We start from the raw sequence: 57671 nt of genomic DNA on the forward strand, positions 1-57671 counted from the left end.
AGAAAATCAATTACATTGATTACATTTTCACCTTCAATATTAAGTCTACCTGGTTTCCATGCACCAATCGCAAATAATATATATTTATATCCTTGCTTTTTTAACTCATCTACAGAATTCTGCTCTGAATTCAATTCAATTTTAACTCCCATGCTACAAACAAGTTCAATGTCCTTTTGAATAGATTTTTCTGGCATTCTAAATCCTGGAATAACATGTTTTACTATTCCTCCTAATGAGTTTCTTTTCTCGAAGATTGTTACATTCACTCCTTCTCTTGCAAGGAAATATGCTGCTGCAAGACCTGTAGTTCCTCCGCCAACAATCGCTACCCGTGCATTGCCTTTTTCTGTTATCTTAAGTTCCTTAATTAAACTTTCATATGCTTTTTCTGCTGCTCGTAATTTTATATTTCTTATATTAACAGATTCATCGCAGAAATTTCTGCTGCATTTACTCATGCAAACATGGCTGCATATTGTTCCTGTAATAAATGGAAGCGGATTTTTTAGAACTATTACCTTTAGTGCTTCAAGATGTTTACCTTCAGAAACAAGACGTATATATTCTGGAATATCTTGTGATATAGGACATCCCTTCTCGCATGGTGCAATAAAACAATCAACTAATGGTACTTTTTCATTTATTTTGCGATTAAGAATTGGTTTTATATGCTTTATATGATGAATATCTTTTACTGATTTATCTTTAAGCTCTCTTAATTTTTCATTATCCATAACATACTTATTAGTATATTCTGACTTGTTTAATTTTTCAGCAATTTGAACACATCTTTGATATCCACCAACTTTTAAAAGTGTTGTTGCTATAGTTATAGGCCATATACCCGTTTCAAATATATCATTTATATTGAAAACGTCCGCACCTCCTGAATAAGAGATCTTAAGTTTTCCATCAAATTCTTTTGAAAGCTTATATGCAAGTGCTATTGAAAGAGGATATAGAGATTTTCCTGACATATACATCTCATCGCCTGGTAATTCAGCATTTTTAATCTGAGCTGGAACTGTATTCGTTAATTTAACACCAAATGACAATCCTTTTTTACTTGCCAAATCTTGTAACCCTCTAAACATAGAAGTAGCATCATTAAATTGCAAGTCCTCATTGAAGTGATGTTCATCAAATGAAACATAATCGTATCCCATACTATCTAAAGTTTTACGTACAAATTTATAACCTAATAATGTGGGATTACATTTTACATAGGTATTTAGTCCTTTTTCATTTATTAGGTATGTTGCAATGCGTTCAATTTCATGTGATGGACATCCATGTAATGTTGATAATGTTATCGATGTACATACCTTAGGTGATATATGCTCAACATATTCTTTGTCAATATTTTTAAATTTATCCATATTTCCAAAGACGTATGACCTGCATTCACTCCATATATCACTTTTAGATGCATCTTTAAGACCCATAATAAATTCACCTATTTTAGGTGAATTTATTCCTTCAAAATCATATCCTACGCTCATATTAAAAATAAATCCATCAGGACTTCCTAGTTCAAGCTCCTTTGATAATATTTTTAGTGCAAACCACGCTTTAACATACTCCGCATATGCCTCTGAAACTCTAAGCTCAGTAGACCACTCTACGTTATAGCACTCATCTTCTGCTTTTATGCATGGCTTTGATACAGGTAAATCTTCACCGTCAAGAGTTTGTACTGTTTTTAATTCAAAAAATCTACACCCAGAAACGTATGCTGCAATTATATTTTGTGCTAGCTGTGTATGTGGACCAGCTGCTGGACCAAAAGGAGTTTCAATTTTTTCTCCAAATATTTCAAGAACCTTATTATCCCGCTTTTTGAAAAATTTGTTTACTCCAAATATCTTGACCTGCTTTTTATTTTCGTAAATTATCCACTCCATTAAGTTTTTAAATGGAATAGGCGTCATTCTATCACCCATAGGTAATGCCCCCTTATTTTTATTTGTTTTTTAACTATTGATTTTATTCCATAATTCATTTGATAATTCTCTTGATTTCGCCATGATTTGTTCAGAATCAACACCGATTATTTCACGGTCCTTCATAAGAACCTTACCATTTATCATTGTAGTTGTTACACATCTCCCATTAATTCCAAATAAAATATGAGCGTTTGCATTATTTGCATTAAATGGCGTTAGTGGATCGTATTCTGCTACTATGATGTCAGCATAAGCTCCTTTTTGTATAACTCCAAGAGGTTTTTCAAAAAATCTATTAGCAATCTTTGCATTGTTTTTAAATGTCATTAAAGGAATTTCACCCCAACCAACAGATGAATTACAGTTATTATGCTTATGCAAAATATTTGCAACCTTCATGGATTCAAACATGTCGCTTGTATATCCATCAGTTCCAAGCCCTACAATCAATTCTTTTTTTACAAACTCTAGCACAGGTGTACATCCTACAGCGTTACCCATATTAGATTCTGGGTTATGAACTACCATTGTATCTGTTTCTTTTAATAAATCCATTTCAGCAGGATTTATGTGTATACAGTGAACAGCAATAGTTTTTTCACCCAAAATATCAAGATCAAATAAACGATTTACTATTCTTTTATTATATTTTTTTAAAGAATCATATACATCCTCTATACCTTCTGCTGTGTGCACATGATAACCAGCACCATACGGCGTATTTCGGGCGCAATATTCAAGAGTTTTATTACTTAATGTAAAAGATGCATGAAGTCCCATCATACCCTTTTGCATATCAGAGGAATCCTTTTTAGCTGCATTCATAAATTCAACATTTTCTTTTACAGCTTGTCTCATTTTTCCCTCTCCATCTCTATCAGAAACTTCATAACATAAAGATGTACGAATTCCTAGCTTTTTAGCAACACCCGATATTTGAAATAAACTTCCTTCAATACTACCGTAACTTGCATGATGGTCAAAAACAGTTGTAACCCCATTTCTTATACAATCTAAGTACGTTCCATATGCACTATATTTTGTATCTTCGAGTGTTAATAATCTATCTATTTTCCACCACATTCCAGAAAGAATATCTAAAAAGCTTTTAGGGTTATTCCCTTTAATAGAAAGACCACGGGCAAATGCACTATATATGTGATGATGAGTATTAATCATTCCTGGCATAATTAAACCTTTTTTAGCATCAATAAACTCAGCGCCCTCATACTTTTTCTTCATTTGCTCTGTGGTTCCGATGTTCACTATAATATTAGCATCAATACATACACAACCATCCTCAATAAATGTATTGTCATTATCTCTAGTCAATAACCTACCATTGCCTATTAAAATCATAATATCCCTCCTGTAATATATTTTCAAAATGATATGCAATTAATTGATTGTTCTCATTGTTTTTACTATTCCAAATTTATTCTACCATTTTTTTCCGACTTTAGTCAATTTGTTATTTTAATTTTTTTGTAAACTTAAAAAATTTTTGTAATTTTTGTTGATTTATAAAAAAAATACTGATATACTGAATTTATAAAATATTTGTAAAATTTTAATAATTATGACTTATTATATAACTGATTGAGAGGTTTATTATGGATATTAACAGTAATTTAGATTTTTTAAAAAAATTAGCCAAAGGCATTTCATCCCAATTTGGGAGAAATTGTGAAGTGGTTATACATGACTTATCTTCCGGTAATCCAGATTACCCAATTCTCTTTATTGTGAATGGCGATGTTACAAAGAGAACAACAAGCACCAGTAGTGCTTCTCGCGTTGTATTAAACGCTTTGAAAAATAATTGTGAACAAGTTGAAGATAATTTAAACTATATTACCAAAACTCATGATGGCAGGGTTTTAAAATCAAGTACTATATATATACGAAATGATGAAAACATTCCTGTTGGTATATTTTCTATTAACTATGATATTACTGAACTAACTATGGCTAGTAATTGTATAGAATCCTTGATTAGTCATAAAGAGAATATTTACGACGGGAATAAAATTCCTCAAAATGTAAATCAACTACTAGATGATTTATTAGAGGAATCTGTAAAAAAAATAAATAAACCAGTTGCTTTAATGAGTAAAGACGAAAAGATACAAGCTATTCAATATCTTAATGATGCCGGCGCTTTCCTAATCACTAAAGCAGGCGATAAAATAGCAAGTTTTTTCGGAATTTCAAAGTATTCAATCTACAATTATGTAGATATAAAAAAATAAATTTTCCGGAGGTTTTGTTATGAATAAAATAAAATGGGTACGGAATGATCTCACTAAAAACAGTAATAAAATGTTAAATATAATGTCCCTTGAAAAAATTGATAAGGCATCTTCTTTCCATAAAAGCTTCCCACAGTATAGTCAAACACCCTTAGCTAAACTAGATAATATGGCTAGATTCCTTGGCCTTAAAAATCTGTATGTAAAAGATGAGTCTTATAGATTTGGCTTAAATGCTTTTAAGGTCTTAGGTGGTTCTTTTGCTATAGGTTATTACATTGCAAAAAAATTAGGCAAAGATATATCAACGCTTCATTATAATACTATTACATCAAAAGAACTTCTTAAAGAATTCGGACAAACAACTTTCTTCACAGCAACTGATGGAAATCATGGAAGAGGTCTTGCTTGGTCTGCTAACAAATTAAGCCAAAAATGTGTTGTTTTTATGCCAAAAGGCTCATCAGAAACTAGACTAAGGAACATTCAAAATGAAGGTGCTACAGCTACAATCGAAAATGCAAATTATGACGAGTGCGTCCGCATCGCAATAGCCGAGTCAGCAAAAACTCCTAATTCTGTAGTTGTTCAAGATACTGCATGGGAAGGTTATGAAGAAATACCTTCTTGGATTATGCAAGGTTATGGAACAATGGCAATGGAAGCTAATGAGCAGCTTCATGATGATAACTGTGATGCACCAACTCATATTTTTCTACAAGCTGGTGTGGGTTCTCTCGCTGGTGCAGTTCAAGGCTATTTTGCAAATGCTTATCCTGAAAATCCACCAATAGTTACTATAGTAGAGCCGAATAAAGCAGATTGTATATTCCGCTCAGCATCAGCAAAAGATGGAAATATAAGAATTGTTACTGATGATATGCAAACAATCATGGCAGGCCTTGCATGTGGTGAACCAAACACAATATCATGGGATATTTTAAAAAATAATAGTTCATTCTTTGTATCTTGCCCAGATAATATTTCTGCTAAAGGAATGAGACTACTTGCTGCACCTATTAAGGGAGATCCTACGGTTACTTCTGGTGAATCTGGCGCTGTAACAATGGGTATTCTCTTTAATATAATGAAAAATAATGATTTAAAAGATTTAAAAGAGGCTCTAAAACTTGATGAAAATTCAAAAGTACTCTTATTCTCAACAGAGGGAGATACTGACCCAGATGTTTATCGTAATATTGTATGGGATGGTAATTATTCATCATTATAATGCATATCACTTTAGCTAGAAATTTAATATTTATTCAAATTTAAGGGGGAATAAAAAATGGATTTTAATAGTATTAAGGAAAAAGCAGAGGGCTATAAAGTTCCAATGACAAAGTTCTTACGTGATTTAATAGCTATACCAGGTGAAAGTTCAGGAGAGGGAGGCGTTATACGACGAATCGCCGCGGAAATGGAGTCCCTTGGTTTTGAAAAAGTAGAAATTGATAAGATGGGAAATATTTTAGGTTACATGGGATCCGGTAAAACTCTTATAGCTTATGATGCCCACATTGATACTGTTGGGCTTGGTGAATTAAGTAACTGGACATTTGATCCATACATTGGTTATGAAAATGATGAAGAAATTGGTGGACGTGGTTCCTCAGATCAACTTGGTGGTATAGTTTCTGCTACTTATGGTGCAAAAATCATGAAGGATATGGGACTTTTATCTGACAAATACACTGTTTTAGTTACTGGTACAGTTCAAGAAGAAGACTGTGATGGATTATGTTGGCAATATATTCATAATGAAGATAAGATAAAACCTGAATTCGTTGTTATAACAGAACCTACAAACGGAAATATATATAGAGGTCATCGTGGTCGTATGGAAATACGTGTTGAAGTTAAGGGAGTATCTTGCCATGGTTCAGCTCCAGAGCGTGGTGATAATGCTATATATAAAATGGCTGATATTCTTCAAGAAATTAGAGGTCTTAACGATAATTTGCATTATGATGAGTTCCTCGGTAAAGGAACTGTTACTGTTTCTGAGATATTCTTTAATTCTCCATCGCGTTGTGCTGTTGCTGATATGTGTGCAATTTCACTTGATCGTCGTTTAACAGATGGTGAAACTTTTGAAATAGCTCTTGAACAAGTTCGTACGCTGCCTTTTGCTAAAAAATATAAAGCTGAAGTAACAATGTACAAATATGAAAAACCAAGCTGGACAAGTCTTGTTTATCCAACTGATTGTTATTTCCCTACATGGGTTCTGCCTGTTGATGCCCCCGCTACAAAAGCAATGGTTGAATCATACGAAGGTATGTATGGAACACCGATTGTTGATAAATGGACCTTCTCTACAAATGGAGTTTCTATAATGGGTAGATACAATATTCCTTGTATTGGTTTTGGACCTGGTAAAGAGGAGGAAGCTCATGCTCCAAATGAAAAAACTTGGAAAGCTGACTTGGTTAAATGTGCTGCTGTATATGCTGCTCTCCCAACGATTTATTGTAAAAATAAATAATATTAAATAATATTAAATAAAAAGGAGTTTTTTAAAATGGCTTTAATGGATAAATACATCAGCAAACTTAACTCCCTAGATTTCAATAATATGTATAATAATGATTTTCTTCTCACATGGGAAAAATCAAAAGATGAACTCGAGTCAGTGTTCACAGTTGCAGAAGCTCTTAAAGAATTAAGAACAAATAACATATCATCAAAGATCTTTGATAGTGGCCTTGGAATTTCACTGTTCCGTGACAATTCAACTCGTACAAGATTTAGCTTTGCTTCTGCTTGTAACCTTCTTGGTCTTGAAGTTCAAGATCTTGATGAAGGAAAATCTCAGGTCGCTCATGGTGAAACAGTAAGAGAAACTGCTAACATGATTTCTTTCATGGCAGATGTTATAGGCATCCGTGATGATATGTATATTGGAAAAGGTAATGCTTATATGCGTAAAGTTTCTAAGGCTGTACAAGAAGGTAATGATGAAGGAATTTTAGAACAACGTCCGACACTTGTTAGTTTGCAATGTGATATAGATCACCCTACTCAATGTATGGCTGATGCTCTTCATATTATAAATGAATTTGGTGGCATTGAAAATTTAAAAGGCAAAAAGATCGCTATGTCATGGGCGTATTCTCCATCCTATGGTAAACCACTTTCAGTTCCTCAAGGAGTAATTGGACTTTTAACTCGTTTTGGTATGAACGTTGTTCTTGCACATCCAGAAGGTTACGAAGTTATGAGTGAAGTCGAAGAAATTGCAATAAAAAATGCTGCGAAGTCTGGCGGTTCATTTACAAAAACGAATTCTATGGAAGAAGCATTCAAAGATGCCGACATAGTTTATCCTAAGAGCTGGGCTTCTTTTGTTGCTATGGAAAAACGTACAGATTTATATGCAAAAAATGACCAAGCTGGTATAAATACGCTTGAAAAAGAACTCCTTGCACAAAATGCTGAGCATAAGGATTGGCAGTGTACTGAGGAACTTATGAAAACTACAAAAGATGGGAAAGCACTTTATCTTCACTGTTTGCCCGCTGATATCTCCGGTGTTAACTGCGTAGTTGGAGAAGTTGATGCTTCTGTATTTGATCGTTACCGCATACCACTTTATAAAGAAGCAAGTTATAAACCTTATACAATAGCTGCTATGATCTTCTTAAGTAAAGTTAAAAATCCACAGGAAGTTTTAGCTACGCTTGAAATAAGCGATAAAGAACGCAAAGTAAAATAACCCAAATTAAATCATGGGGGGAAGTTTTTATGAGTTCTAATCAAAAATCCTTACTATTCCAATATGATGGTAAACCTTCATTTAAAGAAATTATACCACTGGGCCTGCAACACGTTGTTGCTATGATTGTTGGTTGTGTTACACCGGCTCTCATTATTGGTGGTGTTGCAAATCTCACCGCTTCTGACAAAATTTTACTTGTACAATCCTCACTGTTTTTTGCCGGCATAGCAACTTTAATTCAAATTTTCCCACTCGGTAAAGTTATTGGTTCACGATTACCTGTAATTATGGGAGTAAGTTTTGCATATGTTCCAACATTAACGGCTATTACTGGTGAATTTAACATTGCTACTGTTTTTGGAGCCCAAATAATAGGTGGTTTAATTGCTATACTTTTCGGAATGTTTGTGAAAAAACTTTTAGTATTCTTTCCACCGCTTGTTACTGGTACGGTTATATTTAGCATAGGATTATCACTCTACTCAGTCGCTATTATGTATATAGCTGGTGGTGCTGGTTCTCCAACTTTCGGCTCTCCTAAAAATTGGGCTGTTGCCCTAACAACACTTGCTGTTGTAATGTTTTTAAATTATTTTACTAAAGGAACTCTCAAACTAGCATCTATTTTAATAGGTATAATTGTGGGATATGTTATTGCTATGTTTCTTGGAATGGGATCCTTTGATGCGGTGGCTTCAGCTGGATTGTTTCAAGCTCCAAAGCTACTACACTTTGGTATAAGCTTTAATATTACAGCTATAATATCTATGGCTATAATGTATATTGTAAATTCTGTTCAAGCTATAGGTGATTTATCTGCTACAACAAGTGGAGGTATGGATAGAACTCCTACTGACAAAGAGCTTTCTGGTGGTATTATTGGAAACGGATTTTCAAGTATAATTGGTGCTTTCTTTGGTTGTATGCCAACTGCAACATATAGCCAAAATGTAGGTATAGTAATTACAAATAAAGTTATCAATAAGTGGGTATTTGCTTTTGCTTCTTTTGTTGTAATTTTAGCAGGTCTTATTCCTAAATTTGCCTCACTGCTTACAACTATCCCTCAATGTGTTCTTGGTGGAGCAACAATCTCTGTTTTTGCCACAATAACAATGACAGGGGTTAAGATGATTGCTTCAAATAATCTTACAATGAGAAACTCAACGGTTGTAGGCATTGCAGTTGCGTTAGGTCTAGGTATAGTTCAAGTACCCAATGCATTTGCTCTATTCCCAGGATGGTTTATATCTATATTCGGAAAATCATCTATTGTTGTTACAACTATAGTTGCAATAGCATTAAACCTTATCTTACCTAAAGATAAACCTGAAAACATTATTATTACTAATAATAAATCTGAATCAAAAAACATGTAAAAAAGAATTAAGCCACTTTAGTGGCTTTTTAATAAGGTGGTATAAAAATGAATAAGTTTATGAAAATCGCTATAGAAGAAGCTTTGGCCGGAATGGAGAACAATGATGGTGGTCCTTTTGGAGCCGTTATTGTAAGAAATGGTGAAATTATAAGTTCCGCTCATAATCAAGTTATTAAGACCAATGACCCTACTGCACATGCTGAGGTTACAGCCATTAGAAAAGCTTCCAGTACACTTGGTAAATTTGATTTATCAGATTGCGTAATATACTCCTCTTGTGAACCTTGTCCTATGTGTTTCGCAGCAATTCATTGGGCAAAAATAAAAACTCTTTATTATGGTTCAACTAGGCAAGATGCTGCAAACATAGATTTTGATGACCAATATATTTATGATGTAATAAACGGAACTGCAAAGATATTGCAAGTCGAAGTGCTACAAATAGATAGAGAAGAGAGCCTTGAAGCTTTTAAAAAATGGAAAATCAAAACAGATAGGGTTCAATATTAGAAATGAAAAACAAAGCACTTTCATCGCATTGATGGAAGTGCTTTGTTTTTCAAAATTTAATGACATTTCAGAAGGAAAGTCTCCCACTTCTTAACTTTCACAGTTTTTGCAGCGATGCTTTTTAACTTTTTCTACAGCATTCAATATATTCTCATAGCCTGTACAACGACAAAGATTACCTGAAAGTTCTTTTTTAATTTCATCTGTTGTATACTCTTTACTGTCTTCAAGAACAGGTATAGATGCCATAACAGCTCCACATGTACAAAAACCGCATTGGACAGCACCTTCATCAATAAACGCTTCTTGAATATCTGTTATATTTCCATCATCATCCATCAAACCCTCAATTGTACGAATTTCTTTACCCTCTGCCCAAATTGCAAGGTAAATACAAGAATCAAAAGCTTCACCATTTTAAGAACAGTACAAGCCCCACATTCTCCAACCTCACAGCCCTTTTTAACGCTTGTAAGATGAAGATGATTTCTGAGAACATCCGTAAGTGATTCTCTATCATCTATCATAAGTTGTTTAGGTTCATCATTTACTGTGAAATTTAAAATTGTATTAGCCATTGATCATACCTCCCGATAGTCTTATTGATTCCTTTAAAGCCCGTTTACATAATTCGTAAACAAGCTGGAGACGAAAATCTTTAGATGCACGCCAGGAAGTACGTGGATTAACTTCTGTCTTTGCTACTTCTCCAAAAATATTGAACATTTCATCAGATATTTTCATTCCCTTTATAGCTTCTTCAGCTTTTGGACATCTCATAGGAATAGGACCTGCAACCCCAAAGGCAAGATGTACATCGTAAACCACATCTTTTTGCACATTAAGTTTGCAAGTTACACTGCATCCAAGGGTTGCAATATCCATTGCATTACGCATAGAATATTTAATATAATTACCTGTAAAATCCTCATAATTTTCTTTTGTAATATATATAGCCGTAAGTATTTCACCATTTTTTAGACTAACTTTTCCTGGGCCTACATAATACTGCAAAATAGGAATAACTCTCTTCCCATTTGGGCCTTCTATTTCAAGAATAGCATTCAGTGCAAATAACGTCGATGCACTGTCGGCACTTGTAACACCATTTGAAATATTTCCTCCAATTGTGCCAATGTTTCTTAATTGTGGGCCTCCTATTTCATCAACCGCTTCTCCTAAAACAGAAATATATTTTTTAATAATACTGTTTTTGGTTATATGTGAAAAACTCGTAAGAGCGCCTATTTTTATACTACCATTTTCCTCCATCGATACTCCTCTTAGCTGATCTAATCCATAAATACTTATAAGAGAACATCCAGCAAGCTTTCCATGGCGAATCTTAATAAGTACATCACTTCCACCTGCAATAATTACAGCATCAGGGTCATCTACAAGGTGCTGTATTGCATCTTGAGTTGAAGTTGCACTGTATATTTTTCCGATATCATACATTGTTATGTCGCCTCCATCTTTATATCAAATTTTGATTCTTAAATTTTTCTACAAGTCTTTGTGGCGTTAACGGAGCAACATTAAACTGAACTCCTGTAGCATTTAGCACAGCATTTCTAATTGCAGGTGCAATGGGTATTGCAGGCGGTTCTCCTAGTGCCTTGTTACCAAAAGGCCCTGACACATCATATGTTTGCGCAAACTGGGCTTCCAAATGTGGTGTATCCATAATAGTTGGAAATTTATAATCAAGTAAATTGTCATTAAGTAATTTACCAGTCTTTTCATTAAACAATAGCTGCTCACTTAAACCATAACCGAGTCCCATGCTCATACCACCATGTACCTGTGCTTTAGCAAGTGCTGGATTAAGAACTTTACCACAGTCATGAACGTTAATAACTTTAATAACTTTAATTTTACCAACGGGAATATCAACTTCAACATCGACAAAACATACTCCAAAAGAAAATGTATTCGATTTACATTGGTTCGTTTCCTCAGCTGTTATATGAACTGATCTTTCTACATTGTAAAGTGCATGCATAGCAACTTCTTTAAGTGAAGCTAAAACTTCACCAGTTTCCTTATTTATAATGTTATTATCTTTAAGATCAATGTTGCCTGATGGAAGTTTTAAAATGAAATTTGCATGTTCGATTATTTTTTCTTTGAGCTTTATAGCTGTTTTTTTAGCGGCCATCCCCGATACATAGGATTGCCTAGATGCATAAGCACCTGTGTCAAAGGGGGTAATATCCGTATCTTGAGTTGATATCATATGGACATTTTCAATTGGAATATCTAGAACTTCTGATACCATTTGACTAAATACCGTATCTGCCCCCTGACCTATCTCTGTCGCACCCATTTGAACTTGAACAGAACCATCTTGATTAAGCACAATCCTGCAAGATGCTGTTTCGAGTGATATTGGATAAACACCTGTTGCATAACTAAATATTGCCATACCAACCCCTTTTCTTATGGGTCCTGTTTGATTTTGGTATTCTTTAAGTTTATTGTCCCACTCAATATATTTTCTACCTTTTTCGATGCATTCATTAAGACCATTACTATTGCATTTAACCTGATTATCAACAAAACCTACTTTCATAGCATTAAGTTTTCTTATTTCAATCCTGTCTAACCCAAATTTTGTTGCAATATCGTCCATATGGGATTCAAGCGCAAAAGTTATTTGTGGTATCCCATAACCACGCATGGCACCAGATGGAGGCATATTCGTAAATACTGAATACATATCACCTTTAGTTGCAACCGCATCTTGATATATCTGTTTAAATGCGTGGCCAGCTTTATTTGTTACACTATGTCCATGTGATGCATAAGCACCTTTATTCCCATATATCTCAACTTTTCTTGCAACAAATCGTCCATTTGGTCTTAGATAACTTTTTATTTTGATTTTCATGGCAGTACGCACGCGGGTATTAGCAAAATCCTCTTCCCGGGTCAGATCAAGTTTGACACATCTACCACCAACAACCTTACATAAATATGCATTAAGTGGTTCATAAAGAACATCTTGTTTATTTCCAAATCCTCCACCTATATATGGCTTAATAACTCTGATTTTACCCCAATCAACACCAAGTGCTTGACCAATTACACGTCTTGCAATATGAGGAATTTGAGATGATGAAACAACAACAATTCTTTTTCCCTCCTCATATGCATAGGAAATTGGATTTTCAATCTGGCAATGTTTGACGGTCGGAGTTTCGTATTCCCCTTCAAAAACAATAAGTCCTTGTTCTTTTATCGCATTATCATAATTACCCATTTCATAATTTGTATGCGAAAGAATATTATCAGGGTAATCTTCATGAATTGCTTTTGCCCCTTCTTTTAAAGCAGCTTCAATGGACATTAATGGTTTATATTCATCATATTCAACTTTTATAAGATTAATTGCTCTTATTGCCGTTACACTATCTTTAGCAACTACAGCTGCTATGTCATCACCATAGTATCTAACTCTTTGATTAAGTAACTTCCTGTCCGCAATATCCGCATGACTAGGGTCAATTGAAAAAGGATGCCCAGCTGTTGGAAATTTAATATTAGGAACATCAAAACAAGTTACAATTTTTACAACTCCTAGGAGCTTAATTGCCTCTGTAATATCAATAGCCTTAACAAATCCATTAGCTATAGTACTATGAAGAACCTTAGCAACTAGAGAATTATTTAATTGAAAATCATCTGTATATTGTGCACGTCCAGTTACTTTATCAAAAGCATCAACCCTTTTAATACTTTTCCCAATACTCATGTTTTACCTCCTTGTATACTAAATGTGTCATTATTATATTCAATAACCTCTTATTTGATTTTTTATTGTGAAATTGTTTTTGAATCTAAGTTTGAATCTAGCTTAGCTGGTAATTCTTCTTTTAATATAAAATTAAGTAATAGAGCTGACACTGTACCCGCACTTATACCTGAAGAAAAGAAACTTTTAACTGCTGACGGCATACTACTTAAAAAATCTGGCCTTACAGTAACCCCTAACCCTATTCCAATTGAAATAGCAAGAATAAGCATATTTCTATTGTTAAGTTCTACAGCTTTAATAGTCTTAATTCCCGCTGATACTATCATTCCAAACATTATAATACCTGCACCACCTAAAACCGGACTTGGCATAATTGCAATCAGGGCACCAATTTTAGGAAATATACCTAATCCCATTAAAATAATTCCAGCAACAGCAACTACAAATCTACTTGCAACTTTAGTAAGTGGTATAAGTCCCACATTTTGTAAAAATATTGTTTTTTTTCCTATTATACCCTTCGTTAAGATTACCATCTTGATAAATAAAAGTCAATGATTTACAAAATTTTTAACCCCTTAGCTATTTCTGCAGCCTTGGCAAATGGACAAGAAATGGAATTGTTGCATTCCAATATAATTAAGGGCTGTGGTGAATGTTTAAAGCTATGTACAAAAAATACTAAAATCTAAAAAAGCACTGTCAATATTATTGAAACTCAATAATATTGACAGTGCTTTTACTATTTTTAATTTAAAATATTAATATGATTTTAGTTATCCTACATAAATTTTACTTTTGAGGTAGCTCATTATTCCCTAACTTGCCCATCTCCATATATAAGATATTTTGTAGTTGTTAACTGCTCAAGCCCCATTGGGCCCCTAGCATGAAGTTTTTGATTGCTTATACCTATTTCTGCACCAAATCCAAATTCTGCGCCATCTGTAAATCTTGTAGAAGCATTTACATATACACAAGAGGCATCTACTTGCATTAAAAATCTCTGCGAATTTCTATAATTATTAGTTATTATAGCTTCTGAATGTTTTGTTCCGTATTTAAAAATATGGTCAATAGCTTCTTCCATTGACTCAACAACTTTAATTGAAAGTATTAAATCCAAATACTCAGTATCCCAATCCGCGTCGATCGCAGCCTTCGCATCTTTAATAATTTGAATTCCTTTTTCACATATTCTAATTTCCACACCTAATCCATAAAGTCTTTGTGCAAGCCTTGGTAAAAACTCACTAGCAATATTTTCATGTACAAGTAGTGTTTCTACTGCATTACATACTCCCGGTCTTTGAGTTTTAGCGTTAACTACTATTTCTTCCGCCATACCTAAATCAGCCTCTGAATCCACATATATATGACAAATACCTAGCCCTGTCTCGATTACTGGTACAGTAGCATTTGCTATAATGGCTTTTTTAAGTCCAGCGCCACCTCTAGGAATAATTACATCTACGTAATCATTAAGCTTTACTAACTTATTTACTAATTCTCTATCCACCATTTCAATAAGCTGAATACACCCTTCTGGTAGTCCTGCGAAAGTAGCAGCTTTTTTAATAACTTTAGCTAAAGCCATATTAGTATTTATAGCCTCTGAACCTCCTCTGAGTATTATTGAATTACCTGCCTTTAAGCATAAAGCTGCTGCATCTACAGTTACATTTGGCCTTGACTCATATATCATACCTATAACGCCCAATGGAACTCTTACCATGGAAATATCTAAATCATTTGGTCTTTTCCATCTTTTTATTCCGTCACCTATAGGATCAGGAAGTGATGCAACATTTTTAAGTCCCTCAGCCATATTTTCAATTCTCTGCTGATTAATCATTAATCTATCCAGCATTGCAACAGACAAATTATTTTTCTTACCTAATTCCATATCCTTAATATTTGCTTCAATTATAGCGTTTTCACTGTTTATTAAAGCTTTTGCCATATGTAAAAGTGCATTATTTTTCGCATTAGTGCTAGCAGTAACCATGATTCTAGACGCATCTTTAGCACGTCTGCCTATATTTATAATATAATCTTCAAAATTCAATTTTTCTCCTCCTTGGCGCTTTATAGCATAGATAACAGCTATGCTATTACAATGTGTATCCTATTCTATCTCCCGCTCATGGTTTTTGTATTTCTTTCGAATAATGTCCCTACTTCACGACCTTCTAAAATATCATTAATAATATTAGGTTCAGAGCCTTCCGCAATAATCATAGAGGCATTTGCAGCTACTACAATTTCTGCTGCCTTAATCTTAGTTGCCATACCCCCAGTTCCAAGATTTGACCCTACACCTTCTGCAGATTCCTTAATTTCATCAGTTATCTCAGATACATTATAAATGATTTTCGCATCAGAATTTGTCCTAGGGTTTGAGTCGTACAATCCATCAATATCAGAAAGTATTATCAATAAATCCGCACCTATTAGACTTGTTACCATTGCAGATAATGTGTCATTGTCTCCAAACATTATTTCATCAACGATTACAGCATCATTTTCATTTACTACAGGTATAACCCCCTGAGATAATAACGTCAAAAACGTATTATGGGCATTTAGATATCTTGTATTATCTACGATATCCTCTTTTGTTAAAAGAATCTGTGCTATAGTCTTTCCATACTCTGAAAAAAACTTTTCATACATGTGAATTAAAATGCCTTGACCTACAGCGGCCGCTGCCTGCTTTTCTGGTATTGTTTCCGGCCTAACCGTAAACCCTAATTTCCCCATGCCTGCTCCTATAGCCCCAGAGGTGACTAGTACAACCTGAATTCCTTGATTATGAATATCTGCCAATTGTCTTATAAGATTTTCAATACGTTTAAAATTTAATAATCCTGTAGAGTGGGTTAATGTTGAAGTTCCTACCTTTACCACAATTTTTGTTACACCTTTTAAATATTCTTTTCTACTGTTCATATAACCACTCCCCATCTCATTCTAATATTTAATTTAATTTTCTGTTTTTATAAATTTACCATACTTTTTAAAATTTTAAAAGATATTTTATACATAATACTAATTTAATTTTACACCATATAAATTACCAGGGTTAATTAATTTATAAAATTTTGATTTTTAGGATGAGGTTATTTAAGTAGAGTTTTGTATCATAGTGAATTTAATGATATAATTAATCTATTGTCATTAGCCATCTAAAAAATAGACTATCATGCTTACTAGTTATTTTTTTAAGATGCCTTAGTTAATGACTAAATAAAAAATGTAAAGTAGGAAGATTAAAATGAGAAATGCAAAATTAGAAAGAGCAATAGTTAGAATAGATAATGAGATTTCCGCTATGAACATAGCTAAGAAATACTTATCAAATTTAGATGAAATTAAAAATGTACAACACACTTTAAATAATAAAAGACAGCTACTCGCGGACGAATTGTATGTTGAAGACAAAAAATGTTATGAAAAGTGTTGTGACGTTATAGACGACATGCTAGATAAAGAGCTAGGAAAAGAAGACCAAATAGAATTACTTGAAATGATTAGGGAAAATTTCGGAAGACAATCCCCGAACGTAAGCAAGAAAAGTAGTGGCCTTAATGCCTGGTTAAAAGAACTTTGCATTGAATACCATTGGATTAAAAATGAAGAAACTGATTGGGATATGGTTGTTATTACCGGATTTGGGTTATATGAATAATTACCAAATTTTAGATTACAACTAAGTCCCTAATTATAATTAACCGCCATGTTGAGTCAACATGGTGGTAATTGATTTATAATAAAAAACTGCTTATAAAATAAGCAGTTTTTTATATTTCCTTTATTTACCTACCACTGGAACCCTTTTAGCATCGTCTTTCTTCATTTTCTTATTATTATCACCTTTAGGCTGAGCTTGCGGTCTACTCATTCCTTTTTTCGCCATAATTTTTCCTCCTTAAATTTATTTTAATATGCCTCATTACCTTTATTATCTTTTACATATTATTTTGTTTAATACTAATACATTTTATTATTTATTCTTTCCTCTAATTTTATCATTAATCTGTATGACTTCCTCTTCATTTAAACTTGTTAAGTTTAAAATTTCAATCATGCCCTTGCCTTCTTCAAGCAAATTTTTTATATTTTCAACTTCCTCTTCATGCTGACCTTTTGGCAATTTTGTTTTTTTCATAAACTTTTATTTACCTCCTCTAAACTTTAATAAAATATTGTAATATCTTATTTTTACCTAGAAGATAACTTTTATTCTAAAACTATTAAATATGAAGATAAAATGTGAATACATTATAATCCATATTTAATAATATGTAGACTATATTCTATATATTTTATAGTATTAATAATCTCATATTTGTAAAATATATTAACATATTATTAAAAAGGGAGGTCTTTTAATATGCGTGAAGGATTAATTCCAACTATGTTAGGTGCAGTTGTTACTACGGCTGGAGCATCATTTTCAAAAAACAGTATGAATAAAAAAAATAAGCTTCCTATGATTGAAGCAGGTGTTATTGGCTTCGGGCTTGCTCACATTGTGTTAGGAGCAATTGATTTGGTTGAGCACAGACGATAACTTACTTTGTTACATTTGTCTAAATATTAAAAAGTCTTTCTAATTTCAAAAAAATAATTTAGAATAAACGAAAAAGCTGATTAGAAATTTTACTTTCTAATCAGCTTTTTTATAGTATCTAATCTCTAAATTCCCCATAAAACCTTTTTACAATATTTACTAATTAATGTTATAATAGTATTAGTATAATAATTTCATTATAGAAATGTTAGTATATCTAATAATTGAGGAGTTGTTTATATGATTTTAATTAAAAATGCCAATATACACAGTATGGCAAATAAGGATTTTGAAAATGGAATGATTTTAATCGATCATGGTAAAATTATTGCTATTGCAAATGACGTAAATCCACCCCGTAACGCAGAAATTATCGATGTTAAAAATAAGTTTGTTATGCCAGGAATGATTGATGCACACTGCCATCTTGGAATGTGGGAAGACGGAATGGGCTTTGAAGGTGCTGATGGTAATGAGGCTGTTGACCCAGTTACCCCTCATTTAAGAGCAATCGACGCTATTAATCCTATGGACATATGTTTCAAAGATGCAATCGACGCTGGAATAACAACCGTTGCAACTGGTCCAGGTAGTGCCAATGTAATTGGTGGACAGTTTACGGTTATTAAAACCTATGGAAATAGAATTGATGATATGATTGTAAATGAGTGTCTTGCTATGAAAGTCGCCTTTGGTGAAAATCCTAAAAGGGTATATCATGCTCAGAAAAAATCCCCCAGCACAAGAATGGGCACTGCTGCTATTTTAAGAGAAAATCTTATTAAGGCAAAGATGTATATAGAAAAACAAAATAAAGCCTTAGAAAATCCTGATAAAATGCCTGAATTTGACATGAAAATGGAAGCTTTAGCAAAGGTCATAAAAAAAGAAATACCTCTAAAAGCTCATGCTCATAGAGCTGATGATATCCTTACTGCTCTTCGAATCGCAAAGGAATTTAATATAGATATAACCCTTGATCATTGCACAGAAGGCCACTTAATTATAGATTATTTAAAAGAAGGCATTCAAAAGGGTGTAATATTAGGTCCTTCGCTTTCTAATAGATCAAAAGTAGAACTTAAAAATTTAACTTTTAAAACGCCTGGAATTTTATCAAAAGCAGGTATAAAAGTAGCCATAATGACAGACCATCCTGTTATCCCACTTCAATATCTCCCAGTATGTGCTGGCATTGCGTCAAGAGAGGGTATGGATGAAGAAGAGGCCCTTAAGGCAATAACTATAAATGCTGCAGAAATACTTGGCATAGATGGCATTGTTGGAAGCTTGGAAATTGGAAAGGATGCCGATATTGTTATATATAGTGGACATCCCTTTGATTTAAGAAGTAAAGTAGCATTGGTAATGGTTAATGGTGAAATTGTAAAAAATGAAATTTCAAAGGAATTTTAAATGAATTTTAAAGGCTGTCAACATAATATTTATGTTAACAGCCTTTATTTTGTAATGAGATTTAAAAGAAATTTTATATATTAACGTTGCTTTTTAATTCTACCTTTTTTGATGCAATCAAGAAAATTACCATTGCTGCAATTGCTCCTATAATCCCGATCGTATATGAAATACTTTGTGAAAGTTTAAACCCCTCTGGGGCAATTAAGATGTAAGAAGTACATACGGCTGTCATAAATGTAGCCGGCACCGTTGCCATCCAGTGTTTTTTACCCATACTAACCATATACATACCTGCTGTCCATAATACTATAGTAGCTAAAGTTTGATTAGACCATCCAAAGTATCTCCATATTATTGCAAAATCCATCTTAGTTAATATGAATCCTACCACAAATAGTGGAATACTAATTACAAATCTATTTTTAATAGGACCTTGACTAAATTTAAATGCATCAGCCAAAGTTAATCTTGCACTTCTAAACGCTGTATCACCAGACGTTATAGGACATGCTACAACCCCAAGTATAGCCAAGATTCCACCAACTTTTCCAAGCAAACTAATTGAAGATTCGTTTACTACCCATGCTGCTGTATGACCACTAATCGCCATAGTAGCATTTAACTGGTCTACTCCTCCAAAGAAACTCATTGCTGCCGCTGCCCAAATTAATGCAACTATACCTTCCACGATCATTGAACCATAAAATATTTTTTTACCTTGTTTTTCACTACTTATACACCTTGCCATCAAAGGCGATTGAGTTGCATGGAACCCCGAAATAGCACCACAAGCAATAGTTATGAATAACATAGGAAATATTGGATTTTTATCTGAATTTGAATGCATATTAACCAAATTTGATAATGTTACTTCTGGAATATGGTACCCACCAAAGATTAAAGCAAAAGCAATACCAACTGCCATAATCAACAAGCAAAATCCAAATATAGGATATATTTTTCCAATAAGCTTATCTATCGGAACCATTGTTGCCAGTAAATAATATGCGAATATTATATAAACTAATAGTTGAAAATTCATACCTGTTAAATCTTTTAATATACCTGCTGGTCCAGTTACGAAAACTACTCCTACTAGTATTAAAACTATTACTGAAAACACTCTCATAAAGTTTTGAAATCCTTTACCAAGATATTTCCCTACAACTTCAGGAATACTTGCACCATCATGTCTTACTGATAGCATACCCGAAAAATAATCATGAACTCCACCTGCAAAGATGCATCCGAAGACAATCCACAAAAATGCAACCGGGCCCCACATTGCACCTGCAATCGCTCCAAATATAGGTCCTAATCCCGCAATGTTAAGAAATTGAATTAAGAAAATCTTCCATCCAGGCATTTCAACAAAATCTACACCATCCGCTAGCCTTACAGCGGGTGTTTTAATTGACTCGTCTGCTCCAAAAGCTTTTTCTACAATTGTACCGTAAATAAAATAACCTGCTATAAGAGCTATAATTGCTAAAATAAATGATACCATTTGAACTCCTCCTAATTATTTATCAACTAAATTATAATGTATTTTTAAGAATTGAATACGCTTTCAAACATGAAACGACAAAAAAAGCACATAAAGTGCTTTTATATACCCATTGTTTTGTAAATATGCAATATATGGTCTATGACTTAAAAGCTCGTTAATATACTATTTTGTAACAACCCTCCTTATTTTCATATGCCTTAAATCATCTCCTGCGGAGCTGCATATTAACGACTTCAGAAGGAGATTTATACTCCCACTGAAGTTTTCTATTTGTTAGGGCAAGTAACTCCTACTTTTAGTAGGTACTCCCGCTTATAGAAGTAGGAGACTTTCCTTCTGAAATGTCGTTAAACTAAGTGTTATATACTAACGTTACTTTTTACTTCTACCTTTTTTGCTGCAATCAAAAAAATTACCATCGCTGCAATTGCTCCTATAATCCCAACTGGGTATGAAATACTTTGAGAAAGCTTAAATCCCTCTGGTGCAATTAAAATATAGGAAGCACATACCGCTGTCCATAAGACTATAGTAGCTAAAGTTTGATTAGACCACCCAAAGTATCTCCATATTATTGCAAAATCCATCTTAGTTAATATGAACCCTATCACAAATAGTGGAATACTAATTAGAAATCTATTTTTAATAGGGCCTTGATTAAATTTAAATGCATCAGCTATAGTTAATCTTGCACTTCTAAATGCTGTATCACCAGAAGTTATAGGACAAGCCACAACTCCAAGTATAGCCAATACTCCACCAACTTTACCAAGTAACCCAATTGAAGATTCATTTACTACCCATGCAGCTGTATGATCTTTTATTGCCATAGTAGCATTTAACTGGTCTACTCCTCCAAAGAAGCTCATTGCTGCAGCTGCCCAAATTAATGCAACTATACCTTCTACTATCATAGCACCATAGAATATTTTCTTACCTTGTTTTTCACTACTTATGCATCTTGCCATTAAAGGTGATTGAGTTGCATGGAAGCCTGAAATAGCTCCACAAGCAATAGTTATAAATAACATAGGAAATGTTGGATTTTCACCTGGGTTTGAATGCATATTCATTAAATTAGCTGGTGTTACTTCTGGAATATGGTATCCTCCAAAAATTAATGCACCAGCAACACCAACTGCCATAAATAACAAACAAAAACCAAAAATAGGATATATTTTCCCTATAAGCTTATCAATTGGAAGCATTGTTGCCAGTACATAATATACAAATATTATATAAATTAATGTTTGAAAGTTCATTCCTGTTAAACCTTTTAAAATACTTGCTGGTCCAGTTACAAAAACCACCCCTACAAGTATTAAAAGTATCACCGAAAACACTCTCATGAATTTTTGAAAGCCTTTACCGAGATATTTCCCTACAACTTCTGGTATACTTGCGCCATCATGTCTTACTGATAGCATACCTGAAAAATAATCATGGACTCCCCCTGCAAATATACATCCAAAGACAATCCACAAAAATGCTGATGGCCCCCACATTGCACCTGCAATTGCCCCAAATATAGGCCCTAACCCCGCTATGTTAAGAAATTGAATCAAGAAAATTTTCCAGGCGGGCATCTGAACAAAATCTACACCATCTTCTAGCCTTATAGCTGGAGTTTGAGTTGTTTCATCTGCCCCAAAGGCCTTTTCTACAATGGTACCATAAATAAAATAACCTACTATAAGGGCGATAATTGCTAAAATAAACGATATCATTTTAACCCCTCCTCAATATTTATAATTATATTTCAATACATTAGCATAATTATATTATATTGACATAATCATAATATATTATTAAGAATTAAATACAGTTTTATACATAAAAAAACAAAAAGCGCATGGAGTACTTTTATATGCCCATTAGTTGTTTAAACTCAATTATATTATTTCTACTTACCGGTATATGTACTTTTTCACCTTGCAATTTTAACATAAAAGTATTGTTAAACCATGGAATTATTTCAGTTATTTTATCAGTATTTATAATATATGATCTATGACCTCTAAAAAAGAATTCTTCTGGAAGCTTTTTATAGAACTCAGAAATGCTACAATTTATATTGTATTGCATTCCTTTAATATAAATTAATGTTTCTCTTTCTCTTGCTTCACAATAAGAAATATCAATCATACTCCTCACCATCATTTTATTATCTTTCCAAAGTGTTATTTTATTATTTATACTTTTTTTATCGAAAAATTTCTCAATATTTTTTAATGTACTAACTATACGCTCTTCTGAATACGGCTTTAAGATATAATCATAAGCCTGAATTTCAAATGCATCTACAGCATAATCTTTATGAGCCGTAATAAAAATGATAAGGTAATTTTTCGGGAAGTGATTAATAATTTTACCTAATGCCATTCCATCTAATTTAGGCATATTGATATCCAAAAAAATAATATCCGGTTTGTTTTTCTCAATAAACTCTAATGCCTTAATAGAATCATCAAATTCATCCATTATTTTTATACTACTGAAATTGTTTATGAAATACTTTAGCTCTTCTCTTGAAGGATATTCATCATCAACAATAATACAATTCATATCATCACTCCCTTATTTCCCTCACATTGAAATTGATTCTAGTACCACTCGTAAGTCTTTCTATCCTTAATCCTTCACCATAAATATACTTTAATCTATTATGAACATTTGACATGCCTATTTTATTTTCTTCCATTCTACCTTCATAGACTTTTTCTATAATCTCTTTTGAAATTCCAACTCCATCATCTTCAATTACTATTGTAATGTCACCAGCCGCAACTTTTTTAATTTCAATTGTCACGCCGCCGTATCCTTTACCCTCTAAAATACCATGTTTAATAGAATTTTCAACTATTGGTTGAATAATCAGATTTGGAATCTTGACATCTAAATCGTCTTCAATATTATAAACTACATGAAGTTTTTCTCCAAACCTTGCTTTTTCTATCTCTATATATGCTTTAACCTGCTCTAGTTCACGGTAAATATCTACGAGATTTTCTCCTGTTTCTAAATTATACCTCAAGTAAGTGGATAAATTTATAATTAACTCTCTTGCACGGTTAGGATCAAGTCTAATAAATGAAATTATAGTATTTAGTGCATTAAATAAAAAATGAGGGTTTATCTGAGCTTGTAACGCCTTTATTTCAGCCTTATTTGCCATATTCTTTAGCTCTCCTAATTTACTAATTTCTAATTGAGTAGAAATTAGTTGGGATAATCCTACGGCTAAGTTTATATTTCTAAAGGAAATTGCATCCTCGCTGCAATAATATATTTTTAATGTTCCTATCATTTCGTCTCCTTCCTTCAACGGAGCAATGATTGCGGATTTCAAATTGCACTTAACATTAGGACAATCTATCTCTTTTGCATTAGTTAAAGAAAGTAAGTTTCCCTCTCTAATAACTTTTTTTGTAGCTCCTGTTACAATCCGTTTTCCTCTTATATGATGATCAGCTCCTACACCTACATGAGCTAATATATACTCCTTATTTGTTATAGATACTGCATCTGAATGAATTGAATCTTTTATTATTCCACATATCTCTTCAAATGAATTTTCTTGCATTTTTCTAAAATATGGCAATGTTTTATTAGCTATTTCCAAAGCTATTTGTGCTTGTTTTGCTGCGATTTCTTCCTTTTCCTTATGTATTTTTTGAATTATTAATATTAAGATTGCGATTCCTATGGCATTTGTAAAGCTCATAGGTAAATATATACTTTCCACAATTGTTAAGGCCCTACTAAAAGGATGTGCCATCACAAGTATTAAAATCATTTCTAACGTTTCAATTAGAATCCCACCAATTAGCCCATACAACCACTTGTTATTTTCATTTGATTTTTTATATATTATACTTACAACTATTCCTGAAATTATAGTTACGATTGTACAAGGTATTGATGTAATCCCTCCTACATCTACTAGTAGCCTGTGGATTCCAGCTATAACCCCTGCAAGTATTCCTACAAAAGGACCACATAATATTCCCCCTGCCATTACTCCAATAATTCTAGTATTAGCAATCGCTCCATTAAACTCTGTTCCCGTGTAGGTCCCTAAAATTCCAAATGTTCCAAAAATTATTGAGAGCATAATTAGATCTTTTTTTTTGAACTCATCTTTTTGAACGATCCTCTTAAAGCTCCCTATCCTAGAAACAAAAAAAGCAATAAGAATCACATACCCTAAATTATTAGTAAGATTTCTTAACAATTCGATCATACATATTAACTCCATTTCACCCAATATATCTAAAAATAACTAGCCTAGTCTATTTTTCACACATGATTAAAGAAGGCTTTATAAATAGTATATACAACATTCTATAATATATAAAGATATATTATCTATGCTATAATTACTATAAGGTTATTTTTAATTAATACGAAATGTTGGAATACTTTAAATAGCCTTTATACATTATTCTATTAATTGTAAATATACACCTAGGTGATAACTACAGGAGGGTCTCTAATGCGAATGATTTTTTTTGATACAGAAACTACTGGCATAAGGCCAGGGAATATATGTCAACTAAGTTATATCCTTGTTGATACTAATTATAAACCAACAAAAACAATAGGTAAAAATATCTTCTTTACAGTAGATTATATAGAGCCATCTGCGCAAGATGTGCATGGTTTCAGTGTAGAAGCTTTATTTAAACTAAGCAATGGCAAAACTTTTGAAGATTCTCACGAAGATTTTATTGATGACTTTTTAACCGCAGACATTCTTATAGGACACAATGTTAATTTTGATATAAAATTTTTAACTCATGAACTTGAAAGTTGTGGGCATAAGCTAAATCTTAGCCATACTTTTTGTACAATGAAATATTATAAAGATATATGCAAACTTCTTACTTCAAGAGGTGGATATAAAAACCCAAAATTATCAGAAACTATTAAATTTCTTAACTTAAATGAGACTCATATAAATTTAAAAAGCAATGAATATTTTGGAGATACTTCAAATTTTCACGATGCTAGATTTGATACCACTGCAACCTATTTGCTAGTTACAGAAGGTATTAAGAAAGGCTTTATCCCTAAACATTATTTTTCAAAGCTTGTTAAATAATTTATAATGAAAAGATAGAATAATCGTACATTATTCTATCTTTTCAAAGAGTTTTTCAAATCCACTCCACATCTCCATATTAACTTTTTTAAGATTTACAACTCTAAATTTTTCATTAACAAAAGCATGAGTTGTACTGCCTTTAGCTAAAATTTTCCCGTCATTTTCTCTAATAACATTATAATTGAATATTACCTTAGCCCCATTTAGCTCTTTCATGAATGTTTGAATTATAATTATATCTTCATATTTTGCACCTTCTATGTACCTACAAGAGCTCTCTACCACTGGTAACATAATATTATTTTCTTCCACCTGTTTATAGGTCATGCCTATTTCTGTTATATACTCCGTTCTACCTACTTCAAACCAAGCGTAATAATTTGAATGATGCACAATCGCCATTTGATCCGTCTCTACATACCTTACTTTTAATTTCGTTTCATTGATATACATTTTCATTTCTCCAGTCTTCATTTGTATTAAACTCTAAACATTATTAGAATTCATATATTATACCATCGCAAAATATCCTTTTAATAACCTTATTATATACATATATTTGAATTGTATCACCCTTTTTCAAGTATAACTCTACAGGCAAATTAAGATCACATACAAAATTTCCTGATTTTATTTTTAGTTTTGTCCTGTGAATATGGTTTCTTCCCGCCAAATCTGCAATGTCTGCCCCTAATAGCCACCCCTGTCCTGAGGTCATGCTATCAATTTGTATTCTTGGATAATCAATAATCTTTGCAACCATAGGAATATCATTTCCTATTTTTTCATTACTAACATATACTGTATCCTCATTCATAATTATTGAATCATTTTCAATTATAACATTATTAATATCCACCAAGAAATATGCATTGATCTCTTCATTTGGGATGCTTTTATAATGAAATTTTTCTTCACAACGTAATATTCTAAGATATACCAATTTCAACAATTCTTCATAAGTATTATCTTTAAATTTTCCAAATTCTTTTCTCATTACATTATCTATGCTTTTGCTTAATCTTAGTTCATTAATTTTCCCTAAAATGTTTTTACAGCCCAAAAAGCTAGCTAACTCCAATTTTATTTTGCTTTTATTAAAATCCTTCTCTTCCAACTTAATATCTGTGTTAGCAACCATAAATACACTTGTATATTGTGGATATGCAGATTGAATAAATCCTAAATATTTCCTATTTCTATCGTATACATTAAAAGGCATATTACGTCACTTCCTCCTAAATTATTTTTAAATCATATAAAAAATATTCCATCCTCTATTTAAAATTGTTAAATACAAATTTCACAAAATATTATTTTACTTAATTACTTAAAAAGGTAAAAATATCTCTACTATTTATAGTAACTTCCTCATGCAAATATTTTTATGATTATTAGGTTATATTATTATATAACCCTAATATAAAAGGAGGTAATACTTATGGACAATAATAAAAGTCACATGAAAACTGATAAAAAAACTAACGCCGAACTGAGAAAAATGTTCCCCCAAAGCGGTGGTGATATAGGAATTGAAAATGGCGTGAAAATTGATGCAAATAATGACAAATTGACTAAACGCTCTAAATTATCTCATAATAAATAATATTTTTATCGTTAGAAAAACTCCAGAATGTTTCTGGAGTTTTTTAGTTTGTAGTTTCCACTTCACTAGTTCCTTCTACATAAGGGTTATTCCTAGGTAAATTTAACTGTGACCTGCTCCAATAACAGATAACTTTGTGATAAGCATCTTAGTATTATGTTAGATTATACGAAAAAATAATATTACTTATTAATTTCACTACCTTATGCACTTTTACAATTCCCTAGAAAATAAGTGCAAAGCCCTATAAAACCAAAGTTTTATAGGGCTTTGCACTTATTTATACTATCTTCTAAAAGATGAATTATCATTTTGTTGTTTTCTTGCTCTTCTGCAATCAACACATCTTTGTGGTTCATTTTCAAATCCTTTTTCTTTGTAGAAAGCTTGTTCGCCCTCAGTGAATACGAATTCTTTCCCACAGTCTTTACAAATTAAGTTTTTGTCTTCCATTTTAAATATTCCTCCTTTTATTTGGAAATTAAAATCTAAATTTGATTAACAATAATTTCCTTAAAAGAGGATATGCTGTTTATCATATTAGATTCTCTAGATAGCAATTATTAATTACTATTATATACTTATATTAACATATTATGAATGCATGTACAATATTTTTTTACTTTTTTATACAATCATTTTTTTATATCATTATAAAATCATACCATAGTGAAATAATATTTATCTCTATCCTTTAAATCATCTCCTGGGTAGCTGCACAGCTTTGAAGAACTCCAGAAGGATATTTATAATCCCACTGAAGTTTTATTTTTGCTAGGGTAGTTACCTCCCGCTTATAGAAGTAGTAGACTTTCCTTCTGAAATGTGGTTAAAATGCAAAATTACCACTCTTAAATATAGGTATTTCTTTTCCATCTGCTGTAATACCTATTATTTGCAAATCTCCTGTGCCAACCATAAAATCTTCATGCACAAAGGAATCATTGACCCCTAGTTTTGCAAGTTCCTCACTACTTAAATTTTCACCATTTTTTATGCATACTGGATATGCTTTCCCAATAGCCAAATGGCAAGATGCATTTTCGTCAAAAAGCGTATTGTAAAATAGTATATTTGAATTTGATATTGGAGAATCATATGGTACTAAAGCCACTTCACCAAGATAATAAGATCCTTCATCGGTTTCAATAATGCTCTTTAAAATATCATAACCATTTTTTGCTTTAAAATCTACAATTCTTCCCTGCTTAAAAGTAAGTGAAAATTCTTCAATTAGATTTCCATTATAGTTTAAAGGTTTTGAGCTTACTACTATTCCATTAACTCCAGTTTTTTTAGGAAGTGTAAATACCTCTTCAGTAGGCATATTAGCTATAAACTCTATGCCCTCTGGGGTATAATCTGATCCTCCAAGCCATAAATGATTTTCTGGAAGCTCAATTTTAAGATCAGTACCCAATGAATTTTTATATTGCAAATATTTAAAGTTATTCAAATTTAAAAAGTCCATACTTTTTTTTAGATTGCTTTTGTGAGTTTCCCATGAAGCAACAGGATCCTCTGTATCAACCCTTACTGTTTTAAATATAGAGTTCCAAAGTTTTTCCATTGCCTTATCCTCTGATAGTTCTGGAAAAACTTTTTTTGCCCAGGATAAAGTTGGAATTGATGCAACACACCATACATTTTTATTACTCATAAGCCTATCTCTGTATTCTTTTATTGCAGTACTAGCTGCTTTATGTGCTTTTGACAATCTCTGCGGATTAACATCCTTCATAAGTTCAGGATCAGAGGCTGAAATACTTAAGAAAGCTGCGCCCATTCGTGCATTAGATAAGTAAAAATCTCTCTGCCATTCCGGATATTCTTCAAAAACCTCTTCTGGCGCATGCATGAATTTAATTTTTGAGGATAATTCATCCCTCCAATTTATAATTACTTCCCTAGCACCCTCTATATAAGCACTTCGAGAAACAATTCTAGTAAAAGACGCGCACTCTATAGGCGAGTTGATTACAAGTGTTTGATTCTTTTGAATGTTAATTCCTGTTTTTACCAATAAAAGAGCATATTTTTCTAATAATTCATTATTCATAATTTATTTTTAGCGAGTAAGTGTACAACAAGTACTCAAATTCACTAAATACTCACTTCCTTCCAATATCTCGTGTAGCCTTCTGCACGGATTGATTTTGCTTACTTTATTTATAATTTATTATTAGTACATCCAAGAAAATTATACCATAAAAAACAGCGTATGAAATCTAATGTTTAGTTTCATCTATCTGCTTTTCTATTTACTTCAATGATAATAATCTTTATAACCGCTATACTAGTAATATTATTATTATTATATAAAGATAATTATGAGAACTAAATTAAAACAATTATCTCAAAATAATCATATCTGACTTTTACTTAAATATAATTTATTTAAAAACATGAATTTTTATGATTTTGGTTATACTACATTTAAACCGATAATTATTTTACTAATAAGGAGGATTTTTCATGAAATCAAAAATTGTACTATTAACATCAGCTCTATTAACTGTATTGTTTGTAGGATGCGCTAAGCAACCTGCACCCCCAAAACAAACAACACCGCCAGAAACAACCCCAAATGTAGTAACCACAGCTTCAATAGTAAATACTACAGCTACTTTTGAAAAGGCTATAAGTAGCAAGGGGACATGGATTATTGCAATAACAAAGGATTTAGCTATTGATAAAGATCTTGTAGTTGATGGTGAGTATAAAAACGGTAAAAAAGATGATAGTGGCAAAGATATTATACAACGTAAGATAGCTCTATACAGCCAAGATGAGAATAAAAACATAACTGCTAGATTCACTTTAACTGTTCCAAAATTAACTATCAATAGTGTTAACGGCAGTATAGAACATGGGACTTTCAAAGGTGATCTTTATGTTTCTGCAAATAACTTTCAGTTAAAAGATGCTACCGTTGACGGAAATATATATTTTACTACTGATGAAGCTAAATCTACATTTAAAATGGATGCCAAAAGTAAATTGACAGGAAAAACGGAATTAAAAAAATAGTATAGTATCACAAATATTAAACCATTAAAAAATCGCGTTTTTTAATGGTTTAATTTTATTTTGAAATTTTGCAGGCATGTAGTTCTCTTTAACTACTTACAATTACTTATATATAAAACAATAAAGATTCCTTAGAAGTATGTTTTAAATTAGAAAAGGTAGTAACATAAAATGTTATTTTACATAATAATATATTGTGTATAACTTTTATAAGGAGATTTTTATGAAAAATTATTCAATGGACTGTAATAATATGAAAGAAATGAACCCTACGATGCCTATGAATCAAATGGATCCCATGATGCCTATGATGTCAATGATGCCTATGAATCAAATGAATCCTATGATGTCAATGATGCCTATGATGCCTATGATGTCAACGATGCCTATGAATCAAATGACACCAATGGATCATATGATGCAGAACTGTATGATGCATATGATGTGTATGATGTGTATGATGCATATGCATCATATGATGCCTATGCCCGATAAAGATAATGTAAAAAAATAATCTTTTACTTAGATCCAAGCAAAATCATATGATCAGGCTAAGTCACATAAATAATCTAAGTGACTTAGTTTTTTTGTTCTTCCATGTTTATTTTTCCATAATTACCTTTCCAAATTCTTATGAAACTGCCCCCTCATTCTCGCTGTATATCATATACTTTAAAGACATATCACATGGTTCCATTTCTAAGCACTTTACTTTCTATATTAAGCTTTATTGGCTCTTTAATTCTACTGTTTATTCTACTATGCTATACTCATACTAACTAAGCATATAGAATAAGGAGTGTATAAAATGAATGAAGAACAAAAAATGCTAAATGGTGAAATATATAATGCCTATGATGAAGATTTAGTACTCTTAAGAAATAAAGCTAGGCATCTTACAAAATTATATAATAATACAGACCCCGAGGAAACAATCGAGCGAATAAATATTATTAAAAAACTACTTGGAGAAATAGGCGACAATTTTGAAATAGAACCTCCCTTTCATTGTGATTATGGCACTAATATTAAAATTGGAGAAAATTTCTATGCAAATTTCAATTTTTTGGTTTTAGATGATGGACCAGTAAAAATTGGACATGATGTATTATGTGCTCCTAATGTAAGCATATTTACTGCAACTCATTTAATTGATCCAAAATTAAGACCCAAAAATGCTGATTATACAAAAGCTGTAACTATAGGAAATAATGTATGGATTGGCGGTGGCTCTATAATAAATCCTGGTGTAACCATTGGAGATAATAGCGTAATAGGTTCTGGTAGCGTGGTTACAAAAAATATTCCAGCTAATGTTATCGCTGTTGGAAATCCTTGTAGAATAATAAAAAATATTGATTAATTAATAAAAGTTTCCTAATATAGTACTAACAACTGTTGTATCAACATCTCCGCCTTTAAATTGAAATCCGATAATTAAATAAATTACAATTGATATTAAAAATGCTGGATATTCAAAAAACTACTGAAATATATATTTCAGTAGTTCACTATCTGGCTTTTGCCAATTTTTTTATTCACATTCTTTTGTAACCTAAGTTCAACTTCTTCTTATCTTAGTTATAATTGCATATTATAATATTTTACACCCAAATGTTCAAATACTTCAACTTATAGTATATACTCCCACTTATAGAAGTGTGAGACTTTCCTTCTGAAATGTCGTTAAAAGTTTTTAGAAACGTAATTTATCATTAACATCCCCTATTTTAAAATTGCTAATACACCACCCTATGATAATTTATTATCCCGATTGGATAATCACTCAGAATAATTGTTAGATTACTTTACTAAAAAAGCAAACTCACCCTCCACATTATTCTTTAATAAATTTGCGTTGATTTCTATTTGAACTCCTATTTTTCCAGCACTTACAATTATCGTCTCTATTTCGAGAGCACTTTTATCAATAAATGTTTTATACTGTTTCTTCATACCTATAGGGGAACACCCCCCTCTAACATATCCTGTAACCTTTTGAAGATCCTTTAAATCTAACATTTCTATTCTTTTCTCGTTAGTTACTTTAGCTACTTTCTTAAAGTCTATTTCTTCTCTAACTGGAATTAATATAATATAAATATTTTTAGAAATTCCATGTGTCACTAAAGTTTTATAGACATACTTTTCATCTCTACCTATCTTATTTGCCACAGACACTCCATCTATTTTATCATCTTTGATATCATAAGTTATAACATTGTATTCTACATTCCCTTTATCTAAAATTCGCATAGCATTTGTTTTTATCATCATCTTCCCCTTTATTTAAATGGATTTACAATAAAAAGTTAGTTTCAAAGCTTCCTTTATTATATCCTCTTTTCTTACCTTATGCACTATTTACCTAATCTCAATAGTATATAATGGTCTATTTTACAATTTTTAACTATAAATAACCCCTTTGCTATTGAATTTTTTACCAGTTGCTATATAATGATATTAACAAAGTAAATTAACTTAAATCATGTACATTAAAGGGGGAAAAAACATGTCGGTAAAAGTAAAAAGTACTAAACATTTAACATTGGTATCATTAGTTTTAATGATTTTTACTTCGGTTTATGGATTTAACAACATTCCCAGATCATTCTATAAAATGGGTTATGCTGCCATTCCTTGGTACATACTGTCTGGAATAACATTTTTTATTCCTTTTGCTTTCATGCTATCTGAGTTTGGTGCAGCTTTCAAGGATGAAAAAGGTGGAATCTACTCATGGATGGAAAAATCAGTGGGGGCTAAATTCGCTTTTATGGCAACGTTCATGTGGTATGCATCTTATGTAATTTGGATGGTTAACGTTGCCTCAGGAGTTTGGGTTCCAATATCAAATGCAATATTTGGTAAAGATACAACACAGACTTGGGCCTTATTTGGATTAACCGGGCCTAAAACTTTAGGAATACTTGGAATGCTTTGGATAATATTTGTTACATTTATATCAACTAAGGGATTAGATAAAATTAAGAAGGTAACTTCACTAGGTGGCACTGCAGTTGCATTGTTAAATGTAGTATTATTAGTCGGATCTCTACTAGTCCTTATAGGGAATCATGGCCAGTTAGCTCAGCCAATAACTGGACTTAGTTCATTCATATCCTCGCCAGATCCTGCTTATTCGGGAAATATGATTTCATCATTTGCTTTCGTAGTATTTGCTATATTTGCTTATGGTGGTATTGAAGTTGTTGGAGGACTAGTTGACGAAACAGAAAATGCTGAAAAAAACTTCCCTAAGGGTGTTGTTATTTCAGCAATTATTATCTCAGTTGGATACGCACTTGGACTATTCCTTGTTGGTATATTTACTAACTGGTCAAATGTTATGACTGGCAATGGCGTTCACTTAGGTAATGTTGGTTATGTAGTAATGAGTAACCTAGGGTATTCTCTTGGTAGTGCATTCGGTGCAAGCGAAGCAACATGTTTAGCTTTGGCGCATGGAGTAGCTAGATTCGTTGGGCTTTCAATGTTCTTAGCTTTAGCCGGTGCATTCTTCACATTAATGTTTTCTCCATTAAAACAATTAATTGAAGGTACTCCAGCTAAATTATGGCCTGGGAAAATGGCAGAAATGAAAAATGGAATGCCTCAAAGGGCTATGTGGATTCAGGCTACAATAGTTTGTGTTATTATTGCTCTTGTATCCTTTGGTGGAGAGAATATGTCAGGTTTTTTCGTTGTGTTAGTAGCTATGACTAATGTAGCTATGACTCTTCCATACATGTTTATAGCTTTTGCTTTTGCACCATTTAAGAAAAACAAAGATATTATTAAGCCTTTTGAAATATTCAAAACTGACAGAAGTGCACTAATATGGACAATAGTAGTTATGTTTACTGTTGGATTTGCAAACTTCTTCTCAATAATACAACCAGCACTGGAAGGAAAATTGAGCATAACACTTCAGAGTATAGGTGGCCCAGTATTCTTTGCGGCTGTTGCCTGGTTTATGTATAGCCACTATGAAAAGAAATATTTAAATAAAAATATACCCTTTGCAAATAAAAATTTTAAATAAGTCTATTCTGAATCAAAAAGATGATTTCTGTGTTCACAGAAATCATCTTTTTGCTTTTCACATTATATTATATAATTTCCTCAATAAATAATTTTATTATTATTCCATTTACCTGATTTCATGTAGATTATACACATTACAAGTGATGCGAATGTTGCAAGAGGAGAAGCAAATCCAATTTCATATAGCGTCATACCTACTATTTTACTTAAAACAAAAGATAACGGTATACGAATGATAAATGTAGCAATTAAACTGTGAATCATTGGAAATAACGAATTACCACAACCACTAAAAAACGAGTTCATACAAAATACAAAGCATACCAAAATGCAATCGATGCTGTATGATTTAATATATAATGCAGCTGTTTCTATGACCGCTGTATCCCTCGAAAACAATGCTGTAAGCGATGTTGGATTCCATTGTGCATATGCATAACATATTATTCCTAATATTAATGAGCATCCCGTGCCTATATACAAACATTGTTTTGCTCTTCCCTTCTTTCCTGCCCCCATATTCTGAGCTGTCATTGCTGCAATCGCTGAAGCAAATGCAATCGTTGGAAGCATTGTAAATACAATTATTTTTTCGACAACACCTACAGATGCAGAAGCAGTAAGTCCCATTACATTAATAACTGCTGTAATTATTATAAAAGAAATATTAATTAAACCATCTTGTAATGCTATTGGTAATCCTAGCTTAAATACCTTCTTTGCTTTTCCTGCTTCAATCCTAATATGACTACGATGAAACTCAAAGTTAAAACCTATCTTTTTTACATGCAGCACCCCAATTATGAAGCTTATAGCTTGAGCAGCTATAGTAGCAATTGCAGCTCCTGGCGCCCCCATATGGAACCCACCCACTAATATTAAATCTACCATAATATTAGTTACGCAAGCTACCGCAATAAAGAATAATGGTGCTTTTGAATTGCCTAGCCCTCTCAGAATACCACTCAACGCATTGTACCCTATAATAAATGGAATACCACAAGAACAGATAAAAATATATTGTTTTGTGTGTTCAAATGCCTCTGTTGGCGTATTCATTAAATTTGTAATAGTACCTGTCATTACCACCATAATTACAGTCAACACAGCTGCTATTATACCAAATGTACAAATGATAGTTCCAACTGACTCTGCAATATCTTTATATTTTTTTGCACCCAAATAGTTGCCAATTAAAATAGTACCTCCTGTGGTCAATCCAAGAATAACGCTTGTGATTGTCTGCATAATCTGACTTCCTGTCGCCACAGCAGAAACTTGCGCCGAATTATCAAACTGTCCAACAACCAACAAATCAGCTGCACCATAGAGTGCTTGCAGTAAGCTTGCTAATAGAAATGGAAATGCAAATCTTAAAAGCGTTGGGATAACCTTACCCTCTGTTAAAATGTTCTCTTGTTTCATAATAACCTTTCTGTTAAAATGTTCTGTTGTGCCATAATATGTGCCTCCTAAAATAAAAAAATGCCGGATAAGGCAGTTGGCTTTATCCAACCATCTTATCCAGCATATAATTACCTATATACCCTCCGATGAACAGTAGCAATCGTAACACATATGTTCAATATTGTCAAAAATAAAACAAAGACATTTTTACCTATTGACAATTGCTTTTACGAGTAATATACTAAGCAATAACAACTGAATACAACTTATCCAGAGCGGCAGAGGGACTGGCCCGATGATGCCCGACAACCAGCATTCTTAAGTGGAGTGCAATGGTGTCAATTCCATCAGATTATAAAATCTGAAAGATAAGGACGATAGCAAATTTTATAATACAATTTTATTGTTTATTAAAGTTAATCATGCTGCTTTCCTTATAGGAAAGCAGCTTTTTTTTATAAGATGCCTAATTACAAGGAGGATGTAAATGCCAATAAAAATACCTGACAATCTTCCAGCGTTTAAAACTTTAAATAAAGAGAACATTTTTACTATTACAGAAGACCGCGCATTTCACCAAGATATTCGGCCTTTAAAAATTGTGATTTTAAACCTTATGCCAACAAAAATCGATACTGAAACACAAATTTTAAGACTTCTTGGGAACTCTCCACTACAGATTGATATAGTTCTTCTTCACCCTGCAAGCCATGCATGTAAAAATATATCGAAGGAACATTTAATTAAATTTTATAATACTTTTGAAGAAATAAAGAATTCTAGATTTGATGGAATGATAATAACTGGAGCGCCAATTGAAAGTATTCCCTTTGAAGAAGTGGATTACTGGGAGGAGCTTAAAAAAATTATGGAATGGAGTGTTCACAATGTATACTCTACCTTGCATATTTGTTGGGGTGCTCAAGCAGGGCTTCATTATCATTACGGAGTGCAAAAACATAAACTTGATAGTAAAGTATTTGGAGTGTTTAAACATAAAATAACAAAGCAAAACGTTAAACTTTTTAGTGGATTTGACGATGAATTTTATGTTCCACATTCAAGACATACTGAAATAAGAAAAGTTGATATTGATAAAATAGATGAGCTTGAAATTTTATCAGAATCTGAGAAATCAGGAATTTACATTGTATCAGCAAAAAAGGGACGCCAAATTTTTATAACCGGACATTCAGAGTATGATCCATTAACATTAAAAAATGAATATGACAGGGATATAGCAAACGGATTAAATATAAATGTCCCAGAAAATTATTATCCAAAAGACGATCCATTAAAAATACCTATCGTGAAATGGAGAGGTCACTCAAGTTTGCTTTTTTTAAACTGGTTAAATTATTATGTTTATCAGGAGACACCTTACAATTTGGTGTACCTAGAATAATACATATAAAAGTTGGGCCCCTAGTAACTTAGGGACCCAACTCTTAATATTGAACTTTATTAAAATTTAATCTGTATTAGAAATACGTTTCTTAAATTCTTCCATGTCATGGAATGAACTTATATATACTCTATGTAAGGAAAGTATACCATCCTCTTTGGAAGACCATCTGCCGTCAGTGCTAAAAGCCATTGTATACCCTGCTTCTCGTACAGCCTCAATTGAAGCTTTGCTGTATCCACCATATGGGTAGGAAAAGAATTTTATTTGTTTATTTAATATTTTTTCCAAATCGTTTTTAGATTTAACTAAAGTTTCTAGTTGCTTATCCTTAGGCATCTCTTTTAAATTTTCATGCTTTACGGTATGACTCCCTATGTCCACTCCATATTTTTCCATCTCTATAAGCTGTTTCGAAGTCATATAGTTAGGACTTTTATCAATACTACCAGTAATAACAAAAATTGTTGCTTTAAAATTATATTTTTTCAAAACAGGGAACATCTCCGTATAATTATCTTCATACCCATCATCAAAAGTAAGAACTACAGATTTTTCAGGTATTGGTATATCCTTAATAAGATAATCATATAAATCAGTAAGTGTAATAGTATAATAACCATTATCTTTTAAATATTTTAGTTGCTCGTCAAATCTTTTAACAGGAAGACGAATAGGATTATCTTTTTCGTAGTCAATTGAATGGTACATTAAAACTGGAACACTCTTTCCTGAAGCCTTCATAACAGCAGTCTTATCAAAAGCGGGTATCGAAGAGGTTTGAGCGGGTTCAGCCGGTTTAATGGGTTCAACTGCAGTTGCTGGTTTAACTGGCGCAGTTTTTTTTATTGTAGCAGTCTTCGATCTTGAACACCCCGAAAGAGACATTAAAATAATGAGTGTAAATATTAAAAATATTTTTTTTCTCATAATAACCTCCTTGTATGTATTTTTTCGGAAACACATATTATTTTTTAATCTTCATCATCTAATATAAAACCCCTTAATAATAAATTCCCTGAGTATTTTGTAACCCTAATGCTAAATTGATCACCTTACATTTATTAACTTTATACCATCCAGATTATAAAATCAATCTTTTCCGGTATTTTCTTTATTTTATTATTTTCTTTTAATTCATAAATATCTAAAACAGGTTGTAAAATATAATATACTTCTATATAATTATATTATAGTAATAATAATAATATGTGCTAGGGGTGCCTAATGGCTGAGATATGAATATTTAATTCATTGACCCTTATACCTGATCTGGATAATACCAGCGGAGGAAAGCGGTTATGATGTATAAGTACATTAACTATATTCCTTTTGTGAATATAGTTTTTTTGTTTTTACCATAATACCTCTGTAGCACAATACATGGAGGCTATAAAAATGACTTTTAACGAAAGAATCACTGAAATTACAAAAACCCCCATTGCTCTTTTTGCACTATTAGGGGTTTTGTTATTAATCTATGCAGTTTTGAAAGTTAGGAAAATTAAATTTACTACGCAGATGATAACTTTAGTTGGTATATCTCTTGCATTATCTACTGTATTGCAGTTTATTACAATTATAAAATTACCACAAGGTGGTAGCATTACTGCTGGAAGCATGGTTCCAATCATACTTATATCCTTATTTTATGGTCCTGAAGTTGGGTTTTTAACAGGTTTTTTATTTGGAATTATTAATTTTTTAGTAGCACCCTTCGCACTCCATCCAGTGCAAGTACTATTTGATTATCCGCTTCCTTTTATGGCCATTGGAATAGTTGGTTACTTTAGATCACGTAATACTAAGGTCATACTTATTGGCGTAGTCGTAGCAATGCTAGCTAGATTTACATGCCATTTTATATCTGGGGTAGTGTTCTTCGGAAGCTATGCCCCAAAAGGAACCTCTGTTTATTTATACTCCCTTTTATATAACGGTTCATACCTAAGTGTGGAAACCATTATCACCTGTGTAATTATTGGACTCTTACCTTTAAAACGATTATCAAAGTTAGCTATAACCAAAGTTCTAAATTAACCTCAAAATATATCTACTACCTACTTCAGGTTTTTCTTCAACCAAAAATTATACTAATACATTATTCTGTTCATCATGAAGTTTACTGTATTATATTTAATGCTACGTAATATAATATTACGTAGCATTAAATATAATAACTTTGAAATTACTATCACTCATTCCTTAACTCTAGCCCACTAAACTCAGCAATTGTGTTAGATTATGTTTTAATCATTCTTTGAGATGAAAGAATACCCATAATACATAAACCAATTATAAAATAAAAGATATAATTATAATTCGCAAGGATATCCATTAGAAGTCCCGAAGCCAACACCCCGATAATGGCTCCTATACCATATGCCGTAAACACAACACCATAATTCTCACTATAATGTTTCGTTCCATACATATCAAGAGTTGAAGTAGGCGCTATAGCTAACCATCCTCCAAGATTAAACCAAAATATCGAAAACGCTATACTAAATAATGCTAAACTACCTTCATTTGCCACTAGCATTAATAATGCTGCAATAATAATTAGTGCGTAAGAAATTAGCATGGCATTTTTAGACGAGTACTTATCCGTAATCAATCCAAATATAGGTCTACCTATTCCATTAAAAACCGCAAATACGATCATTAATAAAGCTACTGTTTTGGGGGATAGCTTTATTAGTTCTACACCAACATTACTTGTCATTCCAATTAACATTAGTCCAATCATTGATCCAATCATAAAATTTACATATAGCCCTTTAAAGTTTTTTGATTTAATCATTTTAGCAGTATTCGTACCATTCATATGAATTTTTGTGCTTGAAGTTGTTTCAAGACTTTTACTTTCCACCTCAGACGGATATCTAAATGGATACGAAAGCAAAGGTATTATTACCCCAAAAGATACACCTAATATAAGGAAAGCTTTTGTTATTCCATAACTTTCTATTAAATTTCTTGCAAGTGGAGCTGTTATAAGTGGTGACAAACCAAATCCTATTAATACAATACCTACTACTAAGCCTTTTTTTTCTGGAAACCATTTTGCTACTACCGTCATCGGAGCTCCATATGCTATACCTACGCCAGCGCCAATTATTACCCCATATGTTACAGTTAAAATATATATATTTGGTGCATATGCAGATAATATCCATCCTAATGCTACAAGAAGTGCGCCCATAGAAATAATCATTCTTGGACTGTATTTTTCTAAATATTTTCCAGTTATAAACATAAAAAATGAATAAGCTGCTAAAGAAACCATGTAAGGGAAGCCACTTTGAGTAGATCCTATATTAAAAGCCTTTTCAATTGGAATCCTAAAAACACTCCATGAGTATACAGTGCCTAAGCACATCATAATTATAATTCCCAAAATCACATATATCCACCTTTGCTTAAATTTCATATTATCATTCCCTTCGTCTTTTATAATACTTCTCTAAAATTAAAATCAATAAAAAAGCCAATGACAAAAACTCCTCACTCAGAGTTATTGTTATTGGCTTACCCCTTGACTGGTCATTGACCCTTCAATGCGTCTTCCATAATTATTTTATTAATCGTTCTTCAATATCTTGGTCTACAATTATAGCTATAATTTTTTCACCTGTTTTGGTACTCACATCAGAATAAGTACTTACTATATTAACATCAATTATAGATTTTATAGTTTCTTCCAAATTTTCTCTTGCATTCTCAAACAAAGCAATATTCAGTCTTTTAATTAAATCGACGCCTTCCTTGCTTTGAGCCAAGCTTTTTTCTGATTTACTTAAAAATCCTTTAAGTCTTACTAATATTAAATCTTGAAATATGATTGTCCGAATTTTTTCTGGACCTCTACCCATGTGTTCAATCTCAAATTTACTAATTGCTTCGCTTAATTTCGCTTCAATTTGTCCTTTTGTCATTGAGCTCCGTTACGCAAAACTTATAAAAAGTTACAAAAACACCTTTAAGTTTACTTCCTCATTCATTGTGTCCGATTTTGTAATCCCAAAGGATACTACTTTCGTTTGATATAACACTCCAAAGGCTTAAATTCCCCTAATAACTTAGGGTACACAATAGCATAATTCGTTTAAGTGACCTATGCTACCTTATATCTCGATAAATTATAACTTGCGTTTTTATCTCTATCTATTATAGACCCACAACATTCACATATAAAATCTCTTTCTGATAGTGATAGTTTTGGCTTTATATGACCACACACACTACAAGTTTTGGATGATGGAAACCATTTCTCTGCTTCTACGAATTCAATTCCATATTTTTCACATTTATATTTCATCATGGTTTTAAATTCAAAGAATCCTTGTTTTGCAATTGCTTTTGATAAATGTCTATTTTTCATCATTCCTTTTACATTTAATGTTTCCATAACTACTCTTGACGGTTTGGTTTTCACTATCTCTGTAGTTATTTTGTGTCTATAATCAGTTCTAATATTATCAAGACTCTTGTGTAACTTTATAATGTTCTTTTCAAGTTTTATAATATTGCTTGTTTTAACGTAACTTCCTCCTTTTTTATTTAATAGGTATTTTTTAGATACCTTACGTTGCAATCTACGCAATTTCTTTTCTAATTTCTTAACTTTTTGACTCTTATTAATATTTTTATATGGTTCTTCTTTATTTGAGCATATAGCTAAATCTTTAATTCCTAAATCTATCCCTATACTCTCGCCAGTTAACTCTACTGGTACTTGACTTGATTCTATACCTACTGAAATATACCAATGAATACCATTGAAACTAACCCTTGGACTGCTGTATTTAACACCAGTGGGGATTCTATTATACTCTGACAACTGAACTTTGCCTAGCTTTTCTAATTGAACATGAGTTGAACTAAACTTAATTTTTACATTGTCATGATAAAAAGAAGGCTTTGACTTCCTTCGGCTCTTGAATTTTGGCTTATCAGCTAATTTCTTAAAGAACTTCTTATATGCTTCACAACCATCTTTAACTGCTTGTTTAGCTACATTGTTACTAATGGAATTTAGCCATTGGTATTGTTCTGTTTTTTTTAATTGAGTTATTTCCTTTCTTAAATCATTATCAGAAATAAATTTGCCACCATTCTTATAGTTTTCTTCTTGTTTTGCAAGTGTCCAATTATATATGAACCTTGCAGTACCCGAACATTGTAACAATTTAGAATTTTGCTTGTTGTTTGGCTCTAATCTAACTTTCATTGATGTTATCATTTTTCTCACCTCACTTTCTAATAATATTATATCGCATGCTGATATCAGTTGCAATCAGTATTCAAATATATTATAATATATTTAATGAGGTGATAAAATGGCAAGAACCGATTTAAAAACAAGAACACCATTAGGTAACGCAATTAAAACAGAACTCTATAAACAATTGAAAACATATTCCAAAGAGACAAGTATCCCAATGTCGAAACTACTTGATAAAGCAATAGAGTTGTTATTAAAGTCTACTGAAAAGTAGGCTTTTTTTAAACAGTTGCTAACCTCCATAAATCATATAAATAGAATCAAAGTCTTGATATAATCAGTAATTTTAGCATATCAATTGATAATTGTAAATAATAATATTTAAGGTTGTAGTTTGTTACTTTATCATACTTTGCTAAGGTCTAAATTTCCTAATCAAATTTATTTCCGCTCTAACAGGTGGTTTAGAATCACTTTTGCCTCGCACACTCACTTTATCTTCGCAAATATTCAGTTCTCTTGCAATTATAGCCTTAACTCTAGATCTACAAAAATTTCCTTGGCAAGTTCCCATTCCTGCTCTTGTACGTCTTTTAATCGCATCTATAGAGTTAATTGGTATATTTCTATGAAGCGCATCGATAATCTCTGCCTCTGTAACCTGCTCACATCTGCATATTATATTTTTTACTTTGTCTTCATGATTAACTTTTCCATCAAAACTATTATCCTTTTTTACTATTATTCCTTTTCTATAAGGATTAAAATTATTATTCTTCACAAGATTCATTCCTGAATTCTTAAGTATTTCTACCACCCTCTCAGCAATTGCTGGCGATGATGTAAGCCCTGGAGAATCTATCCCAGCCACATTAATAAAACTTTTAACTCTGCTTTCCTCAATGATAAAATCCCCCGTATTGCTACTAGCTCTTATCCCTGAAAAAGTAGTTAATGCGCCTCGCACATTAAAATCAGGTATGGACTTTCTAGCCGCCACAATAACATCTTTTAATGTTTCAGCGGTAGTTGAAACATCATCTCCATTACTCACTTCTTCCGCATTAGGTCCTATCATAAAATTGCCATGATAAGTTGTAGTTACTAATATCCCTTTTCCTTTATCTGTAGGCACTTGAAAAATAACAGTATTTACAAGATGACCTTGATCTTTTCCCATTAAAATATATTGGCCTCTCTTTGGTGTTATTTTAAAATCATCGATTCCTACCATGTTAGCTATATTATCACTATGCATCCCCGCAGCATTTATAATATATCTTGCTTTAATATCCTCCTTGTTAGTATGCACAATAAACTTATCTTCTAATTTTTCTATAGATATTACTTCATTTTCAAGCTTAAGTTCTACCCCATTAGTTATAGCATTTTCTACTAATGCAATTGTAAATTCATAAGGAGACGCTACCCCTACACTTTTAGCATAAAGTGCTACATTTACTTCACTATTTAAGTGTGGCTCTATTTCTTTTAGTCTCTCTCCTCTTATCACCTCTAAATCATTGCAGCCTAATTTTAGACCATTTTCATAAAGCTCAGTAATTTTTTTCTCGTCACCTTCATTAAATCCAATCACTAAAGCTCCTGTTTGTCTGTATCCAAAATTTAATTCTTCCTCAAGACTTCTATACATTTTGTTTCCTTTTCCGCATAATTGTCCTTTTAATGTACCGTGCTTTGCAGCATATCCACCATGAACTATGCCACTATTTGCTTTTGATGCTTTAGTTGCAACATCATCTTCTTTTTCTAAAACCCCTATTTTTAGATTATATTTTGAAAGTTCCCTTGCTATAGCTGCTCCTACTACTCCTGCTCCTATAATAATTACATCATACATAAATATCCCCTCTCAACATATTATTAATATTTAAAACCTTTTAATATTTAATCTTTGTTAATATCTATTATAATATAATTATTTGCATTATAATAGATATTTCAATAAAGTCGTTTTCTTTTTCATTTCAAATCCTTACAAAATCCCTATAATTGTTTAGTACTATAACCCTATAGTATATAAAATGATATATATGAATTCTTATACTGATGGTTCAGACGTACTAATAGAAATACCTGTATAGACCCATAACATTAAAAAAGATATAGCAAAACTTTGCTATATCTTTTTTTGTAATATTAGAAACGGAAATCTCGCTTTCCTTCCTTAAGCTCTTTTAAATGCTCTATTGCAATTGCACGAACCTTTTCATTTTGTATATTAGGAATCTCATTTTCAATTACCATTTCGCCCTTTTTCTTGGTATCAAGTGAAGCATAATCCTCTAAATATTCTTTAAGTGTCATTAGTGCATTGGGCTGACAGCAGTTTCCAATTTGACCTGACTTTACAAGGCTCATAAAACGGTCACCTGTGCGTCCTTCTCTGTAACAGGCGGTGCAAAAGCTTGGAATATACCCAAACTCCAAAAGCCAGTTTACGATCTCATCCAATTTTCGGGTATCGGTTACTTCAAATTGCTTCGAGTTATCTTCTTCCGTTTCATTCTGCGAATATCCGCCAACACTGGTGCATGAGCCTCCGCTTACCTGAGATATTCCCAGTTCCAGAACACGCTCACGAGTTATTTTCGATTCACGGGTGGAAACAATCATGCCAGTGTATGGAACAGCGATACGAATAATAGCCACAATTTTTTCGAACATCTCATCTGAGATTGAATTTGAAAACGCATTTGGGTCAATATCATCAGCAGGGCAAATGCGTGGAACACTAATTGTATGTGGACCCACACCCATAGATGCCTCTAAATGCTCTGCATGCATGAGTAGTCCAACAAAGTCATAACGGTACATATTTAAACCGAATAAAACTCCGATTCCAACATCATCAATACCGCCCTCCATGGCACGATCCATGGCTTCAGTATGATATGCATAGTTATGTTTTGGTCCTGTTGGGTGCAACTCTTCATAACTTTTTTTGTTATATGTTTCCTGGAAAAGTATGTAGGTACCGATGCCCGCATCCTTAAGTTTCGTATATTCTTCCACTGTAGTTGCAGCAATATTGACATTTACACGTCGGATATCTCCATTTTTATGCTTAATACTATAAATGGTCTTTATACTTTCAAGGATATATTCAATTGGATTGTTCACCGGGTCTTCTCCTGATTCTAAGGCCAATCGCTTGTGTCCCATATCCTGAAGTGCTATAACCTCTTGCGCTATTTCTTCTTGCGTAAGTTTTTTACGGGATATTGTTTTATTTTTAGCGTGATATGGACAATACACACAACCATTTACGCAATAGTTCGAAAGATATAGTGGAGCAAAAATAACAATACGATTGCCATAAAACTTCTGCTTAATCTCTTTTGCCAGTTTAAACATTTTTTCTTTTTCATCTTCCAAATCACATTCGAGAAGTACTGCAGCCTCCCTATGTGTTAGACCCTTACAGTCTTTTGCACGTTCTATCAGGCTATCAATTAGCTCACGATTTCTTTTATTTTCTCGAGCATAAGAAATGGTAGATAAAATTTCACCGTCATCAATAAACTCAGTTGCATTTTTAGACTTATTATCATACATAGCATAAACCCCTTTTTAATATTTATTATTTATAAATGGTCAAACTCTTATAGACCTTGATTTAATCATTCGTTTACTACTTTGCTATAGGTGGCGCCTTGGAATAAATCGTTTTGGTGTTTACATTTGGTAGCATTCCAAGCTTACCCGACAGGGCGCTGATAACATCATTCGGCGCATCAACAACGATACTTATTACCGAAATATGGCGTTTCAGATAGGGTACTCCCATTCTTCCTACTATGTATTCTCTATATTCGTGGAGAATAGAGTTAAGCTTTGGAGCAGCATCTGTGTTTTCAACGATAATTCCAATTAGAGCAATTCTTGTTTCCATTGGCAACCTCCTTTCTTTTAAACAATAAAAAAAACCCCTGCACCCGAAAAGGCACAAGGATAGTACGTCGAAACCAAAGGTACAACCAATAAAGATATGTTCTTTGGAGCATTCCAACTATTCTCTCGCCTTCTCATTCGGGACGAACCCTCGTGCATTCAGAACGATAACTTTGTTAATTTAAAATCAATCTAACCGTACCACTCCTGATAGTAAAAAGCAATACAACAATTTATTTACTTATTTTTAACTGCCCATCTGATTCCTTTTTCAATATATTCATTCCAAAAATCCCACGTATGGCTACCGGGACTTTCTACATATGTTACATCTATATTTTCTGAAATTAAAAAATCACGGTATTTATGATTTACATCTAACAAAAAATCGTTTGTACCGCACGCCATATATATTTTAGGAATTAGAGCATTTTTCTTCTTCAACTTAATAATAAGTGCCTCTGGATCTTTATCACTATCCAAAAGTTGATTCAGATCACCAAATACTCTAGTATAAAATTTATAGTCACGAACTTCGTCCTTAAAATCACTAGAAGCTCCAGCAATATTGTATGTAACTATAGCAGAAGATAATGCAATGATACGGCTAAAATTGTCAGAATATTTTAATCCATTTCGAATTGCTCCATATCCACCCATAGATAATCCACCTATAAATGTATCTTCTCTTTTCCTTGATAACGGAAATATCATGCGTGTAAATTCCACTAAATCATTTCCAACGAATTCCCCAAACAATTCACCTTTATCAACATCGTCTAAATAAAAATTATTTTCTCCAGAAGGCATAAATACTGCAATATTGTGCCTTAAAGATAGTTCCTCAATTTTACTATTACAAATCCAATCAGTGTAATTTCCAGTTAATCCATGCAAGAGATAAAGTGCTTTCATTGGTTTTTTCTTGATTATTTCTTGTTCCGGTATTTCCATTGTATCAATTGGTATAAGAGCATTAAAAGTAACATCTCTTTTTAAGGCTTTTGAAGCAAAGTTCACTTGTAAAAATGCCATTTTTTATTCCCTCCTCTAATGTATTTTTAGCATTAGTATAATACTATATACACTATATTCCAAATAGTTTAAAATAGAGGAATGAATGTAAAAACATACGTAATAAATGGCTTTTAGTCTGCTGTGAATCTTAACATTGAAAAGATGTTTTACTATCCTATGTTAAGATTCATACTCCAAGAAACTCCCCCAACATTTACACCAACATCAAAATATTTCTTTCCTGCATTAACCGCCATACCAGTAGCACAGCACCTAAAAGTAAGCAAAAACTATTCACTACGTTCCAGTTTTTACAATGGTGCAGGTATTCGGTCATAGCCATAAACCTAAATAGAATTCAGTCTCCCTTGAAATATCTGGTGAAATTTAATTCTCTTGCATCTAATCATGTTAAAGCAACTGAACATAAATCTTCACCCTTAAATGTACATAGATTTAAAAAGTTTTCGGCACTAAGTTTACCTTTCTTTTTGGTGAAAAGATGTTTTCAGCCATTCTTTTTATTGTATCTGAGTTGTACAAATTTTGTATATTTTTTATTATCATCCTAATTCTTTTGTGCATTTTACGATACCCCTTCTCTAATGTAGATTTTAAATTCACATTAGAAATCATACCATTTATACAATATTTGGGTTTCTTAGGTTTACGGCTATGCTGGACGCACCGACCCCATTATAGAAATTGGTAACCCAGTGGATAACTTCTGTTTGCTACTTTTTATAATAGTATAATTGATTTTTAGTTATATTATTTTCTTTACAGAAATCAATTACCTTTCCATTTATAAGTAGAAAATTTATTTATAATTTCTACCCAGTGCATATTGGTAAATTTCTTTGCCATTATAGACCTCCTTATAATTTTATATCAATAATTTTAGCAAAGTATAATTTTACTATCTAGCCGTCAATTCTTTTACGCTTACAATATTACCACTAATTATATTTTATTAAATGAATAAATTAATAAATATAAAAAAAGGAACTGCCTTCGTAAATGCTTTAAAGATCATTTACAAGACAGTCCCTCTATTTTCATTTCGTATTTTTACTAAATATAAATATAAAAACTGGTATTTGTGCAATCATAATCATTATCAATGGTATCATCATTGATAAATTATACTTTAATGATAAAAGTATAATTAAAAATGCAGCTAATAATATGAAAGACTGCATTACGATGTAGCTTACAAGTTTCATTTTCTTAGTCATAAATCCTCCTTAAAAAACTTTACTTAGCGCAAGCGCAACTAACCCTTTGAAACTCCAAATGTACCTCCAACTATAGTTGCAACTCCTGCAATTCCCAAGCTATTCACTGCAGCAGCAAAAGTAACTTTCATTATAGAAGCAATTACCCATACTTGACCATATGAGCATGCGACAACTAGTCCTGCTCCGGCTAGATTATTGTGTATAAATCCATAATTGAATGTTTAAAAAAATATTGACCAATAAAATTAATCACAAAAAATATCAAAAATACTTTTATAAATGAAACCATTCTGTCTTTCGTTGTAATTTTCATCACACACTCTCCATCCACTATCTAGCCATAGGGTCTGTTAACCCTTAGCAATCTCCATCATTCTTTTTTTGTTAATAGTAAACTTCCAAAAGAACCAGCTAAAGCTAAATAAATAATTTTATTTTTTTAATTTTAAAATCAGTTTCATTTCTAACCATACTTATTTCAGGTAAAACAAAACCAGGCATGTATTCTTTCAACTTAATATCTATTTTTATATTATATTTACCTTCATTTTTATAAACTTTAATTGAATAAGCATCAAGACATATATCCAATTCTATTAATTTTAAAGCCCAAAAATGAATTAGCTCGTGAATTATGTTCGCTAATAAAAAACTTATAATGATATATATAAACACTAAACTCATATGTTCCCCTTTTATACTTTATTATTCTATACTAACCGGAGGTTGTTATCCCTTTACTTAACTCAGCTTCATTCCCTTTTTTCAGGCGACTGTCCAAACCCCATAGGATGTAACTGAAAATCACCATAGAAGTCACTGAAAACAGTTCCTTCTATGGTGATGATTATAATTCAGAAAATCCGATTTATACACAAACTGCAGGAGTCGTAGTCGCATTCTTCACCTTGCTACAAATTCTTTTCTTTACAATTAAAATACAAATAAAAATTTTCACCTAAAATATCTTTAACTTTTGTATATCTAAGTCCTATTTTTCTATCAGTACATATTGTTGGATATAGTAATAAAATTCCAATCAATATAACCGCAGATTCAAGCAAAGTACCTATTCCAAAAAATCCAAATGCAGATATAAGAACTAATATATATCCAAGAGATGCATACAAAGCGTCTCTAACAAAAATTCTCTTTGCTAAAGATTTATCTAAATAAAATAAATCACACTTTTTATAATTAGCTATCAATGAAATATAAAGTTTCTTCTTTGGCAACAATCAAGCGAGATATCCGTATGACCAAAGTAAAACAAAAAAAATTTGTTTCATTTAGGAGCTATTATTTTTAGCATAGAAAGCTGTATTTTACAGACTTTTCTCACAGCCTCCTAATTTCTTCATAATATCTTCTAACAAATTTTTATAGTTACTACATTTTGAAAGTATTTGTCCCGCATCACAAATATATTCTTTGTATTTTTTATCAAAACCAGTACCGTCACTAAATAATCCTCTTAAACTTTCGTTTATCATGGCAAAATATTTAAATGTATTATAATTATTTAAGGTTAAAAACTTATCAAAACTTTTATAATTATCTAATTTAAGTTCATATTTTGTTAAAGAGTATTCATGCAGAAGGAATTTATAAGCAACTTTTATAATTTTAGCATCAAACATTATATTTCCTTTTGAAGACTTAAAGTAATAATTAAAAATCCATTCTTTAAATTTAATACACTGAATACTTAAATTCTCTTCTCTCCATTTATTATCTTTTGATCAATAATTCTGTTTATTAGTGCTACGACCATATTATTATATTCACACTTGGACAAAATTTTGTCCACAAACAGCTCAGATTCTTCAACTATAAAATTATTAATTGGATATTCAGATGAGAATTGAATAGAAAACATTAATATAACAAACTCAGGCTTTCTTTTGAGTAAATCAATTAAACAATAGTCACCATATACACTAATGCTGCTATAAAATATAGTTATAAAAATTGACCAATTTACAATTAATAAAATCATACAAATCACAGTAAATTTATTTTCTATTATAAACAGGGATGAAATGAGAATAATTACAAATGTAAATATCGGTCCCCCCTATAATATCTTTATATATTGGTTTGTATATGACAAGAGACTTTTTTTATCATTCATATATATGATTGGCCCTACAACAAATAATTTCAACTTTATACATACTAATTTACTCATTAAATAATGACCTAATTCATGCATGAAAATTGAAACAAAGTAGATTGAAATTCCCACAATAAAATACATTACCATTCTATTCAACATGTAATCATTTTTTAAATTCACTTTACCTAAAACTATGTTATATAAATTGGTTTTATACGCACCCTTCATTAAGATTATTAGTATAATAACATTAATTATTATTTTAGTGAATCTGAATTTTCTATGAAATATATTATTATTTATGTAATTAATTGATTCCCCCCCCAAAAAATTAAATAATACTAAAATTGAAATCTATTAACTATAGTTACTATTTAGTCACAAATCAAATTAGCTCCATTTGTCTAAAAATTTGAGTTAAAGTTACTTAATTTGGGCATTCAGATGAGAGACATTATTTCTCTCTTAAATCAAGATGTTAATCACCTACATCCTTGGCAACCACCTTTAGTTATTAGCCTGATTATCTTTTTCTCATAAAGCAGACCACCTCTTAACATAAAAGCATATACACTTTAAATCACAACTGCTCCCTAAGTGTTCTACATCATTCTCCTTTATCATTATGATACCAATGCCAACTAACATTAAATATAGTACTCGGTAGCAATATTATTAAAAATCCAGTAAAATTATATAAATTATAAGTACTAATAATAAGACCACATACAAATACTATTATAGACACTATCACATAATATTCTTTATCTAGTTTCATACCCATCCCCCCTGTAATATATTTTACAAAAATGGTTGAAACCATAAATAATCAACAGTTCCAACCATTCTTTATGATATATATAATTTAAATATATTAAATATTAATTGTTCGGCTTGAAACTAACGGAATATTACCTGTTGTAAAGGTCTTTCCCTTAAGTGAATTAATACCGGCACCTACCGCAAATGATGCTAGTGTTGGTACAATTTCACCCCAAGTTAATATAAATGCGCCTGCAATCAATGTACCCATTCCAGCTGTTCCTAATTCAACTGCAGTTGCGATAGTTACTCCCAAACCAGCTAAGACAGCTACTGCTCTTCCATATTTCAATGAAGTGCCAACTGCTGCTAAGGCTCGAATTATCAAACTACCAGAGCCAATTTTAAATGTAGCATATCCTCCACCATCAACATATTCCATCTCATCTTTGTCAACCTCAACATAATTATTCGGTAATTTTAAAGTCATTTCCATTTTTTAATCCCCTTGCCCATTATTATAATAATTTTAATTGTTTACTACAATTAATAATTACATTAATTGCATTATTTATATCAAAGGCACCTGCAGACACCTAAAATAGCTAATTCTATAAATGAGCGAATTAGTTAGAAATTTATTCCATTTAAAATTAATACCAACTATTCTAAGCTATCTTTAATGTTTTAAAAATAGCTTCAAGAGGAATTCCTAAGTCAGCTTGATTAAAAATCCAAGATACTCGTTCCTTTTTAGATTGGTTCCTTGCACTTTTAATTCCAGCGTTGAAATTCAACGTACCATTGCTTATCTCTAATTCACAGTATACGTAGGTAATCATTAGTAACAAGAAGTATCTGTTAATACTACGATCACTTCTTACTTGATAATGATTTAAACCAAGATGTTTTTTAGTTTCTCTGAAAAAAGTTTCAATTGGCCATCTATGTTTATAGTGATTTAGAAGTTCTTCAGTTGTAATAGTGGTATCTAGACTTATGAATGCTCTTAAACAACCAGGCTTGAAAAGAGCTTCTTTAGGCCAACAAAGGGCTATCAAAGAATCCTTTGCGTCATTAAGCTTGCCTCTATATGTGTAGACATAATATTCATTATTGCCAACTTTGACTAGGTCGACATCATCCTTAGTTAATATCTCGCACATATGATTAAGCTTAATTCCAAGTTTTTCACGACCTTTTGGATATACTACTCTATTTGTTCTTAGACCACCAATATAGGCGTAGCCTGCCTCTTTAGAAACAGCGAACAATTTTTTATTACTATACCAACTATCACATAAAACATAGCCTTTATTTACTGGTTGTGGTAAGGAGTTTATAAACTCAATTGCCATTTGGATTTTACTCATATTTTCTTTGTTGTATATCGCCATAGTATATGGCAGCACAAGAGTATCGCACAATAACATAACTGTAACTAATTGATGACCATAAACTGTTTTACCTTTTAAATGAGAATGGTGGAATCCACATTTTTCAGTAGGTTTCTTAGCCTTTGACGAGGGCACAGTCTTCTCTGAAATTGTGTCATCTATTACAATATAAATAGGACTGCCAGTTGTTTTAGACATCTCCCATATTCTCATAATAACACGTTTTTTTAGGGCTTTTTCAACGAAGTTTTCGTCCCATGGACTCTCCGATAAAAACTTTCCAATATTAGTCCGATGCCTAACCGGCATAAAGTCTGAGACGTCAGTTACTTTTCCACAGTAGCCTTTTGTCACCATAGAATTTATAAATAATATTAGATGATGAATTTGAGGCGTTGTGAGATAAAGAGTTATTTTTAATTCAATTAAAAATTTGTATATTGCCGATGATTTTGTTACAATTGAGTTGTTAAACATTTATGTTTTCTCCTTAGTTATGTTTTGTGTCGTGACTTAATTATAACAGGAGAATGCATAGATGTTTTTCTTTTTTAACATATGGAAATTAATGGGAACATTTTCGCTCATTTATAGCTAATTAAGTTTTATTCCAATCTGTTCCATATAATATTTCATATAAGTTATTTTTTCATACTTAACTCTTGTCTCTGTAACCATACCTAAAGTAATGTTAACCTTTTCTCCTTTTTTATCAGCAATGTATGTTTTATCAAGTTTTACTTTGACCTTGAAGTATACGCAGCTTTTACTTCCTTACCTTCTAATTCACTTACATCTACTATTGAACCAGATGCAGCAGCCATAATCTGCGACTTATTTTCTGTAGTTACTATTCCTTAGATTTTTACCATCCATTACCATTGTTACCCCTAAAAACATAAGTAGTAGCTCTTACTGAAGATATTGCGCATTATATAATTGGAGAGACCTCCTGTTTTAAATCCAATTCTAAGATTTCTTACATACTCTATTTTTAACTTTTCAAAGGCCTTTTCTTCAGCCACAACGACGAAAAAACCATTGAAGTATATTTACCTCACTTCAGTGGTTTTCCACTGGCTACTTCTAACTTTTTTTGTTTCTTTTCTTTCCAAACTCTCAATTTTTCTACCTAATTCAGCATCTAATAAATTGGAATCAAATGTACCATTTTCGCCTTGCTAATCGTCCATTCCCATATACTAGGTGGCTGATGCAACCTCATTCCATTAAATCGATGAGCGGAGCGAATCCGTTTAATGGTTGTTAATAAGTTTATACAGTTATCGTTTCAAAATAGAATGCACTTTTAGAAAACTCAAATAAATTATTGGTGGATTTCATTATCAATTTTGGTGTAAATAAATGCCGAAACTAAATACTTGCCAAATATACCGCTCCAACGATGCTTGTTAAGTCACCTTCCATTCCTGCCACAGTAATAACTACTCTATCACGGTGTATGCCTTCTGTTTGCTAATTACTATAATTGGAGATTCGTTCAATCATTCTTTCTATTTCAGCTTTTTCAAAAATATCTATTCCTTTTACTTCATCCTGATTAACTAAACTTAATCCACTCTGCCCAAATTCTAAAGCCTTTATAATATCTTTTTTAATATAAAGTTCATATGCCATTTGTATTCGAAAACCACCAATACTTTTATCATTTAAAAGTACTTGTGAAATTTGTGTATATATTTCTTTTGATTTGTTGATATCTTTTTTAATATAACAATAAGAATATAAAATTTCACACATTACATCTATCCTTACATCCTTAGTATATTCATCAATATTTTCTTCAATTATACCTATACATACTTGGGCTTTATCAAAATTTCCACTATCTGGGTAATAATAAAAATAATATAAGCTTATATATTCGTGAAAGCTTTTATCACTAAATATATTTCGATTATTTAGTACATTAAAATTTATATCTCTTGGTCTAATACCACAAAAAAGTTGCAATGATATTACCATTTCCATTAAATCAATATCATTGGAATCTGATGGGTTCATTATAGTCAATACATTTGAGCCATCTGTTTTCATTCCATTAACTTTACTTGGTATAACATTTTTAATTAAATTAAATTCACTAATAATTAATAAAAAACAAAAAAATATTTTTATGAAAATATTTTTCATGTTAGGTACCTTATAAATTATCAAAAATAGATATGCAATTACAAATATAAAGTTCAAACCTATGCCTCCAAGATAATATATTAACAACTCTTTAAATAATTTACTAAAAGTCTTGGGATACATCATACACGAACCTAATAGCCCATAATTGCCAGTGATTTGAAAAATGACTTTTTGATTTTGATTTCTTATTTCAAACGGAAAAATAGTAAAAGAATAGAATTTAAATCCAACTAATTTTCCAGCTATAAAGTGACCTAATTCATGAATTATTATATCGATATAAATACAACTTAATAATAAAACTAATAATATTAATATACTGTATTTGTGAACACTTTCAATATCAATAGATAAGTTTTTAATTTTACATAACGCTGTTAATATTATTATATATCTATACCTACAAAAAATGAAACAAGACCCATTATTTTTTTATTACTTATATTCATAATATGAAATCTCCACATGGCAACCTAATATATATTAATTTTATATTTTTCTTTTTAATTATCATATACACCTTCTTAAATTTTATATAAATATTATCATACTCCAATTTTTAGTAATATATATATCAGTTTGCCTTTTTATCAAAAATTGTGCTATAGAAAACCACCCCTACTGCAACACCAACTGCAACAGAAATATTTCTTGCTAAACTTATATTTGATGGTCTGAAAAAATAGTCAAACAAAAAATTAAAAAAACAAAATGACACTGAAAACTTTATACAAGTAATTACTTTTCCTTTTGTGACTTTCATATAAATCATCTCCTTATAATTTTAAAACTATACTTTTTATATCTCACATTGTGCATAATCGAGCTTCAATATTAATATTTTGTTATGCACTATTAAGTGTACCAAGATACAATGTTAAAGCTCGTAATACTTATTTTTTTACTATATTATAAAATTTATATTGATAACCAACCGTTTCCTGGTTTTGAATCATGATTATCTAAGTATCTTGCAACAGCGTTTCCAATATCAGCGGCATTTATTGCAAAATTTACTGCACCAACAAGGCTACCTGCTAGTGCTCCAGCACCAATAGAAAGTAATTTGGTTTTAATATTCCTATTAAATATTTTTTTCCCTCACTAACTCCTACCTTTCTAATATATGATGAGATAGCTCCTTCTCCAGCTACCCGAACTGGCATAACATCAACTCCTAACCATCCTCCATCAACATACTGCATCTCACCACTCTCAACCTCAACATAATTATTCGGTAATTTTAAAGCCATTTCAATTTTTTAATCCCCTTCCCATTATTATAATATTTTCAACTGTTTACTACAATTAATAATCACATTAATTGCATTATTTATATCAAAAGCACTTGCTGACACCTAAAATAGCTAATTAAGTTTTATCCCAATCTGTTCCATGAAGTATTTCATATATGTGATTTTTTCATACTTAACCCTAGTTTCTGTAATCATACCAAGGGTAACATTAACTTTTTCTCCTTTTTTATCTGCAAGGTAATTTTTATCAAGTTTTACTTTAACCTTGAAATATACATTCCCTTTTTCATTATCTATAGTCGCACCTTGATCTATATTTAAAACCTTACCTTGAACAGCTCCATACTCTTTTTACCAAACCGTCGCTTTATTCCTTTTTTAGGTGACTGTCCAAACCCCATAGGATGTAACTGAAAATCACCATAGAAGTCACTGAAAACAGTTCCTTCTATGGTGATGATTATAATTCAGAAAATCCGATTTATACACAAACTGCAGGAGTCGTAGTCGCATTCTTCACCTTGCTACAAATTCTTTTCTTTACAATTAAAATACAAATAAAAATTTTCACCTAAAATATCTTTAACTTTTGTATATCTAAGTCCTATTTTTCTATCAGTACATATTGTTGGATATAGTAATAAAATTCCAATCAATATAACCGCAGATTCAAGCAATGTACCTATTCCAAAAAATCCAAATGCAGATATAAGAATTAATATATATCCAAGAGATGCATACAAACCGTCTCTAACAAAAATTCTCTTTGCTAAAGATTTATCTAAATAAAATAAATAACACTTTCTATAATTAGCAATTAAAAACCATATAAATGCATAAATTGAAACAAATATAATAAATATTCTTAGTAATTTAATATCAATCTGATGTATTTGTGTT

General features: G+C 31.7%; 56 protein-coding genes, 2 pseudogenes and 2 riboswitches (2 of these 60 cut by a window edge). Of the genes and pseudogenes, 18 read left to right on the plus strand and 40 right to left on the minus strand.

The features are described 5' to 3' along the window. Positions 1-1946 carry the 5' portion of a putative selenate reductase subunit YgfK gene (gene ygfK, locus ACWJKP_RS17360; protein ID WP_165412657.1) on the minus strand. It extends 1057 nt beyond the left edge of the window, so the window shows 1946 of its 3003 coding nt (coding positions 1-1946); it begins with the start codon at positions 1944-1946; its stop codon lies beyond the left edge, outside the window. Between the two features lie 30 nt (positions 1947-1976). After that, complete coding sequence (ssnA, locus tag ACWJKP_RS17365) at positions 1977-3308, minus strand: putative aminohydrolase SsnA (RefSeq protein WP_165412656.1); 1332 nt, start codon at positions 3306-3308, stop codon at positions 1977-1979. Positions 3309-3562: 254 nt separating this feature from the next. Here ssnA and ACWJKP_RS17370 point away from each other — a divergent pair, with 254 nt between their 5' ends. From ACWJKP_RS17370 to ACWJKP_RS17395, 6 genes are read left to right on the plus strand one after another with little or no spacing between them, the layout of a single operon-like run. Further along, complete coding sequence (locus ACWJKP_RS17370; RefSeq protein WP_165412655.1) at positions 3563-4201, plus strand: helix-turn-helix transcriptional regulator; 639 nt, start codon at positions 3563-3565, stop codon at positions 4199-4201. Positions 4202-4220: 19 nt separating this feature from the next. After that, positions 4221-5432, plus strand: coding sequence for a diaminopropionate ammonia-lyase (dpaL, locus tag ACWJKP_RS17375; protein ID WP_165412654.1), 1212 nt, complete (start codon positions 4221-4223; stop codon positions 5430-5432). Between the two features lie 57 nt (positions 5433-5489). Next, positions 5490-6689, plus strand: a complete 1200-nt coding sequence (locus ACWJKP_RS17380) for a YgeY family selenium metabolism-linked hydrolase (RefSeq protein ID WP_165412653.1) — start codon at positions 5490-5492, stop codon at positions 6687-6689. A gap of 36 nt (positions 6690-6725) precedes the next feature. Further along, positions 6726-7919, plus strand: a complete 1194-nt coding sequence (gene ygeW, locus ACWJKP_RS17385) for a knotted carbamoyltransferase YgeW (protein WP_165412652.1) — start codon at positions 6726-6728, stop codon at positions 7917-7919. 29 nt (positions 7920-7948) lie between these two features. Continuing rightward, a complete protein-coding gene (locus ACWJKP_RS17390) occupies positions 7949-9301 on the plus strand; it encodes a uracil-xanthine permease family protein (protein ID WP_462961331.1) in 1353 nt (450 codons plus the stop codon). 47 nt (positions 9302-9348) lie between these two features. Further along, entirely contained in the window at positions 9349-9813 is a 465-nt protein-coding gene (locus ACWJKP_RS17395; RefSeq protein ID WP_165412650.1) for a nucleoside deaminase, read from the plus strand. A gap of 90 nt (positions 9814-9903) precedes the next feature. On the opposite strand, the pseudogene xdhC reads toward ACWJKP_RS17395, so the two are convergent. The 6 genes and pseudogenes from xdhC to proB form a co-directional block, all read right to left on the minus strand. Further along, positions 9904-10391, minus strand: a pseudogene (xdhC, locus tag ACWJKP_RS17400) (xanthine dehydrogenase subunit XdhC). After that, a complete protein-coding gene (gene xdhB, locus ACWJKP_RS17405; RefSeq protein ID WP_165412648.1) occupies positions 10384-11271 on the minus strand; it encodes a xanthine dehydrogenase subunit XdhB in 888 nt (295 codons plus the stop codon). The pseudogene xdhC and the gene xdhB overlap by 8 nt, the downstream one beginning before the upstream one ends. Before the next feature lie 19 nt (positions 11272-11290). Then, entirely contained in the window at positions 11291-13570 is a 2280-nt protein-coding gene (xdhA, locus tag ACWJKP_RS17410; RefSeq protein WP_165412647.1) for a xanthine dehydrogenase subunit XdhA, read from the minus strand. Between the two features lie 62 nt (positions 13571-13632). After that, positions 13633-14073, minus strand: a pseudogene (locus ACWJKP_RS17415) (solute carrier family 23 protein); the annotation flags it as partial. Between the two features lie 311 nt (positions 14074-14384). Beyond that, a complete protein-coding gene (locus ACWJKP_RS17420; RefSeq protein WP_165412646.1) occupies positions 14385-15641 on the minus strand; it encodes a glutamate-5-semialdehyde dehydrogenase in 1257 nt (418 codons plus the stop codon). 65 nt (positions 15642-15706) lie between these two features. Then, positions 15707-16525: a glutamate 5-kinase gene (proB, locus tag ACWJKP_RS17425; protein WP_165412645.1), complete on the minus strand. Its 819-nt coding sequence runs from the start codon at positions 16523-16525 to the stop codon at positions 15707-15709. 325 nt (positions 16526-16850) lie between these two features. On the opposite strand from proB, the gene ACWJKP_RS17430 reads away from it, so the two are divergent. Then, positions 16851-17264, plus strand: a complete 414-nt coding sequence (locus ACWJKP_RS17430; RefSeq protein ID WP_165412644.1) for a hypothetical protein — start codon at positions 16851-16853, stop codon at positions 17262-17264. A 315-nt stretch (positions 17265-17579) separates the two neighbouring features. Here ACWJKP_RS17430 and ACWJKP_RS17435 read toward each other — a convergent pair whose 3' ends face one another. Next, on the minus strand, positions 17580-17744 hold the full coding sequence (locus ACWJKP_RS17435) for a hypothetical protein (RefSeq protein ID WP_165412643.1): 165 nt from the start codon (positions 17742-17744) through the stop codon (positions 17580-17582). Positions 17745-17969: 225 nt separating this feature from the next. Here ACWJKP_RS17435 and ACWJKP_RS17440 point away from each other — a divergent pair, with 225 nt between their 5' ends. Together ACWJKP_RS17440 and ACWJKP_RS17445 are read left to right on the plus strand one after the other, a co-directional pair. After that, positions 17970-18149, plus strand: coding sequence for an asparagine synthase (locus tag ACWJKP_RS17440; RefSeq protein WP_165412642.1), 180 nt, complete (start codon positions 17970-17972; stop codon positions 18147-18149). Between the two features lie 240 nt (positions 18150-18389). Then, positions 18390-19565 (plus strand): amidohydrolase, encoded by a 1176-nt coding sequence (locus tag ACWJKP_RS17445; protein WP_165412641.1) that lies wholly within the window; start codon positions 18390-18392, stop codon positions 19563-19565. A 73-nt stretch (positions 19566-19638) separates the two neighbouring features. Here the strand turns inward: ACWJKP_RS17445 and ACWJKP_RS17450 are convergent, their stop codons facing one another. From ACWJKP_RS17450 to ACWJKP_RS17465, 4 genes are all read right to left on the minus strand, one after another. Further along, entirely contained in the window at positions 19639-21075 is a 1437-nt protein-coding gene (locus ACWJKP_RS17450) for a carbon starvation CstA family protein (protein WP_165412640.1), read from the minus strand. 362 nt (positions 21076-21437) lie between these two features. Next, complete coding sequence (locus ACWJKP_RS17455; RefSeq protein WP_165412639.1) at positions 21438-22805, minus strand: carbon starvation CstA family protein; 1368 nt, start codon at positions 22803-22805, stop codon at positions 21438-21440. A 136-nt stretch (positions 22806-22941) separates the two neighbouring features. After that, positions 22942-23643: a LytR/AlgR family response regulator transcription factor gene (locus tag ACWJKP_RS17460; protein WP_165412638.1), complete on the minus strand. Its 702-nt coding sequence runs from the start codon at positions 23641-23643 to the stop codon at positions 22942-22944. A gap of 4 nt (positions 23644-23647) precedes the next feature. Continuing rightward, a complete protein-coding gene (locus ACWJKP_RS17465; protein WP_165412637.1) occupies positions 23648-25321 on the minus strand; it encodes a sensor histidine kinase in 1674 nt (557 codons plus the stop codon). 252 nt (positions 25322-25573) lie between these two features. On the opposite strand from ACWJKP_RS17465, the gene ACWJKP_RS17470 reads away from it, so the two are divergent. After that, positions 25574-26182, plus strand: a complete 609-nt coding sequence (locus ACWJKP_RS17470) for a 3'-5' exonuclease (protein ID WP_165412636.1) — start codon at positions 25574-25576, stop codon at positions 26180-26182. 30 nt (positions 26183-26212) lie between these two features. Here the strand turns inward: ACWJKP_RS17470 and ACWJKP_RS17475 are convergent, their stop codons facing one another. Together ACWJKP_RS17475 and ACWJKP_RS17480 are read right to left on the minus strand one after the other, a co-directional pair. Further along, entirely contained in the window at positions 26213-26638 is a 426-nt protein-coding gene (locus ACWJKP_RS17475; protein WP_165412635.1) for an acyl-CoA thioesterase, read from the minus strand. Between the two features lie 43 nt (positions 26639-26681). After that, positions 26682-27407 (minus strand): hypothetical protein, encoded by a 726-nt coding sequence (locus tag ACWJKP_RS17480; RefSeq protein ID WP_462961332.1) that lies wholly within the window; start codon positions 27405-27407, stop codon positions 26682-26684. A gap of 219 nt (positions 27408-27626) precedes the next feature. Here ACWJKP_RS17480 and ACWJKP_RS17485 point away from each other — a divergent pair, with 219 nt between their 5' ends. Continuing rightward, positions 27627-27791, plus strand: a complete 165-nt coding sequence (locus tag ACWJKP_RS17485) for a hypothetical protein (RefSeq protein WP_165412633.1) — start codon at positions 27627-27629, stop codon at positions 27789-27791. A 285-nt stretch (positions 27792-28076) separates the two neighbouring features. Here the strand turns inward: ACWJKP_RS17485 and ACWJKP_RS17490 are convergent, their stop codons facing one another. Together ACWJKP_RS17490 and ACWJKP_RS17495 are read right to left on the minus strand one after the other, a co-directional pair. Beyond that, entirely contained in the window at positions 28077-28244 is a 168-nt protein-coding gene (locus tag ACWJKP_RS17490; RefSeq protein ID WP_165412632.1) for a zinc-ribbon domain-containing protein, read from the minus strand. Between the two features lie 376 nt (positions 28245-28620). Next, a complete protein-coding gene (locus tag ACWJKP_RS17495; RefSeq protein ID WP_187351415.1) occupies positions 28621-29850 on the minus strand; it encodes an aminopeptidase in 1230 nt (409 codons plus the stop codon). 416 nt (positions 29851-30266) lie between these two features. Between ACWJKP_RS17495 and ACWJKP_RS17500 the strand changes: the two genes are divergently transcribed. The 3 genes from ACWJKP_RS17500 to ACWJKP_RS17510 all read left to right on the plus strand — a co-directional run bounded on the left by ACWJKP_RS17500 (position 30267) and on the right by ACWJKP_RS17510 (position 32184). Continuing rightward, complete coding sequence (locus tag ACWJKP_RS17500; protein ID WP_165412631.1) at positions 30267-30821, plus strand: hypothetical protein; 555 nt, start codon at positions 30267-30269, stop codon at positions 30819-30821. A gap of 223 nt (positions 30822-31044) precedes the next feature. Further along, positions 31045-31335, plus strand: coding sequence for a hypothetical protein (locus tag ACWJKP_RS17505; RefSeq protein ID WP_462961333.1), 291 nt, complete (start codon positions 31045-31047; stop codon positions 31333-31335). A 294-nt stretch (positions 31336-31629) separates the two neighbouring features. Further along, complete coding sequence (locus ACWJKP_RS17510; protein ID WP_462961334.1) at positions 31630-32184, plus strand: sugar O-acetyltransferase; 555 nt, start codon at positions 31630-31632, stop codon at positions 32182-32184. Between the two features lie 440 nt (positions 32185-32624). Here ACWJKP_RS17510 and ybaK read toward each other — a convergent pair whose 3' ends face one another. Next, complete coding sequence (ybaK, locus tag ACWJKP_RS17515; protein ID WP_165412628.1) at positions 32625-33095, minus strand: Cys-tRNA(Pro) deacylase; 471 nt, start codon at positions 33093-33095, stop codon at positions 32625-32627. 238 nt (positions 33096-33333) lie between these two features. Between ybaK and yjeM the strand changes: the two genes are divergently transcribed. Further along, on the plus strand, positions 33334-34866 hold the full coding sequence (yjeM, locus tag ACWJKP_RS17520; RefSeq protein WP_462961335.1) for a glutamate/gamma-aminobutyrate family transporter YjeM: 1533 nt from the start codon (positions 33334-33336) through the stop codon (positions 34864-34866). Positions 34867-34946: 80 nt separating this feature from the next. Here yjeM and ACWJKP_RS17525 read toward each other — a convergent pair whose 3' ends face one another. Then, the gene (locus tag ACWJKP_RS17525; RefSeq protein ID WP_165412626.1) at positions 34947-36293 is read right to left on the minus strand and encodes an MATE family efflux transporter; all 1347 of its coding nucleotides are present in this window, start codon (positions 36291-36293) and stop codon (positions 34947-34949) included. A gap of 245 nt (positions 36294-36538) precedes the next feature. Then, positions 36539-36650: riboswitch (SAM riboswitch) on the plus strand. A gap of 112 nt (positions 36651-36762) precedes the next feature. Here ACWJKP_RS17525 and metA point away from each other — a divergent pair. Then, entirely contained in the window at positions 36763-37680 is a 918-nt protein-coding gene (gene metA / locus ACWJKP_RS17530; RefSeq protein WP_165412625.1) for a homoserine O-acetyltransferase MetA, read from the plus strand. A gap of 66 nt (positions 37681-37746) precedes the next feature. Here metA and ACWJKP_RS17535 read toward each other — a convergent pair whose 3' ends face one another. Further along, positions 37747-38610 carry a polysaccharide deacetylase family protein gene (locus ACWJKP_RS17535; RefSeq protein WP_165412624.1) on the minus strand — a complete coding sequence of 288 codons (864 nt, stop codon included), beginning with the start codon at positions 38608-38610 and terminating at the stop codon, positions 37747-37749. A 276-nt stretch (positions 38611-38886) separates the two neighbouring features. Then, positions 38887-38991, plus strand: a riboswitch (TPP riboswitch). 87 nt (positions 38992-39078) lie between these two features. Here ACWJKP_RS17535 and thiT point away from each other — a divergent pair. Next, positions 39079-39720: an energy-coupled thiamine transporter ThiT gene (thiT, locus tag ACWJKP_RS17540; protein ID WP_165412623.1), complete on the plus strand. Its 642-nt coding sequence runs from the start codon at positions 39079-39081 to the stop codon at positions 39718-39720. Between the two features lie 202 nt (positions 39721-39922). Here thiT and ACWJKP_RS17545 read toward each other — a convergent pair whose 3' ends face one another. From ACWJKP_RS17545 to ACWJKP_RS17555, 3 genes are all read right to left on the minus strand, one after another. Continuing rightward, the gene (locus ACWJKP_RS17545; RefSeq protein WP_165412622.1) at positions 39923-41113 is read right to left on the minus strand and encodes an L-lactate MFS transporter; all 1191 of its coding nucleotides are present in this window, start codon (positions 41111-41113) and stop codon (positions 39923-39925) included. A 142-nt stretch (positions 41114-41255) separates the two neighbouring features. Next, positions 41256-41618, minus strand: a complete 363-nt coding sequence (locus ACWJKP_RS17550) for a Na-translocating system protein MpsC family protein (protein ID WP_165412621.1) — start codon at positions 41616-41618, stop codon at positions 41256-41258. 179 nt (positions 41619-41797) lie between these two features. After that, on the minus strand, positions 41798-42925 hold the full coding sequence (locus ACWJKP_RS17555) for an RNA-guided endonuclease InsQ/TnpB family protein (RefSeq protein WP_165412620.1): 1128 nt from the start codon (positions 42923-42925) through the stop codon (positions 41798-41800). A gap of 97 nt (positions 42926-43022) precedes the next feature. Between ACWJKP_RS17555 and ACWJKP_RS17560 the strand changes: the two genes are divergently transcribed. Next, positions 43023-43181, plus strand: a complete 159-nt coding sequence (locus ACWJKP_RS17560) for a ribbon-helix-helix domain-containing protein (protein ID WP_165412619.1) — start codon at positions 43023-43025, stop codon at positions 43179-43181. 141 nt (positions 43182-43322) lie between these two features. On the opposite strand, the gene ACWJKP_RS17565 is transcribed toward ACWJKP_RS17560, so the two are convergent. The 17 genes from ACWJKP_RS17565 to ACWJKP_RS17645 all read right to left on the minus strand — a co-directional run. Next, positions 43323-44768, minus strand: a complete 1446-nt coding sequence (locus ACWJKP_RS17565; RefSeq protein WP_165412618.1) for an NAD(P)/FAD-dependent oxidoreductase — start codon at positions 44766-44768, stop codon at positions 43323-43325. 299 nt (positions 44769-45067) lie between these two features. After that, a complete protein-coding gene (gene hydG, locus ACWJKP_RS17570; protein WP_165412617.1) occupies positions 45068-46486 on the minus strand; it encodes a [FeFe] hydrogenase H-cluster radical SAM maturase HydG in 1419 nt (472 codons plus the stop codon). Positions 46487-46562: 76 nt separating this feature from the next. Continuing rightward, positions 46563-46823 (minus strand): TM1266 family iron-only hydrogenase system putative regulator, encoded by a 261-nt coding sequence (locus ACWJKP_RS17575; protein WP_165412616.1) that lies wholly within the window; start codon positions 46821-46823, stop codon positions 46563-46565. Positions 46824-47059: 236 nt separating this feature from the next. Further along, the gene (locus ACWJKP_RS17580; protein WP_165412615.1) at positions 47060-47857 is read right to left on the minus strand and encodes an alpha/beta hydrolase; all 798 of its coding nucleotides are present in this window, start codon (positions 47855-47857) and stop codon (positions 47060-47062) included. 1040 nt (positions 47858-48897) lie between these two features. Next, on the minus strand, positions 48898-49077 hold the full coding sequence (locus ACWJKP_RS17585) for a hypothetical protein (RefSeq protein ID WP_165412614.1): 180 nt from the start codon (positions 49075-49077) through the stop codon (positions 48898-48900). A gap of 190 nt (positions 49078-49267) precedes the next feature. Next, positions 49268-49393, minus strand: a complete 126-nt coding sequence (locus tag ACWJKP_RS17590) for a hypothetical protein (protein ID WP_263492334.1) — start codon at positions 49391-49393, stop codon at positions 49268-49270. Between the two features lie 104 nt (positions 49394-49497). Continuing rightward, the gene (locus ACWJKP_RS17595; RefSeq protein ID WP_165412613.1) at positions 49498-49764 is read right to left on the minus strand and encodes a hypothetical protein; all 267 of its coding nucleotides are present in this window, start codon (positions 49762-49764) and stop codon (positions 49498-49500) included. A gap of 227 nt (positions 49765-49991) precedes the next feature. Next, positions 49992-50318: a hypothetical protein gene (locus ACWJKP_RS17600; protein ID WP_224578755.1), complete on the minus strand. Its 327-nt coding sequence runs from the start codon at positions 50316-50318 to the stop codon at positions 49992-49994. 87 nt (positions 50319-50405) lie between these two features. After that, positions 50406-50720 carry a hypothetical protein gene (locus ACWJKP_RS17605; RefSeq protein ID WP_165412611.1) on the minus strand — a complete coding sequence of 105 codons (315 nt, stop codon included), beginning with the start codon at positions 50718-50720 and terminating at the stop codon, positions 50406-50408. 68 nt (positions 50721-50788) lie between these two features. After that, positions 50789-51079, minus strand: a complete 291-nt coding sequence (locus tag ACWJKP_RS17610) for a hypothetical protein (RefSeq protein ID WP_165412610.1) — start codon at positions 51077-51079, stop codon at positions 50789-50791. Positions 51080-51806: 727 nt separating this feature from the next. Beyond that, complete coding sequence (locus tag ACWJKP_RS17615) at positions 51807-51977, minus strand: hypothetical protein (protein ID WP_165412609.1); 171 nt, start codon at positions 51975-51977, stop codon at positions 51807-51809. Between the two features lie 96 nt (positions 51978-52073). Then, the gene (locus ACWJKP_RS17620; protein WP_165412608.1) at positions 52074-52457 is read right to left on the minus strand and encodes a hypothetical protein; all 384 of its coding nucleotides are present in this window, start codon (positions 52455-52457) and stop codon (positions 52074-52076) included. A gap of 172 nt (positions 52458-52629) precedes the next feature. Next, on the minus strand, positions 52630-53835 hold the full coding sequence (locus ACWJKP_RS17625; protein ID WP_165414941.1) for an IS701 family transposase: 1206 nt from the start codon (positions 53833-53835) through the stop codon (positions 52630-52632). A 999-nt stretch (positions 53836-54834) separates the two neighbouring features. Then, positions 54835-55926, minus strand: a complete 1092-nt coding sequence (locus tag ACWJKP_RS17630; protein ID WP_462961689.1) for a site-2 protease family protein — start codon at positions 55924-55926, stop codon at positions 54835-54837. A gap of 163 nt (positions 55927-56089) precedes the next feature. Continuing rightward, positions 56090-56278 carry a hypothetical protein gene (locus ACWJKP_RS17635; protein WP_165415044.1) on the minus strand — a complete coding sequence of 63 codons (189 nt, stop codon included), beginning with the start codon at positions 56276-56278 and terminating at the stop codon, positions 56090-56092. 274 nt (positions 56279-56552) lie between these two features. Next, entirely contained in the window at positions 56553-56768 is a 216-nt protein-coding gene (locus ACWJKP_RS17640; protein ID WP_165415045.1) for a hypothetical protein, read from the minus strand. Positions 56769-57295: 527 nt separating this feature from the next. Further along, positions 57296-57671: the 3' end of a hypothetical protein gene (locus tag ACWJKP_RS17645; protein WP_165414881.1), read on the minus strand. 518 nt of this gene lie beyond the right edge of the window; the window shows 376 of its 894 coding nt (coding positions 519-894); its start codon lies off the right edge, out of view; it ends in the stop codon at positions 57296-57298.

The sequence above is a fragment of the Clostridium sp. CM037 genome, assembly GCF_055081095.1.

Bases quoted from the DNA above. Each gene is read 5' to 3' on its own strand.
- ssnA (WP_165412656.1), bottom strand. From the start codon at position 3,308: ATGATTTTAATAGGCAATGGTAGGTTATTGACTAGAGATAATGACAAT.
- ACWJKP_RS17370 (WP_165412655.1), top strand. From the start codon at position 3,563: ATGGATATTAACAGTAATTTAGATTTTTTAAAAAAATTAGCCAAAGGC.
- dpaL (WP_165412654.1), top strand. From the start codon at position 4,221: ATGAATAAAATAAAATGGGTACGGAATGATCTCACTAAAAACAGTAAT.
- ACWJKP_RS17380 (WP_165412653.1), top strand. From the start codon at position 5,490: ATGGATTTTAATAGTATTAAGGAAAAAGCAGAGGGCTATAAAGTTCCA.
- ygeW (WP_165412652.1), top strand. From the start codon at position 6,726: ATGGCTTTAATGGATAAATACATCAGCAAACTTAACTCCCTAGATTTC.
- ACWJKP_RS17390 (WP_462961331.1), top strand. From the start codon at position 7,949: ATGAGTTCTAATCAAAAATCCTTACTATTCCAATATGATGGTAAACCT.
- ACWJKP_RS17395 (WP_165412650.1), top strand. From the start codon at position 9,349: ATGAATAAGTTTATGAAAATCGCTATAGAAGAAGCTTTGGCCGGAATG.
- xdhB (WP_165412648.1), bottom strand. From the start codon at position 11,271: ATGTATGATATCGGAAAAATATACAGTGCAACTTCAACTCAAGATGCA.
- xdhA (WP_165412647.1), bottom strand. From the start codon at position 13,570: ATGAGTATTGGGAAAAGTATTAAAAGGGTTGATGCTTTTGATAAAGTA.
- proB (WP_165412645.1), bottom strand. From the start codon at position 16,525: ATGAACAGTAGAAAAGAATATTTAAAAGGTGTAACAAAAATTGTGGTA.
- ACWJKP_RS17430 (WP_165412644.1), top strand. From the start codon at position 16,851: ATGAGAAATGCAAAATTAGAAAGAGCAATAGTTAGAATAGATAATGAG.
- ACWJKP_RS17435 (WP_165412643.1), bottom strand. From the start codon at position 17,744: ATGAAAAAAACAAAATTGCCAAAAGGTCAGCATGAAGAGGAAGTTGAA.
- ACWJKP_RS17440 (WP_165412642.1), top strand. From the start codon at position 17,970: ATGCGTGAAGGATTAATTCCAACTATGTTAGGTGCAGTTGTTACTACG.
- ACWJKP_RS17445 (WP_165412641.1), top strand. From the start codon at position 18,390: ATGATTTTAATTAAAAATGCCAATATACACAGTATGGCAAATAAGGAT.
- ACWJKP_RS17450 (WP_165412640.1), bottom strand. From the start codon at position 21,075: ATGGTATCATTTATTTTAGCAATTATAGCTCTTATAGCAGGTTATTTT.
- ACWJKP_RS17455 (WP_165412639.1), bottom strand. From the start codon at position 22,805: ATGATATCGTTTATTTTAGCAATTATCGCCCTTATAGTAGGTTATTTT.
- ACWJKP_RS17460 (WP_165412638.1), bottom strand. From the start codon at position 23,643: ATGAATTGTATTATTGTTGATGATGAATATCCTTCAAGAGAAGAGCTA.
- ACWJKP_RS17465 (WP_165412637.1), bottom strand. From the start codon at position 25,321: ATGATCGAATTGTTAAGAAATCTTACTAATAATTTAGGGTATGTGATT.
- ACWJKP_RS17470 (WP_165412636.1), top strand. From the start codon at position 25,574: ATGCGAATGATTTTTTTTGATACAGAAACTACTGGCATAAGGCCAGGG.
- ACWJKP_RS17475 (WP_165412635.1), bottom strand. From the start codon at position 26,638: ATGTATATCAATGAAACGAAATTAAAAGTAAGGTATGTAGAGACGGAT.
- ACWJKP_RS17480 (WP_462961332.1), bottom strand. From the start codon at position 27,407: ATGCCTTTTAATGTATACGATAGAAATAGGAAATATTTAGGATTTATT.
- ACWJKP_RS17485 (WP_165412633.1), top strand. From the start codon at position 27,627: ATGGACAATAATAAAAGTCACATGAAAACTGATAAAAAAACTAACGCC.
- ACWJKP_RS17490 (WP_165412632.1), bottom strand. From the start codon at position 28,244: ATGGAAGACAAAAACTTAATTTGTAAAGACTGTGGGAAAGAATTCGTA.
- ACWJKP_RS17495 (WP_187351415.1), bottom strand. From the start codon at position 29,850: ATGAATAATGAATTATTAGAAAAATATGCTCTTTTATTGGTAAAAACA.
- ACWJKP_RS17500 (WP_165412631.1), top strand. From the start codon at position 30,267: ATGAAATCAAAAATTGTACTATTAACATCAGCTCTATTAACTGTATTG.
- ACWJKP_RS17505 (WP_462961333.1), top strand. From the start codon at position 31,045: ATGAAAAATTATTCAATGGACTGTAATAATATGAAAGAAATGAACCCT.
- ACWJKP_RS17510 (WP_462961334.1), top strand. From the start codon at position 31,630: ATGAATGAAGAACAAAAAATGCTAAATGGTGAAATATATAATGCCTAT.
- ybaK (WP_165412628.1), bottom strand. From the start codon at position 33,095: ATGATAAAAACAAATGCTATGCGAATTTTAGATAAAGGGAATGTAGAA.
- yjeM (WP_462961335.1), top strand. From the start codon at position 33,334: ATGTCGGTAAAAGTAAAAAGTACTAAACATTTAACATTGGTATCATTA.
- ACWJKP_RS17525 (WP_165412626.1), bottom strand. From the start codon at position 36,293: ATGAAACAAGAGAACATTTTAACAGAGGGTAAGGTTATCCCAACGCTT.
- metA (WP_165412625.1), top strand. From the start codon at position 36,763: ATGCCAATAAAAATACCTGACAATCTTCCAGCGTTTAAAACTTTAAAT.
- ACWJKP_RS17535 (WP_165412624.1), bottom strand. From the start codon at position 38,610: ATGAGAAAAAAAATATTTTTAATATTTACACTCATTATTTTAATGTCT.
- thiT (WP_165412623.1), top strand. From the start codon at position 39,079: ATGACTTTTAACGAAAGAATCACTGAAATTACAAAAACCCCCATTGCT.
- ACWJKP_RS17545 (WP_165412622.1), bottom strand. From the start codon at position 41,113: ATGAAATTTAAGCAAAGGTGGATATATGTGATTTTGGGAATTATAATT.
- ACWJKP_RS17550 (WP_165412621.1), bottom strand. From the start codon at position 41,618: ATGACAAAAGGACAAATTGAAGCGAAATTAAGCGAAGCAATTAGTAAA.
- ACWJKP_RS17555 (WP_165412620.1), bottom strand. From the start codon at position 42,925: ATGATAACATCAATGAAAGTTAGATTAGAGCCAAACAACAAGCAAAAT.
- ACWJKP_RS17560 (WP_165412619.1), top strand. From the start codon at position 43,023: ATGGCAAGAACCGATTTAAAAACAAGAACACCATTAGGTAACGCAATT.
- ACWJKP_RS17565 (WP_165412618.1), bottom strand. From the start codon at position 44,768: ATGTATGATGTAATTATTATAGGAGCAGGAGTAGTAGGAGCAGCTATA.
- hydG (WP_165412617.1), bottom strand. From the start codon at position 46,486: ATGTATGATAATAAGTCTAAAAATGCAACTGAGTTTATTGATGACGGT.
- ACWJKP_RS17575 (WP_165412616.1), bottom strand. From the start codon at position 46,823: ATGGAAACAAGAATTGCTCTAATTGGAATTATCGTTGAAAACACAGAT.
- ACWJKP_RS17580 (WP_165412615.1), bottom strand. From the start codon at position 47,857: ATGGCATTTTTACAAGTGAACTTTGCTTCAAAAGCCTTAAAAAGAGAT.
- ACWJKP_RS17585 (WP_165412614.1), bottom strand. From the start codon at position 49,077: ATGACTAAGAAAATGAAACTTGTAAGCTACATCGTAATGCAGTCTTTC.
- ACWJKP_RS17590 (WP_263492334.1), bottom strand. From the start codon at position 49,393: ATGAAAATTACAACGAAAGACAGAATGGTTTCATTTATAAAAGTATTT.
- ACWJKP_RS17595 (WP_165412613.1), bottom strand. From the start codon at position 49,764: ATGAGTTTAGTGTTTATATATATCATTATAAGTTTTTTATTAGCGAAC.
- ACWJKP_RS17605 (WP_165412611.1), bottom strand. From the start codon at position 50,720: ATGTTTGATGCTAAAATTATAAAAGTTGCTTATAAATTCCTTCTGCAT.
- ACWJKP_RS17610 (WP_165412610.1), bottom strand. From the start codon at position 51,079: ATGATTTTATTAATTGTAAATTGGTCAATTTTTATAACTATATTTTAT.
- ACWJKP_RS17615 (WP_165412609.1), bottom strand. From the start codon at position 51,977: ATGAAACTAGATAAAGAATATTATGTGATAGTGTCTATAATAGTATTT.
- ACWJKP_RS17620 (WP_165412608.1), bottom strand. From the start codon at position 52,457: ATGGAAATGACTTTAAAATTACCGAATAATTATGTTGAGGTTGACAAA.
- ACWJKP_RS17625 (WP_165414941.1), bottom strand. From the start codon at position 53,835: ATGTTTAACAACTCAATTGTAACAAAATCATCGGCAATATACAAATTT.
- ACWJKP_RS17635 (WP_165415044.1), bottom strand. From the start codon at position 56,278: ATGAAAGTCACAAAAGGAAAAGTAATTACTTGTATAAAGTTTTCAGTG.
- ACWJKP_RS17640 (WP_165415045.1), bottom strand. From the start codon at position 56,768: ATGGCTTTAAAATTACCGAATAATTATGTTGAGGTTGAGAGTGGTGAG.